Genomic DNA, 57,671 nt, shown 5'->3' on the forward strand with positions numbered 1-57,671 from the left:
AATTCAGACACACAAGATTCTCATTTAGGATATTAAATTTAGTCAGAATTTTTCAGGTCAGCCATTAAGGGTAACGGCTTCGGCTATGGTTAGTACGGGAATTAAAAGTAGTGAACTTTCGATTAAGCACTTAGCCAAAACTTTTTATTTTGTTTTAATTTTTCATTTTTAAAGCCAAATCAAAAGATTTGGCGGACTTCATAAAAATACACTAAGCTTTTGATTAAAAACCCAACCCCGTATTAATTATAGCCAATGTTAGCAGTAGTATTTATTCATCAAATAATTTTTTCAAATCTAATTCCGAAAAGTCAATATAGGATAAACCCCAAAAAGAAGGAAGCTCAATTTTGAAGTCTTCTTTTAATAGTTTTACCACTATATCAAAAATTAGATTCATTGATTCATTTAAACTCATAGGATTAGTTGGAGGTTTATGATTAGTCCTGCCATGACGAGCATAGAAACCTAAGACCTCATAGTTATTAGCTGTATGTGTAAAGCTATTCAAAGGTTTTGAAAACTCATTCAAAAAATCATTATTTCCTGTGGATTTTAAATAATATCTTATGTCATCATAAATGATATATAACATCCGATAGTCTACTTTGTTTGATAGTAAAAAAAATAGATTAATTAAAAATTCGTTTTTTATTATTTTTTCGAATAATATGTATATAGGATTTATAGGAGTGTCCTCATCTGTTTCTATAATTTTACTAAAGTCAATGTCAATTTTATAAATTTCTGATTCTATTGCACGTGAAACAAAACTATTGTTGTCTAAGTTGAATAGGTCTCTTAAAGTAAAGTATCTGTTATATTGTCTGCCCCTGTCCAATAATTTATAAATACCTTCATAAATAGATAATATTTGAGTAGCAGTGTCATAGATATCCTGAGTATTATCGAGCTCATTTAATAGTTTAGAAGAGAAGAAAAATGAATTCCCCATATCATAATTATCAGTCCAAAAAAATGAGTCATTAGTTCTGTTATTATGACTCAAAAAGTTTTGAATATGAAAATTAGTATGTATCCCAATACTATATTTTATCTCTTTTTTCATTTAGTAAGTTGTTATTACTGCTAACGTTTGCGTATAAGAATAGTTGCGGGTTTGCTTGCGAGGAATTTCCGAAGGAAATTCAGACGTAGCAAACATGCAACGACCTTTGATTAAGCACTAAACCGCAATTAATTTTATACGGTGTTGTGGTGCGTTTTTCTGCGTTCAGATTGGTTTTTCCGTCTGTTCAATTCGTATTCCGTTCTAAAATTCAAAATCCTTAATCGGTGAAGAAATATCCACTAAAGTTCCGTTTGGGTCTTTTAATAATAATCTCCTTTGTCCATAAAATGTGTCTGTTGGTTCACTTATAATTTCAAATTTTTCCGATTCCGCAATCTTAAATATTTCGTCCGTATTATCAACTACGAAAGTCACATAAAATCCTTGCGGATTATTTTGAAAATCTTTCGGGACAATTTCATTCGTTGGTCAATTATTCCCAATTCAAGTTTTTTGTCCTTTGAGATTAAGTGAACGAACCAATCACTATCATAATCCACGTTAAAGTCAAATAGTTTCGTATAAAAATCTCGACTTTCTGCTAAATTGTCCGAACAGATATTCGTCATTATTCGGTTTATTATTTTCTCTTTTTAGTTCAAATTACGAATGATTGGTCAAAATGCACCACAACTTGTTATATCGAGAACAATATTCCAATATATCCCCTATAAATTTCGGGATAACAGGACATTTTGTTCTCGTTTATTGGTTTTTGTTAATTGGGTTACTATTATATCTAAAGGACTCCTAATATCTAATAAATCCTTTTTTGCAACATGAGTATAAATCATTGTTGTTTCGGGTTTAGAATGCCCAAGTAATTCTTGTATGTGTCGTAAACCTATTCCGTTTTCTAATAAATGTGTGGCGTATGAATGTCGTAATGTATGCGGAGTTACATGTTTATTAATTCCTGCAGCTTTACAGGAACGTTGTAAAAATTTACGAATACTGCTTTCAGAATAGGGTTTTCCTATATTGCCTTCCACAAAATAGGTGGTAGGTTTATAGGTGGTAAAATAATTTTTTAGAAGAGGCATAAAACTATCCGCAAGTACAACATAACGGTCTTTTCTTCCTTTTCCGTTTTCTATAAATATTTGCTTACGATCTACATGTATATTTCTTAGTTTAAGACTTGTAAGCTCTCCTATACGCATTCCAGCAGAATAGAGCAGTCCTAATATAGCTCTATGTTTTAGGTTTTTAGTACAACGTATTAAATCTATAACTTCTTCCTGTGAAAGTACCGATGGTAGTTTTTTACTTTTCTTAGGCCTTTTTAATTCCAAATCTGTTAGTGCAGTTTCTGGATAAAACAACGTAAATTGTTTTAATGCGCTTATTAATTGCCTATGCGTACTTATAGAATATGCTTTGGCTACAATAACCTCTTCTACAAATAGCTCTACATGTTTGTTTGTTAGCTCTTTAAGATTTACGTTTTTTAAAAATGCTAAAAAATCATAAACAAAACCAGAATATACACCAATAGTACTTTCGCTATATCTTTTTCCTATTAAAAACTTTTTAAAATCATTAAAAAAGGCGAGTCTTTCCCGTGTTAAAGTAGGTTTTACAATTACAGTGTTTTTCTTAAAAGCACTATAATCTACTTTCCATGGAGTATTTTTTAAATGATTATGTACTAATACTTTATTATTAGGTGTATTTTTAATGTAAAATGTTTTATTGGTACTGCTCCAACTAAGATTGTTTAATTGCTTTATATATTCTTTTATCTTATAATTATATTTAAAACGAAAAGCTATTTGAGCTTCTTTTTTATGATAAAAGGGTTCTATATAAATAACGGACATGCGTATGTGTTAATGGTTAATTAAAAATAAGTAATTAAGAGGAATAACCAAAAAGAAATAGTTTTTTCTTACAGCAATAAAACAATATAAGTTTTGTTGTTAATTTTTTTCATTTTTTTTTGTAGTAATATAAAAATTGGGATCTATTTTTATGTCGGTAATCATTTGATTTACTTTAGTAGTTCCCCAGTTTTTAGATACATGCAACCATTTTTCCTCTCCATTAATAAATACTTTTATAGGCATTCTAAATTCAGGCACTACATTTGTATACTTATAGGTTAAAGCATTCTTTTTTATAGCATACTCTAGCTCTGGTATTTTTGCAGTGCGTAAATATTGGTCAAAGAAGTACGTTAAATCTTTTTGGGTGTGTTTGCACAAGTAATCTTCTATTTGTTGTGTGGTTACTGTGGCATGATAAAATTCTTTATTTAGCCCTCTTAATATTTTTCGCCATAAAACATCATCATTTACAAGATGTCTTAGTGTATGTAGCATATTTGCACCTTTGTAATACATGTCTTTAGAACCTTCTTTATTAACATTATAAGTGCCAATAATGGGTTTGTCATTTGCAATGTTTTTACGTAGGCCAATAACATATTCTTCGGCAGCTTTAGTGCCGTGATAGTAGTCTAGAAACAAGTTCTCAGAATAACAGGTAAACCCTTCGTGGATCCACATGTCTGCAATATCTTTATTCGTAATATTATTAGCAAACCATTCATGACCTGCTTCATGGATTATTAAAAAATCGAACTTTAAACCCCAGCCACTCCCAGATAAATCTCTACCCAAATAGCCTTTTTTGTATTTGTTACCGTAGGTTACAGAGCTTTGGTGTTCCATTCCTAAATAAGGTACTTCTACTAGTTTAAAACTATCTTCATAAAAAGGGTAGGGGCCAAACCAATGTTCAAATGCTTTCATCATTTTTGGAGCATCGGTAAAATGTACTTTTGCTTTTTCTAAATTATCACGCAGTACGTAATAATCCATATCTAATTTTCCTTTTTCTCCGTCATAAACTTCACTAAAATTAACGTAATCGGCAATATTTACATTAACCCCATAGTTGTTAATTGGGTTACTTACAAACCAATGATAGGTGTTAGTGTTTTTGTTGTGTTCATCTATTTTTTTTAATCTGCCATTAGAAACGTTTACAAGTCCTTTAGGAACGGTAACACTTATGGCCATACTATCCACTTCATCATACATATGGTCTTTATTTGGCCACCATACACTAGCTCCTAAACCTTGGCAGCTGGTAGCAACAAAGTGTTTTCCGTTTGTATCTTTTTTCCATGAAAATCCACCATCCCAAGGAGCTCTTACGGCTTCTTTTGGGTGCCCGGAATAATAAACTATAATTTCGTTGTAATCTCCTATTTCTTGTTTTTTCTGAAGAGATATAAAATGGGCATTCCCATTAGATACTATTTTTAATTTTTTACCATCTTGGGTAACTTTTTCAATTTTTAGTGGCGGTTGTAAATCTACCTGAAGAATTTGTTTTTGGTCTAGAACTTTATATCTAATTAAATTGCTGCCGCTAATATATTTTTTATCTGGTTGTACTTCTAATTTTAGATGGTAATAGTTTAAATCCCACCAAACTCTTTCAGGAGTTATGCTACCTCGTAATGTATCTTGTTCTGTAAAATTGTTTTTAGGGGTTAATAATCCTTGCGCTTGTATATTAGCACATGTAATTAAAGCTAGTAACAAGAATATATTTTTCATTTTGCAAAGATTAATTCGTATTTATTTTTAGATTAAAAATACCAATAATTGGGCCTATAGCAAGTAACAAAAATAAATAATTAGCATTTATTACATTAGATAATGTAGAAAGTAGTTCAATACTAAAAATAGTTATAGTAAAACCAATACAGTTTACAATAGTAAGTGCCGTTCCTTTTAAATTATTGGGTACTGCTTGTGCAACTAAGTTAGAGAATTGAGGAGAATCTGCTGTTACCGCCATGCCCCAAATGCACCAACCAATACTAAAGATAATAGTTGAGGATTTAAAAAATAGAGGAGATAATAAACAAAAAATAGAAGAGGCTACAAGAGCATTTAATGCTACCTTATAACTGCCAATGCGTTGCGAGATTATACCACCTACAATACAGGAAAGCCCACCTAAAGCTATTATTATTCCGGTAAGTAACGAAATAGATAAATTGCTGTTTTGTAGTGTATTATAATTTTTTATAGCAAGGGGAGTAAAAGCCCAGAAGGCATATAGTTCCCACATATGACCAAAATACCCTACAGCGGCTTGTTTAAATTTACTATTTTTAAATAGTTGGTAACTAGCCATTAATTGTAAGGTGCTACTTGGTTTACGATACGGGCCATTTGGAACTAAGAAATAAATTAATATTCCTCCAAGAACAGCCATAAATGTAGTGGTTAGTATAACAATACTATATTCTTTTTGGGGTATAAAATTATTTAGAAAAAAAGGAAACGAAGTGCCAAAAACTAAAGCGCCAACTAAATACCCTAAAGCTTTTCCTAGTCCTTTCTTATAATAGTCTGATGCTATTTTCATGCCAACAGGATATATACCAGCTAAAAAAAATCCCGTACCAAACCTTGCTGCTAATAAATGCCATTTTGTTAAATTTCCTAGTAATAAACTATAATTGCATAAGGCAGCTAAAAGTGCACAGATAAAAAACACTTTAGAAGGCGAAAACCTATCTACAATCATAAAAGTAGCAAACACTAAAGTGCCAATAATAAAACCCAATTGTACCGAAGATAATACATACCCCATAATTTCTATACCCAAACCTGTTTGCATCATTAAAGATTCTAAAATAGAATTACCTGCAAACCATAAAGATGTACAAGCAAATTGAGAAAAGATTAGGATAACTAGTATGTATGTATTTTTATTCTGCAAATTTCCCTATTAAATCTCTTACCTTTTTGGTGTTTTCTATAAAGTATTTTGCTTGCGTTTTTTGCCTTCCTACTTTTACAGATACCGTGCTTTCTGGAAGTTCTTCAAACATATACTCATCAGTCCAATCATCTCCCATTGCAAAAATAAAATCGAAGGTATCTTCACTTAGCATTCGCACAGCAGCTCTTCCTTTATTAACATTACTACTTTTAATCTCCATTACTTTGTTACCGTTTAAAACACTAAGACTGTCATTACTGGTAAGACTTGTAAGAACTGTATTTAACTCGGTAGCACGTTTTTCTCCAAAGTCGGGGTCTGTATTACGGTAATGCCATGCTAAAGAATAGTTTTTTTCTTCTATAAAAGAACCTGGAGTACGGTCTACAAAAGACTCTAAAACGGGTTTGATTTTATGCATCCAGTCAGATTTTACATTTTCTAGTAAAGAAAACTCTTCCCCATTTCTAGAAATCCAAACCCCATGCTCTACAATCATATTGTACTTTTTATGTAAAAACCATTTGGTAAACGTTTGTTTATCTCTTCCGCTAATTAAAAATAAAGTTGTTTCTTCTTGGTTATGTATTTTATCTAATACTTCATAAAGAGCTTTGTCTGGAGAGGCTTTTTGTGGGTCTACATGAAAATCTGCTAAAGTTCCGTCATAATCTAAAAATACAAGACGTTTTTTTGCTTTAGTATACGCTGTAGTAATATTATTGAGGATAGTATCATTTATTTTTTTAGAAACAAACGCTTCGTTGTTTTCTATTTGGTTTTTTAGTGCTGTCATAAATTCTTGCGCCCAAACTTCAACATTATAACGTTCTAATCTTTTTTGTAAAAACATATTACGAGCCATTTGCTCTTTTTTAGGCATTGTAATAGCTTTTTTTAAAGTTGTAGCTTGGTGTTCAAAGTTATTTGGGTTAATTAATAATGCTTCATTCATTTCATAGGCAGAACCCGCCATTTCACTTAAAATAAGAACTCCAGTTTTATCTGTTCTTGTAGCAATATATTCTTTAGCTACAAGGTTCATCCCATCTCTTAAAGGGGTTAACCAAGCAATATCACTTGAGGTATATAAATCTATTAAATTTTTAAAAGGCATAGAACGGTAAAAGTACCAAATTGGCGTCCAGTTAACGGTAGATAGTTCTCCATTTAAGCGACCAACAAGCTCATCTATCTCTCTTTTTAATAATTGATACTGAGGTACATTAGATCTAGATGGAACTGCTAAAATTACCAAACGTACTTTTTCTTTATATTCTGGATATTTATTTAAAAAATATTCAAAAGCACTAATACGTTTGGCTATACCTTTACTATAATCTAACCTATCTATAGATAAAATTAACTTAGTGTCTGGTGCAGATATTTTATGATCGTCTAATCTTTTTTGCAGTACAGAACGGTTTTCTGGAGCTAATGCATTGTGGGCAATTGCTGCATCTCTAAATTTTTTGTAATCTATTCCCATAGGGAAAGAATCTACTTTAACTACTCTATTACCTACATTTACATCATTAAAACTAACCTCAAGACCTAATAATCTGCGTACAGAGCTTAAAAAGTGTCTTTCATAATCATAAGTATGAAAACCTATTAAATCGGAGCCTAGTAAGCCAGACAATAATTCTTCACGCCAAGGTAGTGTTCTAAATATTTCATAAGAGGGGAAAGGTATATGTAAAAAGAACCCTATTACAGCGTTTGGCCTCTTTTCTTTTATCATTTGTGGTACTAGCATTAACTGGTAATCATGCACCCAAATAATATCATCTTCATCAGAATTTTCTAGTATAGTGTCTGCAAATTTTTGATTTACAGATTTGTAGGATTCCCAAAAACTAAGTTCAAACTCTGTGTATTCCATAAAATAATGAAATAAAGGCCATATAGTTCTATTACTAAAACCAAAATAATAGCCCTCCATTTCTTCTTGAGAAAGATTTACTTTAGAGCAATTATGTTTTTCTAAAGCATTATTTATAGCACCATTCAATTCTTCCGGAGTTTCTTCATCTGTAAGTCCAGACCACCCTATCCATAGGCTTTCACCGCTATTATGTATAGATTTCATTCCAGTGGCAAGACCCCCAACACTTGGGGTTGCTACAATTCCTCCTTCAGAAATTTGCAATTGTACTGGCAGTCTATTAGAAATTATTATAGTTTTACCCATGGATTGTTTTTTAAATTAAATTATACTATTTTTCTTACGATTTCAATATAATACTATCAAACTTACTTTAATATCAATATATGGACAACTTAAATTACGGAATAATTGGAAATTGTAGAAGCGCGGCTATCATTTCTAACACAGGATCTCTAGATTGGTGCTGTTTACCAGAGTTTGATTCTTCTTCTGTTTTTGCTAAAATATTAGATGAGAAAAAAGGCGGGAGTTTTGAAATATTAGTAGATGAAACCTATTCTATTTCGCAAAATTATGAACCACAAACGTGTATTTTAATTACAACGTATAGTAATGGAGATGATGCTTTTGAAGTGCATGATTTTATGCCAAGGTATTATAAAAATAAAGAAGAGTACCATGCTCCTCCTGAGGTAATTAGATATATAAAACATAAATTTGGGAGACCATATTTTTCTGTAAAATATGACCCTAAATTAGAATACGCAAAGGGGATTACTAATTCTTATGTTAAGGACGATTTTATTGTAAGTCTTACCAACCAAGAGCAGTTTGATACTATGTTTATGTACACTTCATTTGATAAGAATGCAGTGCTAAATGGTGAAGAAATTTTACTGCAAAGAGATGGTTATTTTTTAATTTCTTACAACGAAAAACTTTTTGTTCCAGACTTGCATAAAATTTATCTAGAATTAGAGCGTACAAAAATATATTGGTTAAACTGGGTAGATCGCACACCAACGTATAGTAAGTTTAATGCGCAAATAATACGTAGCGCAATGACATTAAAAATGTTAACCTATGATAAAACAGGAGCAGTTTTAGCAGCTGTAACTACTTCTTTACCAGAAACAATAGGGGAGGTACGTAACTGGGATTATCGTTTTTGTTGGATTAGAGATGCGTCTATGGTAATAAAAGTAGTATCAGAACTTGGGCATAAAAATTCAGCAAAAAGATACCTACAGTTTATTATAGATTTAATGCCAGATAAAGATGAAAACCTTCAAATTATGTATGGTATTAATAAGCAAAAGAAGCTTACAGAAGAAACTTTAGATCACTTAGATGGGTATAAAGGTTCTAAACCAGTACGCATTGGTAACGCAGCTTATAAACAAACGCAGAATGATATTTATGGAATTTTGATGGATGTTATTCATGCCCAATTAGTAAAATTTGGTACCGATATTGATAATGGAGAAGAACTTTGGGGAATTACAAAAGGAATAGTTTGGATAGTTAATAAACACTGGAAAGAAGCAGATAAAGGTATTTGGGAATTTAGAGCAGAAGATAGACACTTTACCTTCTCAAAAGTTCTTTGTTGGGTGGCTATAGATAGAGCAATAAAGACTGCAGATATTTTAGGTAAAACACACAAAATTGAAACTTGGAAATTATTAGAGAAAGAAATAAGAGAAGACATTCATGCAAACGCATGGAATTCTGAGGTAGAATCTTTTGTGCAATCTTATGGTTCTAAAGATTTAGATGCTAGTGTTTTACTAATGGAGTCTTATGGTTTTATAGAAGCAAAAGACCCTAAGTTTGTAAGTACAGTAAAAGCTATAGAAAAAGAACTTAGTAATGACGGTTTGTTATATAGATATAAAAACGAAGACGATTTTGGGCTGCCATCATCTTCTTTTACTATATGTACTTTTTGGTTTATAAATAGCCTGTTTAAAATAGGTGAAGAGGAAAAGGCTCTAGCACTATTTAATAAATTGTTAGGGTATAGTAACCACCTTGGGTTGTTTAGTGAAGATATAGACTTTAAAACGAAAAGATTGTTAGGGAATTTCCCGCAAGCGTATTCACATTTGGCAATGATAGAATGTGCTATACTTTTTTCTAAAAAGAATGATGAGCAGAAGATTTTAGAAAAATTACAATAAGAACTATTTTTTATACTAAAAAACGCTCCAATTTGGAGCGTTTTTCTTCTATTCGAAAACCACAGTTTTCTATTTAAATTAGCTAAAGGTATAACCATTATCTGCAGCTACTTTATCTGCAATTTTTGTGCGTAAAGCTACTACGTTAGGTTGGTTTGTATATTTTGTAAAACGTTTAAGCCCCATAAGCATCATGCGTTGTTCATCCCCTTCTGCAAAGGAAACAATTGCTTCTTTTCCTTTTAGAATAATTGTATCTACAGCAGTGTATAAATATAATTTAGACATTGCTATTTGGGTAGCTTGCGCATCTTCACCAAAACGTTTTGTATTTTTTTCTGTTCTTAATATGGTAGATTCAGCCATATAAATTTCAATTAAAATATCAGAAGCAGATAGCATTAATTGTTGGTGATTCTCTAATTCTGGTCCAAATTTTTGAACAGCAGAGCCAGCAACCATTAAAAACACCTTTTTTAGTCTTTTTATTAAATCTTTTTCTTCTGAAAAAAGTTCAGAAAAATCTGGAGCATCAAAAGAAGGTATACCCATTAATTCTTCGCCAACCGCTGTTGCAGGCCCTAATAAATCTACATGACCTTTCATGGCTTTTTTAACAAGCATTCCAACAACTAACATTCTGTTAATCTCGTTTGTACCTTCATAAATACGGGCAATTCTAGCGTCTCTCCAAGCAGATTCCATAGGAGTATCTGCAGAGAATCCCATTCCACCAAATATTTGGATGCCCTCATCTGTACAGTTTTGTGCATCTTCAGAAACTGCTACTTTAAGAATAGAACATTCTATAGCATATTCCTCAACACCTTTAAGTTCTGCTTCTTGGTGCGAGTTACCTGCAGCTTCTCTTAAAGCTATTCTATCTTCAATATTTTTAGCAGCTCTATAACTAGCAGATTCATCTGCGTAGCAATTTGTCGCCATAGTAGCAATTTTAGCTTTTATGGCACCAAAGTTTATGATTGGAGTTTTAAACTGCTTACGTTCGTTGGCATATTTTGTAGCTTCGTCAATAACTCTACGTTGCGCATCTAAACAAGCTGCCGCTAATTTAATACGCCCTACATTAAGGGCATTCATTGCTATTTTAAACCCGTTTCCTCTAGTAGAAAGCATATTTTCTACAGGAACTTTAGTTTCATTAAAGAATACCTGACGAGTAGAGGAGGAGTGTATTCCTAATTTTTTCTCTTCGTCTCCTAACGTAATTCCATTACTAGGATCATTTTCTACAATAAAACCAGTAATATTTTTATCATCCTCTATTCTAGCAAAAACAATAAATACGCTACAAAAACCTGCATTAGATATCCACATTTTTTGTCCAGAAATACTATAATGTTTGCCATCCTCAGATAAAACCGCTTTTGTTTTTCCTGAGTTAGCATCAGAACCAGCACCAGGTTCTGTTAAACAATACGCTCCAAACCACTCACCAGAAGCTAATTTTGGAACATACTTTTGTTTTTGTTCTTCAGTACCGTAAAGGGTAATAGGCATAGTGCCAATTCCTGTATGTGCTCCAAAAGCAGTACTAAAAGAACCTGTAGCACCAGAAATATAATCACATACTAACATGGTAGAAACAAAACCCATTCCCATTCCGCCATAGGCTTGTGGTACAGCAATACTTAATAGACCAAGTTCTCCAGCTTTACGCATAGTTTCTTCGGTATAAGCATAGTCTTTTTTCTCAAAACGTTCCCAATGTGCCCAAAGTTCTCTATCAACAAATTCTTTGGTACTATCACGCATCATTTTGTGCTCTTCGGTTAAATCTTCAAGCGTAAAAATATCATCGCAATTTGTTTCTTTTACAAGAAACTGTCCTCCTCTTAGTATGTCTTTTTCTTCTGTTGCCATTTTTTTTAGATTAAAGAAAAGAGAAAATAGAACATAGACTTAATTAAGGCTATTTTGAAATCCATCGCCATTCTTTGGAATTCTTCTATTTTTTCTTCTAATATTTTAAGTCTTTTTCGTTTATGTATTTTCTATGTTTTGCTACTAATAATTGAGTTCTTAATTTAAATGAAGAACCTAATGATATGTTTAAAATGCGACTAAAAGATTTATTGGTTCTTGAATTTGCAATAGTACTCAGCATAGAAAAAGAAAACCTACGCCTCTGTTTTGCACACATGATAACCTTTGTTTTATTTTCTGGTCTCTATTTTTTTTAAGAAAGAAACTCAAAAATTCCTGCAGCGCCTTGCCCAGTTCCAACGCACATGGTAACCATTCCGTATTTTCCATGCATGTTACGTTTACGCATCTCATCAAATAACTGCACTGATAATTTAGCACCTGTACAACCAAGTGGATGCCCTAAGGCAATTGCACCACCATTAACATTTACAATATCTTGGTTTAGGTTTAACTCTCGCATTACAGCTAAGGATTGTGAAGCAAAGGCTTCGTTAAGCTCAATTAGCTCAATATCTTCTTGTTTTAAACTTGCTTGTTTTAATGCCTTTGGAATAGCTTTTACAGGGCCAATTCCCATAATGCGTGGCTCTACACCAGCAGCTGCATAGTTTACTAAACGGGCAATAGGCTCTAGGTTTAGTTCTTTCACCATATCTTCACTCATTACCATTACAAATGCAGCACCATCACTCATTTGGGAAGAATTACCAGCTGTTACGCTACCACCAGCAGCAAAAACAGCTCTTAGCTTTGCTAAAACTTCTTTAGAAGTTCCTTTTCTAGGCCCTTCATCTTTTGTTACTGTGTATTTTTTTGATGCTTTTTTTCCGTTTGCATCAATATAAATTTGTTCTACATCAATAGGAACAATTTGGTCTTGGAAACGGTCTTCTGCTTGCGCCTTTAATGCTTTCATGTGCGAATTATAGGCAAACTCATCTTGGTCTTCACGAGAAACTTTAAACTGATTTGCTACAGCCTCAGCAGTGTTTCCCATTCCCCAATAATAATCTTCATGACCAGCTTTTACTAAATCGTAGTTTAGTTCTGGTTTGTTACCTGTCATAGGAACAGAACTCATGCTTTCTGCTCCACCAGCAATAATGCAATCTGCCATACCAGCTTGTATTTTTGCAGTTGCTATACCAATAGTTTCTATTCCAGAAGAACAAAAACGGTTTACCGTTACTCCGGGAACATCTACAATATCTAGACCCATTAAAGAAATAAGTCTAGCCATATTTAGCCCCTGAGAACCTTCTGGCATTGCATTTCCAACAATAACATCATCAATACGTTTTTTATCAAAATTTGGCAACTCCTTCATCATGTACTCAATGGTTTCTGCTGCTAACTCATCTGTTCTTTTAAAACGGAACACACCTTTAGGAGCTTTACCTACTGCGGTTCTATATGCTTTAACTATATATGCTTGTTTCATTTTTTATGCTTTTGGCTACTAGTTTTTGGCTATTAGCAATATGTTGTTTTTTAAAATGTGCCAACAGCTAATAGCTAATGGCAAATAGCTTCGTAATTTTAATTACGTAGAGGTTTTCCTGTTTTTAACATGTGTTGTATACGCTCTAAAGTTTTACGTTCGGTACATAGAGATAAGAAAGCTTCTCTTTCTAAGTCTAATAAATACTGTTCGTTTACTCTAGTAGGTTCCGATAAATCGCCACCAGCCATTACGTAAGCTAATTTATTTGCAATTTTCTTGTCATGTTCACTTATATAGTGACTAGCTTCCATAGAGTCTGTTCCTACTAAGAACATCCCAAGAGCTTGTTTTCCTAGAACTTTAATGTCTTTACGTTTTACAGGTCTTGTGTAACCAGATTCTGCCATTAATTTAGCATGCGCTTTTGCTGTTGCTATTTGGCGGTCTTTGTTTACTACAACAATATCTTTTCCTTCTTGAAGAATACCTAAATCATATGCTTCATACGCTGAGGTAGATACTTTAGCCATACCAATAGTTAGGAAGTATTCTTGAAGAACGTTAAGCTCTACATCTCCTTTATTAAATAAGTCGGAAGCTCTAACTGCAAATTCTTTAGAACCACCACCACCAGGAATAACGCCAACACCAAATTCTACTAATCCAATGTAAGTTTCTGCTGCTGCAACAACTTTGTCTGCATGAAGTGAAAGTTCGCAGCCTCCACCAAGTGTCATACCATGCGGAGCAGATATAGTTGGGATAGAGGAGTAGCGCATGCGCATCATGGTATCTTGGAACATTTTAATGGCCATATTTAGCTCATCATATTCTTGCTCTACAGCCATCATAAAAATCATTCCAATGTTAGCTCCTACAGAGAAATTTGCTGCTTGGTTACCAACTACTAAACCCTGAAAATCTTTTTCGGCTAAATCTATACCTTTATTAAGTCCGGCTAAAACATCACCACCAATAGTATTCATTTTAGATTGGAATTCTACATTTAGAATACCATCTCCTAAATCTTCAACTACTACACCACTGTTTTTAAATACTTCTTTAGTTTTTCTAATATTGTCTAATAGGATAAAAGCATCTTGTCCAGGTACTTTTTTCATAGTTTTAGTAGGAATATCATAAAAATAAGTAGCACCATCTTTTACAGTGTAAAAACTAGTTATACCAGCAGCTTGCATATCTGTAACCCATGAGGCAACTTCTAAACCTTCTGCTTTAGCAAATTCTATTCCTTTTTCTAAATGTACAGCATCCCAAATTTGAAAAGGGCCATGTTCCCATCCAAAACCAGCTTTCATAGCATCATCAACCTTGTAAAGCTCATCGGTAATTTCTGGAATTCTATGCGATACATAAGCAAATAAAGCACCAAAACTTTTACGGTAAAACTCACCGGCTTTATCTTTTCCTGCGGTAAGAACTGAAAATCTGTCTACTACTTTATCTATAGTTTTAGTGAGCTCTAAAGTTGCGAAACTTGCTCTTTTTTTAGCACGATAATCCATCGTGTCTAAATCCAAAGTTAGTATTTCACTTTTTCCTTTATCCCCTTTTACTTTTTTGTAAAACCCTTGACCAGATTTACTTCCTAACCATTTGTTTTCCATCATGGTATCAATAAAATCTGGAAGTTTAAATAAATCTAAGCGTTCATCTTCTTTACAATTTTCGTGTATACCATTAGCAACATGAACAAGTGTATCTAAACCAACAACATCTACAGTTCTAAAAGTGGCAGATTTTGGTCTTCCTATTACAGGACCAGTTAATTTATCTACCTCTTCAACCGTCATTCCTAGTTCTTTAACCGAATGGAATAAACTTTGTATGCTAAAAATACCAATACGGTTACCAATAAATGCTGGAGTGTCTTTTGCTATTACGGATGTTTTTCCTAAAAATTGCTCTCCATAACCATTTAAAAAGTCTAATACTTCAGGGGAAGTTTTAGGACCTGGAATTATTTCAAATAATTTTAAGTAACGTGCAGGATTAAAGAAGTGAGTTCCGCAGAAATGCTTTTGAAAATCATCACTACGGTCTTCACTCATAAATTTGATTGGAATACCTGAAGTATTTGAAGATATTAAGGTTCCGGGGGTTCTATGCTTTTCGATATTCTCGAAAACCATTTTTTTAATATCTAAGCGTTCTACTACAACTTCTATAATCCAATCTACCTTAGCAATTTTAGCAATATCATCTTCTAAGTTACCAGTAGTAATTCTACTAGCAAATTTCTGATTATATATAGGTGAAGGTTTCGATTTTAATGATGCAGTAAGCGAGTTGTTTACCAAACGGTTTCTTACTACTTCGTCTTCTAAAGTAAGTCCTTTTGCTTTTTCTTTTTCACTTAGTTCTCTAGGAACAATATCTAATAACAAAACTTCTACTCCAATATTGGCAAAATGGCATGCTATTCCGCTTCCCATTATACCAGAACCAATGACGGCAACTTTATTAATATGCTTGTTCATTAAATTACTATTATTTATTAATGTTATTATCTTTTGTATAGATTTTTTTATCTGCTATAAGCTTATTAATAGTTTCTGTAACTTCAAAAAAGTTTTTTAACTGTTCTGGAGTAACATTTTTTTTAACAGCTTCGTTAAAAATTAATACTACATTTTTAGAATCTGTTCTTTTTTCTAGGCCAAATTCTGTAAGATGTATTAATACACCTCTACCATCATTTGGGTTTGGCTTGCGTTCTATAAGTCCTTTTTCTTGCATACTTTTAAGTATTCTAGAAAGACTTGTTGCTTCCATCCCCATTTTAGGCCCTAAGGCAGTAGAAGGAGTTCCTGTTTTGGGATCTATACTTAATAAAGTAAAACCGATAGCCATAGTGGTTTCAAACTCTTTAGCTTCTTCATTATACATTCTTGCTACAGCTTGCCAAGTGGCTCTTAGAGCATAATCTATAGTAAGTTCCTTCATACATGGTATATTTGTGGTGGCAAACAAATATAGGAAAAATTACTATGCATGCATAGTAAGTCGCAAAAAAAATAGTATTTTATTATTTATTTCATAGGCTTATAATTCTTAATGCCCATATATATCATTATATAAAGAGATGTATTTTTCTTTAATAATTTTTCGCTTAAGTTTAAGAGTAGGGGTTACATGACCGCCATCTATACTCCATACTTCTGGTGTTAGTCTAAATTGTTTAACTTTTTCCCATTTAGCAAAATCTTCATTTGCTAAATCTACTTCTTCTTGTATACGATCAATAACTTTTTGATTGTTAGAAATCTCATCATTACTGTTTAACGGTAATTGGTGTAAATTTCCCCATTCCTTTATAAATTCGAAATTGGGCTGAATTAATGCTGCTGGCATTTTTTCGCCTTCGCCAACTACCATAATCTGTTCTATAAAGCGAGATTGTTTAAACCTGTTTTCTAATAATTGTGGCGCAACATACTTACCACCAGAAGTTTTAAACATTTCTTTTTTACGGTCTGTAATTTTTAAAAACCCTTTTGTATCTACTTCTCCAATATCTCCAGTATGAAAATAGCCATCTTTAATTACAGCATCTGTTTTTTCTTGGTCTTTATAGTAACCCATCATTACTTGCGGACCTTTTACGCAAATTTCTCCGTCTTCCGCGATTTTAACTTCTGTATTTCCTAGTAATTTACCTACGGTTCCTATTTTAAACCCTTCTTTTCGCATATCGTTTACAGATACAACAGGAGAGGTTTCTGTTAAACCGTAGCCTTCCATGACACCAAATTCTGCAGCATTAAATATTCTAGATAACCTAGGTTGTAGTGCAGCACTACCAGATGCGATAAGAGATAAGTTACCTCCTAAGGCTTCTTTCCACTTACTAAAAATTAATTTTCGGGCTATTTTTAATTTTGTTTCATACCACCATCCGTTTTTTCCATAGGGCTCGTATTTAAGCCCTAGTTCTACTGCCCAAAAGAATAGTTTCTTTTTAATACCTGTTAGTTGTGTTCCTTTGGCTATAATACTATCATATACTTTTTCTAATAATCTAGGAACAGCTGTCATTACATGCGGTTTAGCTTCTTTTAAGTTGTCACTAATCTTATCCATAGCTTCTGCATAATATATAGTTACACCTCTATATTGGTATAAGTAAATAAGCATACGCTCGTATACATGGCATAAGGGTAAGAAACTAAGAGATACGGTATTACCATCTTCTATAGGAAACCTTTCGGAGCTTTCAATAGCATTGCTTACTAGGTTATTGTGAGAAAGCATTACTCCTTTAGGTTGGCCTGTTGTACCAGAAGTGTAAATTAATGTTGCTAAATCTTCTGGTTTTACTGTATTTTTCGAGTTTTCTACTTCATTTTGGTTACTAGTGTCTTCTCCAAGAGTTAAAACGTCATTCCAGCTTTTGCAATCCGATAAATCATCAAAAGAATATACTTCTTTTAAATGTGGTGTATCTTTTCTAACTGCTTTTACTTTACTATGTACTTCGTCACAAGAAACAAAACAGTATTTTGCTTCGGAATGATTAAGAACATAAGCATAATCTTCTTCAGAAATTGTTGGATATATTGGTACATTTTGAGCACCTAACTGTAATACGCCTACATCTATAATATTCCATTCGGTTCTATTAGTTAAGGATATTACAGCAATTTTGTCATTAGGTTTTACACCTAAACGTAAAAGGCCTCTACTAATGGCATTTGCTTTATCTATATATTCTCTAGTAGAAGTAAAAATCCAATTTCCGTCTTGTTTTGAAACTAAGGATTTTTTTAAATCAAATTTTTCTAATTGATAATAAGGGAAATCAAAGAGTCGGGTAACTTTATGCATATAAAAATATTGAGATAAGAAATTGTAAAATAGGAAAAGGATATCACATTTTAAAATCGAATTAATAAAATTAGTGCTATTTTTTTAATAATTGTTAAATTTTAACATAGGTGTTAGAAAAATAAATATAGATTTTAACGAGTATTTTCATTCATCCACAATAAAGTGGTTTTAATCTAGTTATATACATCATTCATCTAAATGTAAGAAAAACCTTATATATAAATTTATACATTTATTTAAAATTGATTAACCCAAATCTTTTAAAAATGGAAAAAAACTACTTCTCTAAATCTTTTGCAAAGTATATAGCATTAATGCTATTTACCGTAATGTTAAGTTTTAATGCTCGTTCACAATCAGAACCTTTTCAGTGTGATTATAACGCATATTTATTTCAACGTAATGATATTTATGCTTTAGATTTGGCTTCTGGAAGTTCTTATTTAGTTGCAGAAGACATCACTGAAGGTAATATTAATGGTGCAGCGTATAATTCTGCTGACGGTTATTTATGGGGTTATTTATCTACACCTTCTATTTCTATTGTACGTATAGGTAAAGACTTTTCTACAGATATTTATACTATAGCAGATTTACCAAATACTGGTAATAGATATGTTGGCGATATAAGCATAGATGGTATTTATTATATACGTTCTGGTTCTTCAACTTATCATTCTATAGATTTAAATCAAGAATCAAATTCTTATTTAGAATATATAGGAGAACATACCTTAAATAAAAGTATAAGTATACATGACTGGGCTTTTAATGCTGCAGATGGGAAACTATATACTGTAGAGAGAAGTACTAATCATCTTTATAGAATAACAGCAGAAACAGGCAATGTAGAAGATTTAGGAGAAGTGCCTATTCTAGCAGGGCTTAATTATACTTTTGGAGCTGTTTATTTTGATGTGGATGGTAATTTATATGCATCTGCTAACCAAACAGGTTCTGTGTACATAATTAATAATGTTCAAAATATAGTTGCCAATGGTTCTATCTCCTCTAATATTTTTGCTTTTGGCCCTTCAAGTTCTTTAAATGATGGTGCTCGTTGTCCTACTGCACCAGTGCCGCAAGAAGATTGTATTAATGGATTAGATGATGATGGAGATGGCTTAGTAGATTGTGACGATCCTTCCTGTTCCGGAGTTAGCGCTTGTCCAGTAATTACGACCACTTCCGGAGGAAACTCTGGCGGATTAGAAAGTAATGATAGATTAGCAAATTTAATTAGTAAGCGTAATTATAATAGAGCAAAAACCAATTATAAATTTGATAAGTTATTGGCAAAGAAGGTTAAGAAAACTATTAATTATAAGAAAAGCAGTAAAACTTCCCCTTCAGAAATACCATTAAATAGCTTGGTGCCACTAGGAATAGTTGGTGAGACTAGTACTATAGAGTCTTCTCCTGCAGATTTGCTAGAACTTACAAATGCATCAGATATTTACGCTGTAGATTATTTAAAAGGTACGGAGACAGTTAGTGCATTAATGGTGATAAAAACGGATAATAAAGTTTATGAACACAGTAAATTTATTTGCGACCGTTTCTTAGGTGCAGAATTATTATCGGTATCTACCATACAAATTAGAGAAAAGGATTTTATAAAATCTAGGATTAAACAAGCAGACGGAAATATAGAATTTGCGTTAACTTTTTCTGCAAGATTAGATGAAAATCAGAAATTTGTGATTGAATCACATTGGAATATAGATAGATATGAAGATAACACCATGTATTATAACTTCCAGGTTTGGTCTAATTCTATAGACGATTTGGTTTCTTTAGGAGAAGAAATATTAGATTTATTAGAAGCTAATGCAGAAATTACAGATTATACTGGCTCTACACCACCTCCTGTATTTGTAAAGTCTGCTAGTTATAAAAACGGAAAAATTAATATGCATGTTGTAAACAACAACAATACCAAAGAAATTTTCATGGATGGTGGCTTAAAAAGAACGGAAACGGGAGAAAGCACATCAGTAAGTTTACAAGCATCTATAGATGGTTATATAGATTCTGTAGCCGTAAATACAGGTTCCTTATTCGATTTTGGATTTAGAATAGAAAATAGTAAAGGAGATACTCCAGATGATTTATTTGTAGCTGATGCCCCTTGGGGGTTAGATAATTCTGCTAACGGAACCATGATAAATACCTATAAGGTATTACAAAACGAAACACCTTATACTGGTGATGGTTTTAGAGTAGAAAGAAACATTCAACTTTCTGGTACTACTACTAATTATATTGGTGTGTACAGAGCATTTAGTCCAAGGTTTCTTGCGGTAGATTTATCAGAATATAAAAACCTATCTTTTGAAGCTTCTGGAACAGGAACTTTAGAGGTAAAATTACTAAAGGGTAATGGAGAAGAATATATTTCAGAAGTACAATTAGGGGAAGAAACCCAAACCTATACAATGCCAGATGAGGTATTTAAAAATAGCTCTGGAGGTGTAGCCGATTTCTCTAGTTTAAAAGTTTTAACTTTTATATTAAAAACTGACAGTGGTAATACAGAAGAGAAATCTTTAAACCTTACTAATTTAGATTTTAATAATACAGAGTCTAAGTATGAATATGTATTGGCCGATACTAAAAAGGCAGTTTTAATGCCTAACCCAATAGAAAGTGAGGCTACACTGTATTTTTTCGAAGAAAAAGACGCAAAATATACTTTTGAAATTTATACTGTAGGGGGGCATTTATTGTCATCTCATACCATGAAAGGAGATACACAACAAGGACAAAATGAAATAGTAGTATATAAAAAGAACCTACCTAGTGGAATTTATTTGTACAAAATAACAAGTACAAATGATAAAACCTGGAGTGGTAAAATGGTTATTAGATAATGGTTTTAAATTAGTGAATGTTGTAAATGGGTTCTAATTCTTGCAAGGAAATTAGAACCCTTTTTATTTTATTTAAGGATTATTACTAATAGAAAAAGATGTAAGCTAAATATATTAAAAGTAAAATAGTAAAAAATATAGCTTTATAAATAGTGGTATAATCACGATGCTTATTTTTTTTGTCACTCAATATTTTTATAATAGCTACTACTAAGAAAAGAAACAGAGGTATACCGAAAAGTAATTTCTGTTCTTTAGTTTCAAAAATGAATAAACCAGTTAAAATTAATAAAATACCTATTGACGTAGTAGTGTTTATTATAACCTGAGGAATTATGCAATTAGTTTTATAATGAATAACATGAGCATGAATATGGCTCCTAATTTCTTTACTCAAGATTTCAAAACCTTCTAATTCATTTGGGATTTCTAATTTTTTATTTTTTGTTTTTAAAAGAACCCCAGATGTTACTTTATGAAAACTTAATATCTCTCTAAATTCAATACGTATGTTTTTTCCATTTGGAATTTGTTTTTCAATAGAACTACCAAAGAGCTCAAATTTTGTATCCGCAAGTATTTTTATTAAACTTTTTTTTCCTGAAAAAAAACCAGCTATAAGAAAAAATATTCCAATCAAAACAAACATATATAACAAATCTTTATTTTTTAAAAATTCATTATTTTCAATGTGATTTGCAATAATGAAAGCTGCAATTAGTGTACAAATTATTATCGGATATACCGATAACATTCTTATAGAAGCTATTTTGTTAATACTTTTTTCTTTGTAATGAAATACCACTTTAATATTATTTATTTTCAACCCACTTTCTAGCATTCTCAAAAGCCTCTAACCAAGGAGAAACTTCATCTTGTCTATTACTAGGGTAGTGCGCCCAGTTCCATGGGAAAGTAGAGCGCTCAAAGTGTGGCATAGTAACCAAATGGCGTCCAGTAGAGTCGCACATCATAGCCGTATTAAAATCACTACCATTAGGATTAGAAGGGTAACCTTCATGACCATATTTTGCTACAATTTGGTATTTGTCTTCACCGTATGGTAAGTTAAATTTACCTTCTCCATGCGATATCCAAACGCCTAGAGTATTACCCGCTAAAGAGGATAACATTACAGAATTGTTTTCCTGAATTTTAACCGATGTAAAGTTACTCTCGTGTTTGTTAGAATCATTATGTACCATTCTACCATGCGTTTCATGGTCTGGGTTAATTAAATCTAACTCCATAAATAACTGACAACCGTTACAAATACCAACAGAAAGTGTATCTGGCCTTGCAAAGAAGTTCTTAATTACAGCATTTGCTTTTTCATTATATTTTATGGCTCCTGCCCATCCTTTGGCGCTTCCTAAAACGTCCGAATTAGAGAACCCTCCAACAGCACCTAAAAATTGTATATCTTCTAGAGTTTCACGACCAGAAATTAAATCGGTCATATGTACATCCTTAACATCAAAACCAGCTAAATACATTGCATTTGCCATTTCGCGCTCAGAATTACTTCCTTTTTCTCTTAAAATAGCAGCTTTTGGGCGCTTTGTAGGTCTTGGGTTTAGTTTCCCATTAAAATTCTTAGGGAATGTATATTGTAATGCTTGGTTTTTATAATTGTCATAACGGTCTTTTGCTAAGTTGTTTGCCGTTTGTTTGTCATCTAATAAATAGGATGTTTTAAACCAAGTATCTCGTAATGAACTTACATTTAAGCCCATTTCCATACCACCGTTTTTAATCGTAAGCGTAGCTTCAGAAGAAACCGTTCCTATTTTTTTGAAATCGATATTAGCATTACTTAAAACAGTCTCAATGGAAGCATCCTTGACTTGTAATACAATACCAGAGTTTTCAGCAAAAAGGAGTTTAATAGTGTCTTGTTCGTTTAAAGAACTAAGGTCTAAATTGGCTCCTAGGTTAACATCTGCAAAACATAATTCTAATAAAGTGGTAATTAAACCACCAGAGGCAACATCATGACCTGCAAGTACTTGTCCTTCTTTAATTAAAGCTTGAATGGTGTTAAATACTGTTTTTACATACGCAGCATCTTTTACATTTGGTGCTTCATTACCAATGGTATTTAATACTTGTGCAAAGGAAGAACCACCTAGTTTAAAGGTATCTTGTGATAGGTTTATGTAGTATATATCTCCACCATCTTTTTGTAAAACAGGCTCTACGACCTTTGTAATATCATTACAGTTACCAGCAGCAGAAATAATAACCGTACCTGGAGAAATAACATCGCCATCGGTATATTTTTGCTTCATAGAAAGTGAATCTTTCCCTGTTGGCACGTTGATGCCTAATGCGATAGAAAAGTCAGATACCGCTTCAACAGCTTTGTATAAACGTGCATCTTCACCTTCATTTTTACAAGGCCACATCCAGTTGGCAGATAAAGAAACAGATTGTAATCCGTCTTTTAAAGGAGCCCAAATTATATTCGTTAACGCTTCTGTAATACTATTTTTACTTCCAGCAGCAGGGTCTATTAAAGCAGAAATAGGTGAGTGCCCTATAGAAGTGGCAATACCTTCTTTTCCTTTAAAATCTAGTGCCATAACGCCACAATTGTTTAAAGGTAGTTGTAATGGACCTGCACATTGTTGTTTGGCTACACGACCACCAACACAACGGTCTACTTTATTTGTTAACCAATCTTTAGAAGCAACAGCCTCTAACTGTAATACTTGCTCTAAATAATCATGAAAATTTTCTAATTTATATTTTGGTGCATCGTAAGTACGAGTTACTGTGTTATCTGTTAAAACTGTTTTAGGAGAGCTTCCAAAAATATCAGATAAAGCTACATCCATAGGTTTTTCCCCTGTGGTACTAGACTCAAACGTAAAACGGTCATCTGTAGTAACATCACCAACTTCGTACATTGGAGAACGCTCGCGTTCTGCAATTTCTTTAAGTAAGCTAGTATCTTCTTTACCAATAACTAATCCCATACGTTCTTGAGACTCATTACCTATAATTTCTTTAGCAGATAGGGTAGGGTCACCTACAGGAAGTTTATCTAAATCTATTTTTCCACCAGTTTCTTCTACTAATTCAGACAAACAATTTAAATGCCCGCCAGCTCCATGATCATGAATAGATACAATAGGATTTGCATTACTCTCTACCATTCCACGAATTGCATTGGCTGCACGTTTTTGCATTTCTGGATTAGAACGCTGTACGGCATTAAGTTCTATTGCAGAGCTAAATTCACCAGTATCTGCACTAGAAACAGCTGCGCCACCCATACCAATACGGTAATTGTCACCGCCAAGGATAACAATTTTATCTCCTTCTTCTGGTTTGGCTTTTATGGCTTGCGATGCTTTTCCATAACCAATACCACCAGCTTGCATAATAACTTTATCAAACCCTAAACGGCGAGGGCTGTCACTAGAGTTTTCTTCTTCTTTATGTTCAAAAGTAAGTACAGAACCATTAATTAAAGGCTGTCCAAATTTATTACCAAAGTCAGATGCTCCGTTAGATGCTTTTATTAAAATATCCATTGGAGTTTGGTATAGCCATTTGCGTTCCGCTAATCCATTTTCCCATTTTCTATCTTTTTCTAATCTAGAATAAGCTGTCATATAAACCGCTGTACCTGCTAATGGTAATGAACCTTGGCCACCAGCTAAACGGTCTCTAATTTCACCACCTGAACCCGTAGCAGCCCCGTTAAAAGGTTCTACCGTAGTTGGGAAGTTGTGTGTTTCTGCTTTTAATGAAATAACAGAATCGAATTTTTCTTCTTGGTAAAAATCGGGCTTATTTGCTGTTTTTGGTGCAAATTGTATTACTTCTGGCCCTTTTACAAAGGCAACATTATCTTTATATGCAGAAACAATATTGTTATGATTTTCTTGCGATGTCTTTTTAATTAATTTAAAAAGAGAAGTTGGCATTTGCACACCATCAATCACAAAATCACCATTAAATATTTTGTGGCGACAGTGTTCTGAGTTTACTTGGCTAAAACCAAATACCTCAGAATCGGTTAATTTTCTTCCTATTTTCTTAGAAACACTTTCTAAATAGGTTACTTCCTCATCACTCAAAGCTAGACCTTCTTGTTCATTATATGCAGCAATATCATCAATCTCTAATATAGGTTCTGGTTTAATATTTATAGTAAACATTTCTTGATGCAAGCTCTCAAACTTATGAGAAAGCATTGGGTCAAAATCTGTAAAATCTTCGGCTACATTATAAAATTCCTCAATACGAATTACTCCAGTAATTCCCATATTCTGGGTTATTTCAGTAGCATTAGTACTCCAAGGTGTAATCATAGCAGCTCTTGGACCAATAAAAAAGGCGTCTAGAGACGCCGCGTTTATTTTTGGTTGGTTACCAAATAACCATATTAATTTATTTGTAGTTTCTTCCGAAAGTTCAGCGGTAGTTTGTACTGCAAAAACTTTGTTTGTCGCATTCCCGAAAAAATGAATCATTGCGCTTCTTGTTGTTTAGTTTTAAGAAAGCACAAATTTACATTTTTTTAATCTAAGAAATCAATCCTATTAATCAACAATTTTGTGATAATTGTTGATTACTTTTTGAAATATAAAAGGCTTAACTGTTTTCTTTTTTTAACAATGCCATATAGAAACCATCATACCCGCTAGTAGAAGCAAAAATCTTTTTGTCTTTTACTAATTGAAAGCTTTTACCTTCATCAGAGGTCAAAAAGGATTTTACTTGTTCAATATTTTCTTGTGGTAAAATAGAACAAGTAGCGTATACCATTTGCCCGCCTGGTTTTACTATTTTACTATAACTACGAATAATTTCTTTTTGCGTTGCTATAATTTTATCTACAAATTCTGGCTGTAATTTCCACTTGGCATCTGGATTTCTTCGTAAAATTCCTAAACCAGTACACGGAGCATCAATTAAAACCCTATCTGCTTTACCGTAAAGCTTTTTAATTACTTTGGTAGAGTCAATATGTCTGGGTTCAATATTATGCGCTCCTGCACGTTTTGCTCTACGCTTTAATTCTTTTAATTTATTGGCATAAATGTCTAGGGCAATTAATTGTCCTTTGTTTTCCATAAGAGCAGCTAAATGCAATGTTTTTCCTCCTGCACCAGCACATGTATCTACAACACGCATTCCAGGTTTTACCTCTAAAAACTCAGATACCAGTTGCGAAGAAGCATCTTGCACCTCAAACCAGCCATTTTTAAAGGCATCACTAGTAAATACATTTCCACGTTCTGCTAACTTTAAAGCACTTGTATATCCTTTTATAGCATCTGAGTCAATACCATTTTCTAAAAGGTTTTTGCGTAATTTTTCTTTAGTAGTTTTTAATGTATTTGCTCTTAAAATAACATCTGCTTGTTGGTTTAAAGCAGTGGCTTCTTTATCCCATAGTTTTTCTCCTAAAGATTTTTCGCAAAGTTCATCCATCCAATCTGGAATAGACTCTTTATATTTTCTTGTTTTAGAAAGTTCATCAAACCTTCCTTTAATTTTTCTTTCTGGTGTTGGCTCTAATTGTTTCCAATCGGGTAATTTTATACCTCTAAGAATGGCCCAAACAGCAAATAAACGGAATAAGTTAGGTCTAGAATATGGTGCTTTTACTTCTGCAATTTCAGAGTACAAGCGTTTCCAACGAACAATATCATAGGTAGTTTCTGCAATAAAGCCACGGTCACGAGAACCCCAACGTTTATCAAACTTTAAAACTTTTTGTACTACTTTATCTGCATACTCACCTTCATTAAAAATTAAATTTAACGCGTCTACAACTGCAAAAACAAGATTTCTGTGTAATTTCATCACTTAAAAAATAAGGGTGCAAAGGTATTGTATTAGAAGTGAATAGACTTATTTTTGATAAAATTAATCTTCATGAAATTTTCTTTTCCAATTTTATTATTTGTGTTGCTTTTATTTAGTTGTCATCAAGAAAAGAAAAAAACGACTTTTTCTTCTGTGCAAGTAGAGGTTATATATGAGGATTCTGTTAGTATAAGAGCTATTGAGATTATGGAAAATAGTTTAGCTTTTGCTGCGGACAAAGGTGTTTTTGGTTCTGTAGATTTAGCAACAAATAATAATGTACGACTAAATGCTATAGATTTTGAAGGTAAGAAGCCTCATTTTAGGTCTGTTTCGCATACAAATTCCGATTTTTTTATGCTTTCTATAGGAAGTCCGGCTCTGTTATATAAAACCGGTGATGCAGGAAAAATGGAATTAGTGTATAAAGAAGAAGGAGAAAATGTTTTTTATGATGCAATGACTTTTTGGAATTCTAAGGAGGGAATAGCCGTTGGCGATAGCAATAATGGTTGCCTCTCTATATTAATTACAAGAGATGGTGGTAAAAGTTGGTCTAGAATTCCTTGTGAAAATTTGCCAGAAGAAGTAGGAGAGGAAGGGGCTTTTGCTGCGAGTAATACTAACATTAAAGTGCAAGGAGATAAAGCTTGGATAGCTACCACAAATAGCAGGATTTATTATTCTGAAAATAAAGGAGTTAGTTGGCACGTTTTAGCAACTCCTATTCTAGGAGAAAAGCCCACACAAGGCATTTATTCTTTAGATTTTTATGATGCTAAAATAGGAGTTGCTATTGGAGGAGATTACACCAACCCAGAGTCTAATACTAGGAATAAAGCAATAACAACAGATGGTGGTAACACGTGGAAATTAATAGCGAAAAATAAAGACCCTGGCTATAAAAGTTGTGTGCAATTTGTTCCTAATTCTAATGGGAATGAAATTGTTGCTATAGGTTTTACAGGGATTTCTTATTCTAAAAATAGAGGAGAAAGTTGGCAACAACTTTCCGAAGAGTCTTTTTATACAATTCGTTTTGCAAATGATACTATTGCTTATGCTGCAGGGAAAAATAGAATTGCAAAACTAAGTTTTAAATAAAAAAAAGAAGCTTATTAGCTCCTTTTAAATACTTTATCTATTTTCTGATTTGTGTTTTTTTCTATATTGATGTAGTAGTTTTCTTTTAAACCCAGATTCTGATTGTAACATAATAAATGTTTTTTTGGCAGAAACTACTTTTCTAATATCTTGAATTAATTTTTCTTCTAATACATGTTTTTGTTTGTTTAAAGAAATTTCCAATTCTAAAAGTTTACTTAGCTCTTTTTCAGATAATTTATCTATTTCTCTTAACTTTTTATAAATTTCAGACCTTTGTTGCATTCTTATTTTCTCTACTTTCTCTTCATGAGCATTATATACAGGCCAAAATTTTTGCGCTTCATTACTAGTTAAGTCTAACTTCTCTGTTAAATAAGCAATTTTTAATGCTTTTATCTTTTCGTGGTCGGGTTTGCGTTGTGCAAAAATGCTAGTAGCAATTAATAACACAGCAACAAATATTGTTTTTTTAATAATCATAACTGTCTAAATTAAATTCGTTAAAACTATCTAGTTCATCTTCTAAATAGTCAATAATATTTTCTTCATTTATTCCAGCGTCTAATATATCGGTAATATCTAAATTATCTATAGGAACTACTTCGGCAATTTCATAACTAGAAAAGTTTAAATCGGTATATTCAATATAAGAATCTATATCAGCATTAGCTATATCTTCTATACTGTAATCTACTGTTTTATTTAAGTTTATACCAACAAAGAGTAAAACAATAGCTGCTGCAATGGCAGAGTAATAGTATTTTTTATACGATTGTATAGCAATTACCTTGGTAGGTTTTTCTTCTAATTTATCTGAAATATTTTTATGTAAAGTGTCAAAATAATCCTTGGGTACTGTAAAGCCTTCTTTGTTAGGTATTTTGCTTTCTTCTGAAGTAGCAATTTTATTTAACAGAGAATCGTTAAAGTTTTCCAGATAATCTTCTGGAAGCCTGAATCCGCTATTTTTATTAGGTGCTTTCATGGTATTTATTAGACTTCTTTTTTTGTAAAGGTTTAATTTTCTTTTATATACGATTCAATTTTTTTTGATGCAAGATGGTAAGAAGCTTTTAAAGCTCCTACAGAAGTTTCTAATACTTCAGATATTTCTTCGTACTTCATTTCATCAAAATACTTCATATTAAAAACTAACTTTTGCTTTTCTGGTAATGTTGCAATCGCCTTTTGCAATTTTAATTGAATTTCATCGCCCTCAAAATAAACATCAGATTCTAAATTATTTAACAGTGTTTCTTGTAACGCAACGCTACTAACCCCCATTTTTTTAGATTTCGATTTTAAAAAGGAAAGCGATTCATTGGTCGCAATTCTATACATCCAGGAATAAAGTTTGCTATCTCCTTTAAAGTTAGTAATGTTTCTATAAACTTTAATAAATGTATTTTGTAAGACATCATCGGCGTCATCATGATTTAATACAATACGCCTTATATGCCAATACAATCTTTCTTTATAGGTGTTCACAAGCTTTTCAAAAGCCCTTGCCTGGGTTTCAGTTTGCTTTAATTCCTCTAATAAAGTTTGCTCAGCAATCAATAGTTTTAATTTGCGTTCTATGCTTAGACTACAAAGGTAGTAAAAGGTTTAACTGCTTACCCTAAAATGTTTATTTCCATGTAGTTATTGATTAAAGAAAAATAACTAAAGTTTTTCCTTTATTTTTTAAAAAGATTATTAATCAGTAAAAATAAGAGGGTGACATTTGTCTGTGAAATCTTTCACATCTTTTGCTGTAAGAATATAGGGGTAGGACATTAATAGTAATTGTAAAGGTTTTTGACCCTTTTTTGAAGCTGGAACTTCGTAATAATGCTGATTGAGTTTAAAGCCAATTCTTTCGTAAAATTTTATTCTACGTTTATTGATAGAGGAATTAGGAAGTTCAACCTCTAACAGGATAGGTTTATTGCTAGCCTCAATAAAATTTTCAAGAATTAATTTACCAAAACCCTTATTTCTTTGTTGTGTAGATGTTGCAAAATGGTCTACGTACTTTAGTGTTTTAAAACCCACCATAAAAGAAAACCTATGAATTCATTTTTATCCATCAAGACATCAAAATGATAATTTGATTTTTTCATTATATGAGTTTGCGTGCTTAGTAATCGCCGTTCTTCTGGAGGGAAGGCATGCTCATATAGCTCCCAAGCTTTGTTGAAATAATTATCTGATATATTATTAAGTCTTACTTGAATCATTAAAAGATTTGTTTCTTATGTGTAAATAGGAAGTAATGCTTAGCCCAAAGACTGCATTGCTACCAATTTTTTGTATACGCCATTAGCAGCTAAAAGCTCTTGGTGTGTTCCTTGTTCTACAATTTCTCCTTTTTGTAAAACCACTATTGTATTTGCCTTTTGTATCGTAGAAAGACGGTGCGCAATAACTATAGAAGTGCGGTTTTGCATCATTTTGTCTAATGCATCTTGCACTAAACGTTCACTTTCGGTATCTAATGCAGATGTAGCTTCATCTAGAACCATTATTGGTGGGTTTTTTAAAACCGCTCTTGCAATTGATAAACGTTGTTTTTGTCCGCCACTTAATTTATTTCCGCTGTCTCCAATATTAGTATCATATCCATTAGGGAGTTCTGAGATAAAATCATGTGCATTAGCAATTTTAGCGGCTGCTATAATTTCTTCTTCGGTAGCATTTTCTTTTCCTAGACCAATATTATTTTTAACGGTATCATTAAATAGGATAGAATCTTGAGTAACTAATCCCATAAGTCCACGCAAAGACTTTTTAGTAAGGTCTTTAATATTATCACCATCAATAGTAATGGCACCTTGGTTAACGTCATAAAAACGAGTAACTAGGTTTGCAATGGTACTTTTTCCACTACCGGATTGTCCAACTAAGGCAACTGTTTCTCCTTTATTTACGGTAAGATTAAAATCTTTAAGAACATATTCCTCTTCATATTTAAAAGAAATGTTTTCTAATTTTACTCCAGTAGTAAAGTCTTGTTTGTTTATAGCATTAGTAATTTCTGAAATAGGATTTTCTGTTTCTAATATTTCTAATACTCTTTCTGCTGCGGCATTTCCTTTTTTAACGCCATAAGAGGCTTTGCTAATTGCCTTTGCAGGAGTAAGAATATTATAAGCTAATCCCATATAAGCAATAAATAATTCAGGTTTTAGGGTTTTTTCTACCAAAACCATTTGACCACCAAACCAGAGGATAACACCAATTGCTGCTATTCCAAAAAACTCGCTTGTTGGGGAAGCTAAATTTTGTCGGTTTAATAATGTATTTGAAAAGTTGAAAAAACGTTTTGTAGAACGTTGAAATATACTAGAGAATTTTTCTTCAGCATTAAAAGCTTTAATAACACGTAAACCACCTAAAGTTTCTTCTAGAATGGATAAAAAAGCTCCTTGTTCTTGTTGTACTTTATCCGATTTTCTTTTTAAAGATTTTCCTAATAATGAAATTAAAAAACCAGAAATTGGTAAAAAGATAAAGACAAAAATGGTTAGCTTTACACTAATGGAAACCATTGCTATAATAGTAAACAATATAGTTAACGGTTCTCTAATGATTAATTCTAATATGGAAAGAAACGAGTGCTGAATCTCTAAAACATCTGTAGTTATTCTAGCAATTGTATCTCCTTTTCTTTTTTCAGAATAATAGGATAATGGTAATTCTACCGTTTTTTTGTACAACTCATTTCGGATGTCTTTTAATACACCATTTCTTAGGAAGGTAATAAAATACATAGCTAAGTAATTAAATAAGTTTTTAAGAAAAAACATAGAAATTACTAAGGCAACCATAAAAATTAAAGCGTCATTTTCTCCTTGACCAGCTTTTTGGGTAACAAAATAACTTAGGTAATCAAAAAGATACTCCTTTGCATTAAATAGACCTTTCCAATGTGGTTTTGTATGTATAGCTTCTGTTTGTTTAAAAATAACAGATAACATTGGAAATAAAGAAACCATTGCCAAAGTGGCAAACAGCGCATAAAAAATATTAGATATAATATTTAATATTGCATAACTCCTATAGGGTTTAGCAAAGCGGAGTATCTTTTTAAAATACTCCATTAACCTAATTTAAGTTCACTTACAATGCGGTTAATTTTTGCATCTAATTCTGCATCTACAGTCTTAAAATCTTCTGCTTTGTTAAGAGAAGTATTAATACTAAAATAGAATTTTATTTTAGGTTCTGTTCCACTAGGTCTTGCTGCCATTTTGGTACCATCTTTTGTAATGTAAATTAATACATTGGAAGTAGGAATATCTATAGGTGTAACTTTTCCAGTTTCAAGATTAGTAGAAGTAGCGGTATTATAATCTTCTACAGTTACAACTTTAGAGCCATCTATTGTAGCTACAGGATTTTCTTTAAAGTCTACCATCATTTGTTTAATTTCCTCGGCACCAGAAATTCCTTTTTTAGTTAAAGAAATTAATTTTTCTTTATAGAATCCAAAATCTACATAACAATCAATTAAGTCTTTAAAGAAAGAGCTCCCATTTGCTTTTGCATTAGAAGCAATTTCACAAGCAAGTAGGGTAGAGGTAACGGCATCTTTATCACGAACAAAATCACCTACCATAAAACCAAAGCTTTCTTCGCCACCACCAACAAAGTCTTGATTAGGGAAATCTTTTATCATTTTTGCTATCCATTTAAAGCCAGTTAAACCAACTTTATATTCAACGTCATAAGCTTCTGCAAGTTTTCCCATCATTGGTGTAGAAACAATAGTAGAGCCAATAAACTCATTCCCATTCATTCCTTTAGCTTTACGTTGGTCTAAAAGAAATTTGGTCATTAATATCATGGTTTGGTTTCCATTTAAGATTTCCATATTGCCATCTAAATTACGAACGGCAATACCTAAACGATCACTATCTGGGTCTGTACCAACAACCATGTCTGCCCCAATTTCTTCTGCTTTTGCAATAGCCATAGATAAAGCCTCTGGCTCTTCTGGATTAGGAGAAATTACTGTTGGGAAATTACCATCTGGTTTTGCTTGCTCTTCAATAATAGTTACGTTATTGTAACCAGCTCTTTTTAAAACTTCTGGAATTGCAGTAATTGAAGTACCGTGTAACGAAGTAAAAACAATTTTAAAATCATCTTTTCCTTTCGCATTAAAGTTTCCGTTTGCTACAGAGGCAGAAATGAAAGACTCATCTGCTTCTTTGTCAATTAATTCAATTAAACTTGGATTAGCATCAAACTTAATATCCTCAAAATTTAAATTATTTATTTCAGAAATTATAGCGCCATCTTGCGGTGGTACAATTTGTCCGCCATCTGTCCAATATACTTTATAACCATTATATTCTGGAGGGTTGTGAGAGGCTGTTAAAACAATACCTACATGGCAATCTAAATCACGAACTGCAAAAGAAAGAGCAGGAGTAGTTCTTAATTCAGAAAAAAGAAAAACTTTAATACCATTGGCAGAAAATACCTCCGCAACTGTTTTTGCAAGAGTATCACTATTGTGTCTGCAATCGTAAGCTATAACTACTTTTAATTCTTCACCAGCATATACTTTTTTTAAGTAGTTAGATAAACCTTGGGTGTTTTTTCCTAAGGTGTATTTATTAATTCTATTTGTTCCTACGCCCATTACGCCGCGCATACCACCAGTACCAAACTCTAAGTTTTTATAAAACCTATCTTTAAGTTCTTCGGTATTATTGTTTTGTAATTCCTCTATTTCTTTTTTTGTATCGGCATCAAAAAAGTCTGACTGCCAGGTTTTTACCGTATTTAAATATGCTTCCATAATTTGTAAGAATTTTACCTCAAAAACTTGATTTTCGGTTATTTATTAAATTTTTTTAAATTTACTTCTTCAGAAATATTGTATCTAGTTTCATTTGTTTTGGAGCGAACAATTATTTCTCCTATAAACCCAGCTAAAAATAATTGAGTTCCTATTACCATAGCAATTAAGGAGATAAAAAATTGCGGTCTGTCTGTAATTAATCTACCAGTTTTGTTAATAAACAATTTATCTATTCCTAAATAAATAGCAAAGCTAAAACCTATTATAAACATTAGCACCCCTAAAGCGCCAAAAAAATGCATTGGTCTTTTTCCAAATTTAGACACAAACCAAATAGTAATTAAGTCTAGAAAGCCATTAATAAAGCGTTCCATCCCAAATTTGGTTTTACCGTATTTACGAGCTTGGTGGGTTACAATTTTTTCTCCAATTTTTGCAAAACCAGCATTTTTTGCCAGAACAGGAATGTAGCGATGCATTTCGCCAGATACTTTTATGTTTTTTATAACTTCTTTTTTATAGGCTTTTAAACCGCAATTAAAGTCGTGCAGTTTTACTCCGGAAGTTCTTCTTGCCGCCCAATTAAATAATTTGGAAGGCATGTTTTTTGCAATTATAGAATCGTATCTTTTTTTCTTCCAACCAGATATTAGATCAAACCCTTTATTTTGTATTAGCTGGTAAAGTTCTGGTATTTCTTCTGGGCTGTCTTGTAAATCGGCATCCATGGTAATAATAACCTCTCCATTAGCAGCATTAAATCCTGCGTGTAAAGCCTGCGATTTACCATAATTTTTAAAGAAACGTATGCCTTTTACATTGGGGTTTGTGTTAGCTAATTTGGAAATAATATTCCAGGATTCATCAGAGCTACCATCATCAATAAAAAGAATTTCATATAAAAAATGATTGGATTGCATAACTGTAACAATCCAATCATGAAGTTCTTTTAGCGATTCTTCTTCGTTAAGTAATGGTATAATAATAGATAATTGCATTCGCTATTTTAAAAATCTATCCCAAAAATACGAACTTAGTTCAGAATTTCTTCTTTTTTCAGAGCTAATGCAGGAATTAATGAAAAAATAAAGCCAATAAAAACGCTAAAAACTAAGCCAATTAGTACTTGCATCATAGGAGTACCCATTTTTTTTCCCATTTCCATTTGGGCATCTATTTGTTCTTCCGTCATTTTAGTAGTAGCTAAGAGTTGTTCTTTTTGAAAAGCCATGGCTTTTTCCATCATATCTGGGTCAATTATATTAGCCATTAGTTGGTTAAAGACAATACCAATAATTCCCCCTATAAGGCAAATTCCAACTCCAACTTTTAGTCCTTGCCCAAAAGTCATATACCCTCTATTGGCTTTTTTAAATTGATACATACCTAATATTATTGCAATTAAAGTTAATGCAAGACTAACTATCATTACAGGTAAACCTCCTTGGTAATGCATATCCATAGAGTATAACATTAAGGCAAAAATTACACTAACAGCCCCTAAAATAAGGCCATAGGTTAAGGCAAATGAACCTGTTTTAATTTTTTTTTCTTCCATTTTCTAAATATTTTTGGTTGTTATTAGTGTGTTAGTTGTATACATTGATAATTTGTTACAGGTAAAAGTAAAATAATTTATTTTTATTTTTTGATGATTTAGATTGTCAATTTCCAAAAAATAATTAAATTTGCAGCTCTTTAAGAGAAAAGTATTTAAAGTTATAAGTGATGAGAAAAGGTATACACCCTGAAAATTATAGATTAGTAGCGTTCAAAGACATGTCTAACGACGAAGTGTTTTTAACAAAATCTACTGCGGATACAAAAGAAACTTTAGAAGTGGATGGCGTTGAATATCCTTTAGTAAAATTGGAAATTTCAAGAACATCTCACCCATTTTATACTGGTAAAGCTAAATTCTTAGATACAGCTGGTCGTATTGACAAGTTTAAGAATAAGTACAAGAAGTTTTCAAAAGTTGAAAAGAAAGAAGAGGAATAGCATATTTCACTTTTATAATATACTAGCGCCCTCGGTAATTTTTATCGAGGGCGTTTATTTTTTAATTTTATTAAAATTAAACGCATGAATTATATTCTTTTTGATGGAACCGTTAGAGAAGCTTTATTTCCATTTACATTAACCAGGCCAGTTGCAGATATTCGTGTAGGGATTCTTACTATTAGAGAAAAATGGGAAAAGTACTTGAATACAACAACCACTACAATTACGGAGGATTATTTAGAAGAAAAATATCCTATGGTAGAAATGGATGAAAATATTTTATTAAATAGTTCATTTATACCAAACAAAGAAATTGTAGCCTTGGTAAAAGGGTTAAAAGAAAACGAAGCCATTTTTTATAACGAAGATGTTGTTGCTTTTTTCACTAAAGATTCTCAAGAAGATGTAGATTTTTCAAACTACAAGCATATAGAGTATAATGGAGGTGTTTTACGTATAGAAAACACATGGGATATTTTTTCTAAAAACGCAGAAGCTCTGCAGGCCGATTTTGATTTTATTACAGAAGGAAGAGAAAGTGAACCAATATCGGATACAAACAGAGTAATAAATCCAGAAAATATTTTTTTAGAAGAAGGAGCAAAAGTAGAGTTTGCAATATTAAATGCTACAGATGGTCCTATTTATGTGGGTAAAGATGCTGAAATATGGGAAGGTAGTATAATTCGTGGTGCTTTAGCTTTATGTGAGCATGCTACTGTAAAATTAGGAGCAAAAATTTATGGAGCAACAACTGTAGGGCCGTATAGTAAAATAGGAGGAGAGGTAAATAATTCTGTAATTTTTGGGTATTCTAGTAAAGGTCATGATGGTTTTTTAGGGAACTCAGTGTTAGGAGAGTGGTGTAATTTAGGAGCAGATACTAATAACTCTAACCTTAAAAATAATTATGCTAAAGTAAAATTGTGGAATTATGCGTCAGAGAGTTTTGAACAAACTGGACTGCAATTTTGTGGTTTAATGATGGGAGACCATAGCAAAACAGCTATAAATACAATGTTTAATACAGGTACTGTAATTGGTGTAAATACAAATGTTTATGTGCCAGGATTTCCTAGAAATTTTGTACCAAGTTTTAGTTGGGGAGGAGCTAATGGTTTTACTAGTTATGCCACTAAAAAAGCATTTGATGTTGCTAAAGTTGTAATGGCTAGAAGAGGTATAGAATTCACTGAAATAGATGCTAATATACTTAGTAGGGTTTTTGAACTTACTGCAAAATGGCGTAAATATTAGTAATGAAAAAGAAAGTAGCTTTCTATACATTAGGTTGTAAACTAAATTTTTCTGAGACCTCTACTATCGCTAGAGATTTTACGAAAGAAGGTTTTGAGCGTGTAGAATTTTCAGAGCCTGCAGATATGTATGTAATAAATACATGTTCTGTTACGGAAAATGCAGATAAAAAGTTTAAAACTATAGTAAAGCAAGCACAAAAAGTTAATCCAGAAGCATTTGTTGCAGCTGTTGGTTGTTATGCGCAATTAAAGCCAGAAGAATTAGCATCTGTTCATGGGGTGGATTTAGTTTTAGGAGCAACGGAAAAATTTAAGATAACAGATTATATAAATGACCTTACTAAAAATGATTTAGGAGAGGTGCATTCTTGTGAAATTCAGGAGGCAGATTTTTATGTTGGTAGTTATGCTATAGGGGATAGGACTAGAGCTTTTTTAAAAGTGCAAGATGGTTGTGATTATAAATGTACTTATTGTACAATACCTTTAGCAAGAGGTATCTCAAGAAGTGATTCTGTGGCTAATGTGTTAAAAAATGCTGCAGAAATATCGGCTAAAGGGATTAAAGAAATTGTACTTACGGGGGTTAATATAGGAGATTACGGAAAAGGAGAGTTTGGGAACAAAAAACATGAACATACTTTTTATGATTTAGTACAGGCATTAGACACTGTAAAAGGGATACACAGACTAAGGATATCTTCTATTGAGCCAAATTTACTTAAAAATGAAACGATAGATTTTGTTGCAAAAAGTAATTCTTTTGTGCCTCATTTTCATATTCCATTGCAAAGCGGTAGTGATGCATTGTTAAAACTTATGAAACGTAGGTATTTAACTAATTTGTATGTAGATAGAATAACTAAAATTAAAGCAACAATGCCAAATGCATGTATTGGGGTGGATGTAATTGTTGGTTTCCCTGGAGAAACAGAGGAGTTGTTTTTAGAAACCTATAATTTCTTGGTTACTTTAGATATATCTTATTTACACGTTTTTACGTACTCAGAAAGAGAAAATACCGAAGCAGCCTTAATGCCTAACGTGGTTCCTAAAAATGTAAGGCATAAGAGGAGTAAAATGCTTAGAGGTTTGTCAGTTAAGAAGCGTAGGGCATTTTATGAGAGTCAAATAGGGCAGGAGTTAACTGTGCTGTTTGAAGGGGAGAATAAAGAGGGATATATTCATGGTTTTACAGAGAATTATGTAAAAGTAAAAGCGCCATGGAATCCAGATTTAGTAAATACATTGCGTGCCGTTACTTTAACCAAGATTGATGAAGATGGTTTAGTAAGGTTTAATTTTAAAGAAAATAAAATTACAGCATAAAAAATGTCCCGATACTAACTATAATTGGGACTTTTTAATTTCTTAATCTAAAATTTAGATTCTAATACCTATAGGAAGCATTCCTTTGTATTGTCTGTTTTTTCTAAGAAAACCAGCAATTTCTGGACTTGTAGGAACAACTCTTAAATTCTTTTCTTGAATGGTATTTAAAACAGCTTTAATGAAATCTTCTTTAAAACCTTCTTTAGAAACACCTTCAGGAATAACAAGCTTAGTTAAAAAAACTTTTCTTTCTTGGGAAGAATATTCAATTTTTGCTAAATGCCCCTGAATAGTAGTTTCAAATTGGCGCAAGAAACTGTTGTCGTTAATTTCTACTTCATTCATATAGTTATGATTTTAATTTCTGGTCTTTGTTAAAAATTACAATGTTCTTAAGTTGTAATTTTACATACATTTACAAGAAATAACACTTTGTATAGTGTATGTAAATGTGCAAGATTCAAAGTTACTAAAAAAAAAGCTAAAATCCTAGTTTATAGCTATTCAGGTTCATATGGAAGATTCTTTAATTCATGTTTATTTAATGCCAGGTATGGCCGCAAATCCATCCATATTTAAAAGTATAAAATTACCAGAGAATAAGTTTAAAATACACTGGTTAGAGTGGTTTGTACCAGATAAGGGAATGTCTTTAAAAGCTTATGCAATTAAGATGTGTGCTATGATAAAGCACCCTAAACCTGTCTTGTTAGGTGTTTCTTTTGGTGGTATGTTAGTGCAAGAAATGGCACAGTATATAGATTTTAGAAAAGTAATAGTAGTATCTAGTGTTAAAAGTAAAGCGGAGTTACCAAAAAGAATGTTATTTGCAAAATATACTAGAGTACATAAGTTGCTGCCAACGGGTTTGGTTACTAATGTAGAGTTGTTAGCTAAATATGCTTTTGGTGAAACTGCTACAAAACGTTTGGCTCTCTATGAAGAATATCTTTCAGTAAGAGATAAACGTTATATAGATTGGGCAATTGACCAAATAATAAATTTTAATCCTAAAAAAGAGGTTAAAGGTATAGTTCATATACAAGGAGAAAAAGATCCAGTTTTTCCAATAAAAAACATTAAAAAATGTATTTCTGTAAAAAATGGGACGCATACCATGATAATTCACAGAGCTAAATGGTTTAATGAACAACTACCTACAATTATTTTGGAATAAGAAAGTTGTATTAATACCTTTGGGTAACAAACTATAGATAATAATTATGAAGATTTTAAAAAATATACTAATGCTTTTGGGTGTTGTATTTGTTGTTAGCACTTTAATATTTGCTGTACAAGATGAGAATAAAACACAGGAACTTAAAAAAACTATTGAAGCAGAAGAGACTGTAGATAGATCTTCTTATAGAATTACGGCTATAGATATACCTGCGGATTTAAATTTTGCAAAAGAAGTAGTGCCACAAAAGGATCCAGAAATTATGGAGCGTGTAGATCGCGAATTTTTGGTAAATACCTACTGGCAGTCTAACGCTTTGCTTTTAATGAAAAGAGCAAACAAGTATTTTCCAGTTATAGAGCCTATTTTGGCTAAAAATGGTATTCCAGACGATTTTAAATACTTAGCAGTAGCAGAAAGTGCGCTTACCAATGTGGTTTCTCATGCAGGGGCAACAGGTTTTTGGCAAATAATGAAAGGAACAGGAAAAGAATATGGTTTAGAAATAAATTCTAATGTAGATGAAAGGTATCATTTAGAGAAATCTACACAAGTAGCTTGTGATTATTTAAATAGATGGTATAAAAAGTATGGAAGTTGGACACTTACTGCAGCTGCTTATAACGCAGGTCCTGGAGCAATAAATAAGTACTTAGGAATACAAAAGGTAGACGATTATTATGATTTGTTATTAGGGCAAGAAACAGGAAGGTATGTTTTTAGAATTATGGCAATAAAAGAAATATTATCTAACCCAAATAAATATGGTTTTGATATTGAGAAAGATGATATGTATTCTGCAATACCAACTTTTAAAGTAGAGTTGAATGAGCCAGTAGCTAACTTTGCAGATTTTGCATCTAAATATGAGATTAATTATAAGATTTTAAAGCGGCATAACCCATGGTTAAGAGAGGCGCACTTAAATAATGCCTCTAGAAAAAAGTATGTATTAGAAATTCCTAATAAAGGATATTATAAAGCAATGTAAAGTTGTAGTTTGATAAAACAAAAAGAGCCTTCATTTTGAAGGCTCTTTTTGTTTCTAAGTAAATGTAAAAGAGTTAAATCTTTTTCATTTGCTGTTGCATCATTTTTATCTGATCGGTAAGCATTTTGTTTTTATCTAGTTTTTTTGCTTCACTCAATAAGGTAGTAGCTTCTCTTTTTCTTCTTTTTTGCATTGCTATGCCAGCAAGACTTAATTTAGCCATTGCCAAATCATAATCCATAGTTAAGCCTAACTTAAGAGCTTTTTTGAAGAATTTCTCAGCTTTAGTTAAATTGGTTTGCGAGTTTATAATTCCGTGTAAGTAATTAAAATAACCTTGTTGCTTAACAGTTAAAGCTGCTTCTGGGTTTTTAATTTTAGATAACCATTTTTCGGTACCCGCTAAATCCTGTTTACGCATTCTTAAAAAAGAAAGTAAAATAATCTCATTTCTAAAATAAAGAAAAATGAAAATAGAGGAAAGTAGGAGTAGAGAAATACCATTGCCAATGTTTCCTTCTATAAATTGATAAACAGCATAAGCTATGATAAGAGCGGCAATTACAAGTTTTAAATTTTTGTTGAACATTATAGTTATATATTATTTACTTAAATTAGAGCTTTAAATGCTAAATCTTTGATAAAAAACAGCATTCTAAAAATATTCTGGCAAAAGTAATAAAAACAATCCTAAATATTTTTTTATTTAGATTTGTCAATGCAAAAACTCTTTGTATATTTGCGCCCAGATTTTACGGTTAGGATCGTAATTTTGAAAATAACAAAAAGGATTAAAAAATGCCAGGACAAAAAAGAACATATCAGCCATCTAAGCGTAAGAGAAAGAATAAACATGGTTTCAGAGAGCGTATGGCTTCTGTAAATGGAAGAAAAGTTCTTGCTAGAAGAAGAGCTAAAGGAAGAAAGAAATTGACTGTTTCATCTGAAACAAGACATAAGAAGTAATGATTTCATTATTTTAAAAATATTAAGGTGTTACTTTTTTAAGAGTAGCACCTTTTTTTTGACCAAATTTTTTAGAAACACAAATTATAGAATACACCCATGCCAAAAAGAAAAGATTTAAAATGCGTTTTATTAATAGGATCCGGACCAATAGTTATTGGACAAGCTTGTGAGTTTGATTATGCTGGTTCTCAGTCTCTTAGAAGTTTACGTGAAGAAGGAATTGAAACAATATTAATTAATAGCAATCCAGCTACAATTATGACAGATCCGTCTATGGCGGATCACGTATACCTTAAGCCTTTAACAACAAAATCTATTATAGAGATTCTTAAAAAACATCCTAATATTGATGCCGTTTTACCTACAATGGGAGGACAAACCGCATTAAATTTATGTATTGAGGCAGACGAAAAAGGAATTTGGGAAGATTTTAATGTAGAGCTTATTGGAGTAGATATTGATGCTATTAATATTACAGAAGATAGAGAACAATTTCGTGAATTAATGCTTAAAATTGGGGTTGGTATGGCTCCACAAGCTACTGCTACATCTTTCTTAAAAGGTAAGGAAATAGCACAAGAATTTGGTTTTCCTTTAGTTATTAGAGCATCTTACACATTGGGTGGTGCAGGAGCATCTATAGTATATAAACCAGAAGATTTTGATGAATTGCTTAGTGTTGGTTTAGAAGTGTCACCAATTCATGAAGTAATGATAGATAAAGCCTTAATGGGCTGGAAAGAATACGAATTAGAATTACTACGTGATAAGAATGATAATGTAGTAATTATTTGTGCTATTGAAAATATGGATCCAATGGGAATCCATACTGGAGATTCTATCACCGTTGCACCAGCAATGACACTTTCAGATAGAACGTATCAGAAAATGCGTGATATGGCTATACATATGATGCGTAGTATTGGAGATTTTGCAGGAGGTTGTAACGTGCAATTTGCGGTAAGTCCAGATGAAAATGAAGATATTATTGCAATTGAAATTAATCCTAGAGTATCTCGTTCTTCGGCATTAGCATCAAAAGCAACGGGGTATCCTATTGCAAAAATAGCCACTAAATTAGCTATTGGCTATCACTTAGATGAGCTAGATAATCAAATTACAAAATCTACTTCGGCATTATTTGAGCCTACTTTAGATTATGTTATTGTAAAAATACCACGTTGGAACTTTGATAAGTTCGAAGGTTCTGATCGTACTTTAGGTCTGCAAATGAAATCTGTAGGAGAGGTTATGGGTATAGGCCGTTCTTTCCAAGAAGCATTGCATAAAGCAACGCAGTCTTTAGAAATAAAGCGTAATGGCTTAGGAGCCGATGGTAAGGGGTATAGAGATTATGAAAAAATAATTAGCAAATTAAAAATTCCAAGTTGGGATAGAGTTTTTGTTATTTATGACGCTATACAAATTGGAATTCCGCTGAGTAGAATCCATGAGATTACAAAAATAGATATGTGGTTCTTAAAACAATATGAAGAACTACACTTTTTAGAAAAAGAAATTTCTACTTATACTATAGCATCTTTGAACAAAGATTTAATGTTAGAGGCTAAGCAAAAAGGTTTTGCAGACCGCCAAATAGCACATATGTTAGATTGTTATGAAAGCGAAGTTTATAACAAGAGAGTAGAAATGAATATAAACAGGGTGTACAAGCTTGTAGATACCTGTGCGGCAGAATTTAAAGCAATGACGCCATATTACTATTCTACTTTTGAAGCAGAAATAGAAACTCCAGAAGGTGAACTTTATGTTGCAAATGACAGTGAAGTTACCGATAAGAAAAAAATAGTAGTATTAGGTTCAGGACCAAACCGAATAGGTCAGGGGATAGAGTTTGATTACTGTTGTGTACATGGCGTTTTAGCAGCGGCAGAATGTGGTTATGAAACTGTTATGATTAACTGTAATCCAGAAACGGTTTCTACCGATTTTGATACGGCAGATAAATTATATTTTGAACCCGTTTTTTGGGAACATATTTATGATATAATTCGTCATGAAAAACCAGAAGGAGTTATTGTACAGTTAGGAGGGCAAACGGCCTTAAAATTAGCAGAAAAATTAGAGAAATACGGTATAAAGATTATAGGAACTAGCTTTGATGCTTTAGATTTAGCAGAAGATAGAGGACGTTTCTCTGATTTATTAACCGATTTAAAAATACCTTTTCCAAAATTTGGAATAGCAGAAACTGCAGACGAAGCTTCTGCGTTGGCGGATGAATTAGATTTTCCTTTATTAATTAGACCTTCTTATGTTCTAGGTGGGCAAGGAATGAAAATTGTAATTAATAAGGAGGAGTTAGAAGAACACGTTGTTAATTTACTAAAATCTATTCCAGGAAATAAGCTTCTTTTAGATCATTATTTAGATGGTGCAATAGAAGCAGAAGCAGATGCTATCTGTGATGGGGAAGATGTTTATATTATAGGTATAATGGAGCATATAGAGCCTTGTGGCGTACACTCTGGCGATAGTAACTCTACATTACCACCTTTTAACTTAGGGGAGTTTGTAATGCAACAAATAAAAGATCATACAAAGAAAATAGCATTAGCTTTAAATACAGTAGGTCTTATTAATATTCAGTTCGCAATTAAAGATGATACAGTTTATATTATAGAAGCAAATCCAAGAGCTTCAAGAACGGTTCCTTTTATTGCTAAGGCTTATAAAGAACCTTATGTAAATTATGCAACTAAGGTAATGATAGGCGATAAGAAGTTAAAAGATTTTAACTTTAATCCAAAATTAGATGGGTATGCTATAAAACAACCAGTATTCTCTTTTAATAAATTTCCTAACGTAAATAAAAACTTAGGACCAGAAATGAAGAGTACTGGCGAAAGTATTTTATTCATTGATAGTTTAAAAGATGATGAATTTTATAACCTGTATTCAAGACGTAAAATGTATTTGAGTAAGTAATACGCTTTTTTATAAAAGAAGTTATTTAAATTTTAAAAACCTCAAAGAGATTATCTCTTTGAGGTTTTTTTGTTAAATGAAAAGATAGTGTTTGGTAACTAAATCTCATTAAAAATTTGAATGGAATTTTAGTTATACCAGACGGCATAACGTTTTCTTCGTAATTCTAATGCTAAAGTTTCTTCCATTTTTAGAGCTGCTTCTCTAGTTTTTAGAGGGGCTATATGCTGGTATAAACTACCTCTTAAATACATGCCATATTTTTCTACAATAGTAGCCGATATTTTGTACCCTTTTTTATTTTTGTAACCAGTTTTATGTTGTTCAAAACGCTCTTTAGGAGTCTTACTTGTCATGCCAACATACAAGCACTCTAAAACGCCATTAAATTGCGGATTAGCTTCTCTAAATTTTCTGTTTTCCGTAAACACTTTTTTAGAAAGTTCAATTACATAAATATGATATGTTTCTTTTGGCATTGTGTATAAAAATACCTTTAATTACCACTCCGTATGAAAAATACCTTCTTTATCAGTTCGTTCATAGGTATGAGAGCCAAAATGGTCTCTTTGCGCTTGTATTAAATTCAAAGGCAAACGGTTAGATGTATACGCATCAAAATAAGTTAAAGAATTAGATAGCCCCGGTAAAGGAATACCATTTACAGCAGCATAAGAAACTAACTCTCTAGCAGAATCTACAGTATTTTGTATTTTTTCTATAAAAGAAGGAGAAAGCAGTAAGTTAGGTAATTCTTTATCTATGTTAAAAGCTTCTGTAATGTCGGCTAATAAACCAGCTCTGATAATACAACCTGCACGCCATATTTTGGCTATAATAGCTATATCTAATTCATAACCATACTCTTTAGAAGCATCGGCTAATTGGTGTAAACCTTGTGCATATGTTATAATAAAAGAAAAGTATAAAGCCTCTTCAGTAATTTTTTCCAGTTTTTCTTTGTCCATTAGAGTAACCGTAGGCTTATCATATAAAGCATCAGCCTTAACACGTTCTTCTTTTAAGGCAGAGATTTCTCGCATACTTACCGCAACGTCTATAGATGGTACTGGTATACCTAAATCCATTGCATTTTGGCTAGTCCATTTTCCAGTACCTTTTTGCTTGGCTTTATCTAATATTTTATCTATCAAATCACCATCTCCTAAATCATCTTTCTTATTTAAAATTTCGGAAGTAATTTCTACTAAGAAAGATTGAAGTCTTCCGGCATTCCATTTAGAATAGGTTTGGTGTAATTCCGCATTGGTATAATTTCCACCCTTTTTAAGGATATTGTATATTTCGGAAGTCAGTTGCATTAAGCCGTATTCTATACCATTATGTACCATTTTTACATAATTCCCTGCAGATTTTGGTCCTAAATAGGCAACACAAGGTTCACCTTTATATTTTGCAGAAACTGCTTCAAAAATAGGTTTAACGTGTTGGTAAGCTTCTTTGTTACCGCCAGGCATAATACTAGGTCCTAAACGAGCACCTTTAGCACCTCCAGAAACTCCAGAGCCAAAAAAGTGTATTCCTTTTTCTGCTAAATAAGCATCCCTACGATCTGTATCTGTAAAGAAAGAGTTTCCGCCATCTATAATAATGTCCCCTTTATCTAAAAACGGTAATAGACCATCAATAACGCTATCTACAATTTTACCAGCAGGTACTAATAACATTATTTTTCTTGGAGAGGAAAGAGCATTTACAAAAGTTACAGCATCTGTAGAAGCGTTAACTTTACTAGTATCGCCACCTTCTTTTTGTAATGCAGTTACTTTTTCGGTATCTAAATCGTGTCCAAAAGCAGAAAAACCATTGTCTGCAACATTTAATATAAAGTTACGACCCATAACTCCTAATCCTACTAATCCAAAATCGTATGATTTTCCCATTTGTTTTATTTTAATCTATACTCCTAAATAAAATATTTTGTTTGTTGTGTTACTACTTATCGTCTAAAAAAAATAGTAGAATCAAAAGTAATAGAAAAAAATTAGTTTTAATATTATTTACACTTTTGAAACTATTAAATTAATGTTGTTTTAAATAAGAAATAATAGAATCTATTTTGGCATTACGTATTTTATATTGCATAATTATGATTAATTTTCGCAATGAAAAATAGGAGTAGACCCTAATTGTAATTAGATATTAATGCTTAGAGGTTTTGAAAAGGAATAATTAGAATAAATTATATGAACAAGACAGAAAACCAAATGCTTATTATTTTTGGAGCTTCGGGAGATTTAACTGCAAGGAAATTAGTGCCAGCACTTTTTAATCTTTTTAGAGATAAACATATTCCAGATAATTTTGTTGTATTAGGGGTAAGTAGAAGTGATTTATCGGATACTGATTTTAGAAAAAAGGTGGCAATAGAGAGTTTACATCTTAAGGATAAAGTAAAAGTTAGAGATCTTAGTTTGATTACTAGTTTTTCTAAAAAACTTTTTTATGAAGATTTAGGAGAAAATTACGACACTAATTATGATAAATTAGCTAAAAGGATAGGGGATTTAAATACGAAGTTTAGTATAGGTAATAATTATATGTTTTACTTATCTACACCACCCAGTTTGTTTGAAGCAATATCTAAAAACTTAGCAGAGCAAGGACTTAATGATGAAACAGAAGGTTTTAAACGTTTAATTGTAGAAAAACCTTTTGGCTATGATTTAGAAACTGCTAAGAATTTAAATAAAGGAATTCAAAAATATTTTAAAGAATCTCAGATATATAGAATAGATCACTATTTAGGAAAAGAAACAGTACAAAACCTTTTAGTTACACGTTTTGCCAACAGTATTTTTGAACCTCTTTGGAATAGAAACTACATACACCATGTAGAAATTACAAATGCAGAGAGTAATGGGGTAGGTACTCGTGGAGGATATTATGATAATTCTGGTGCTTTAAGAGATATGTTCCAGAACCATTTATTACAAATAGTTTCTTTAATTGTAATGGAACCACCAATAGCGGCTAATGCGCAGGAGATTAGAAATGAAAAAGTAAAAGCGTTACGATCTTTAAGAATAATGAAAGATGAAAAAACGCTTAATGAAAATACGATTAGAGCCCAGTATGTAAGTTCTAAAGTTAACGGAGAAGTTGTAAAAGGGTATAGAGAAGAAGAAGGAGTAAATCCAGAATCTACAACTGAAACTTATGCTGCAATTAAGTTTTTTGTAGACAATTGGCGTTGGAAAGATGTTCCTTTTTATGTGCGTACTGCTAAGTGTATGCCAACAAAGGTAACCGAGGTGGTAATTCATTTTAAAACACCGCACCATCAAATTTTTCAAGATTCAAGCGCACTTAATAAAGACAATAAGCTTATTATAAGAATACAGCCAGATGAAGGTATTTTAGTAAAATTTGGCGTAAAAGTTCCAGGTCAAGGATTTAAAGTAGAGCGAGCAAATTTAGATTTTTATTATTCTGATTTAGAAGAAACAACTGTAATGGAGGCCTATGAACGTTTGCTGTTAGATGCCATGCAAGGAGACGCTACACTTTATGCTAGAGCAGACGAAGTAGAGGCAGCTTGGAAATTTGTAGATCCAATTTTGGAATATTGGAAAAATGCTAAAGATGTTAGAATGTATGGTTATTCTGCCGGAGTTTGGGGTCCAAAAAATGCAGACAACCTTATAGAAGGAATAGGAACCTGGCGTAATCCTGAAGAAAGTTTAGCAGAAGATCCTGGTTTTTGTGTTATTTGTTAAATAACCTTTTTATTATTATAGAATATATTTAGAATGAAAATACATATATACAATACAAAGCAAGAAGTAGCAATAAACTTTTCTAATTATCTTGCTACACTAATAAAAGAAAAAAATACTGTACATATAGCTTTATCTGGAGGAAGTACTCCTAAAATTGTTTTTGAGGAACTAGCTTCTAATTTTTTAGAAAAAATAAATTGGAGCGGAGTACATTTATATTGGGGAGATGAGCGTTGCGTTGCCTCTACAGATTCTGAGAGTAATTATAAAATGACGGTAGATTACCTTATTTCCAAAATAAACATACCACAGGAGAATATACATAGAATAAAAGGGGAGCAAGCTCCTTCTATAGAGGCGATTAGGTATAGCGAAGTTTTAATAAAAGAATTGCCACAAGAAAATACCTTACCAAAATTTGATTTAGTTATTCTTGGTATGGGAGATGATGGGCATACAGCATCTATTTTTCCTCATGAAATTAATTTATGGGATTCAAAGAATATTTGTGAGGTAGCGATACATCCAGATTCTGGTCAAAAAAGAATTTCTTTAACAGGAGCTGTTATTAATAACGCAGACACCGTTGCTTTTTTAGTTACAGGAGAAAGTAAAAAAGAAAAGGTAGATATAATTGTAAACAAAAAAGGAGATTATAAGCAATACCCTGCAAGTCTTGTTGCTCCAAAATCTAATAATTTAATTTGGTTTTTAGATACAGCAGCAGCGCAAGAAATTAAGAAAAAGTAGCCTATAAGTCTATTTTTACATTTTCATTATTTAGCTCTTCTATATGTTCTTCTATTTTAAATTTAGAAGCTTTAAAATTAGAAGTTCTTTTTATAGATTGCTCTTTACGTTTAATACTCCTAGAAAAACGACGTATACCTTGTTCCGAATCAATCACTAAACCAGGAATTGGAGCATTTTCGCCATTAGGGCCTTTTGCAACCATTGTAAAATAAGAAGAATTACAATGCTTTTTTACTCCAGTAGTAATATTTTCGGACTCTACACGAACACCAACAACCATAGAGGTTCTTCCGGTATAATTTACCGAAGCTTTTAAAGTAACAAGCTCTCCAACTTCAATAGGGTTTAAAAAATCTACTTTGTTTACAGATGCTGTTACACAATAATGTTGGGAATGTTTAGAGGCACATGCAAAAGCAATTTGATCCATTAAATTTAAAATATGCCCTCCATGTACTTTTCCACTAAAATTAGAGTGCGCAGGTAGCATTAATTCTGTAATAGATACTCTGGATTCTTTAGAGTTTTTATAATTTTTCATTTGGTTGTTATACTAAAGTTGGTAATTTTTTCTATTTTAATTTCCAAAATGAGGAGATTTTTCTGATGCTACTTCAGTAACAAAATATTTAGTGTCTCCTAACCAAAAGAAAGTAGCATAACGTTCCACATACTGGAGCTTTACATACTTTCCTTGGTATTCTTTTAATTTTGAAATTACTTCTTTGTCTTTATCTAAAACCGAAAAAGAAAATATTTGCGCTCCAGATATTCCTTGGCTAATTTCTCCTTCCCATGTTTTAGCTATAACCCCTTTACGGCTAATTTTAATAAGTTCTCCAGAGCGTACTCCTTCGCTAAAAGGAACGTAATAAATAAAAGCATAGTAGGCAGCTAATACAGCTACCACAGTTATAATAATTAGACTTATAATTTTTTTCATTTTTAGTGTGTTTTTTAAAATGTTTTTTATTTTATTTTAGGCGCTTCAAAATCGTCTTCTTGAGCACGTTTTAATAATGGCTCAGGAATAGACTTTTTAGCTTTAGCACCCATTTTTTTAAGCTTTTCAATACTCGTAATTATATTTCCACGACCTTCTACAAGTTTGTTCATGGCTCCTTTGTATTCGCCTTTAGCCTCATCAATTTTTTTACCAACTTTTAATAAATCATTAGTAAAACCTTCAAATTTATCATACAAAGCACCAGCCTGCCTTGCAATCTCAATTGCATTACGTTGTTGTTTTTCATTATTCCACATGCTATCTATAGTGCGCAATGTAGCTAATAGGGTAGAGGGAGTAACAATAACTATATTTTGTTCAAAGGCTTTATTATAAAGTGCATTGTCAGCATTTACAGCAATAGCAAAAGCTGGTTCTATAGGGACAAACATGAGAACAAAATCAGGGCTTTCCATAGCATAAAGGTCTTCATACTTTTTAGCCGAAAGTTGGTCTACATGCCTTTTTAAAGAATTTAAATGGTCTTTCAAGAATCGTTCTTTATCCTCTTCTTCTGCATTAATAAACCTTTCATAATCGGTTAAAGATACTTTGGAATCTACCACCATTTTTTTACCATCGGGTAAATTTATAATAACATCTGGTAAAACTCTAGAACCGTCTTCTCTAGTAAAGCTTTGTTGTACACTATACTCACGATCTTTTTCTAATCCAGATTTTTCTAAAACACGCTCTAAAACTAGCTCCCCCCAATTACCTTGCATTTTACTATCGCCTTTAAGAGCTTTAGTTAAGTTTTCTGCTTCTTGCGAAATTTTTAAATTCTGGCTTTGTAGATTAACAAGCTGTTCTTTTAGAGCAGAGTGTATACTAATGTTTTCTTTTTGACTATCCTCTACCTTTTTTTCAAATAATTGAATTTTTTCTTGTAATGGAGAAAGAATGTTTTTTATGTTTTTTTGATTTTGCTCTGTAAACTTTAGACTTTTTTCCTCTAAAATTTTATTCGCTAGGTTTTCAAACTCTTTAGTAAATTTTTCTTGGAGCTTCTCTACTTCCACTTTTTGTTCGGAGTTTTTTTCTTGTAAATTTTCTATGTCAGACTGGTAACGAACAATTTGATTACTCATTTGTTCTTTTTCTTGCTGTAAATGTCTTTTATGTTCTATTTCATCAGCCAAATTAGCCTCTATAGAAGAGATGTTATTTTGCAGCTGTTTTTCTCTTTCTTCTAAAGCGCTTTGGCTAGATTTTGTTTTAAGCAACTGTATGTAATTGCCTAAAAAATAACCAATAGCAAGGCATATAATGCCAATTAAAATGTAAATAAGATATGTGTTCATTTATAATCTATAATATGCAAGTAAAGATAGTGGTTCTGCATTTATTTTTAGCAAACTAATAAAGTTACTTTTTAACTCTAAAAGTACCTGTAGTGGCATTAAACGTAACAGTATCTTCTGGAAATAGGCTATTAAAATGTTTTTGTTCTATTAACTCGTTTGGCGTACCATAAGGATTGTTTGCGTTGTTAAGGAGTAACATTTTATCGCATAACTGAATGCCCAATTCAATCTCATGAGTTGTAAAAATGATTGTTTTGTTAGTGTTGTAAGTGATTGATTTTAATAGTTTTAATATGTTCGATTTATGGTATAGGTCTAGATGTGTTGTAGGCTCATCTAAAAGTATTATAGAGGTGTCTTGTGCTAAAGCACGGGCTATCATAACACGTTGCATTTGCCCATCGCTAAGCTCATAGCATTTTTTATGTTTTAACTCTAATATATCTACCTTAGAAATTACATCGTTTATAATTAATATATCTTTCTGTGTAAGATTACCAATCCAATTGGTATATGGTTGTCTTCCTAAAGCAATAAGTTCTAGTACTGTTAAGTTTTTTGAAGCTATTTTTTCTGTTAATACAACACTTATTTCTAAGGCTAATTGCTGTGGCGTATATGTATTTATATTTTTGGCTTTTATAAGAAGCTCTCCAGATAATTTTTTTTGTATTGCTCCTAGAGTTCGTAATAAAGTAGATTTTCCAGCACCGTTAACTCCTATAACAGCAACAAGTTCCCCAGAATTAGTAGAGAAACTAATAGGAGTACCTATTTGTGTTTGTTCCTTTTTGGTTTGGTACCCAATACTAAGGTTTTGAGCAGATAGGACGGTATTTTTTTTAGGAGTTATAATAGTTTTTATAATTAGATTAAAATATCATTTTTCGTTTACGAACTAATAACCAAATAACTACTGGAGCTCCAATAATAGAGGTTATAGCATTAATTGGCAAAATGTTTGCCGAACTTGGTAATTGTGCAACAGTATCACAAATTAACATTAAAATAGCACCATAAATTAAAACAGCAGGAACCAGTATTTTATGATTTGTGGTATTAAAAATTTGTCTTGTTAGATGCGGAACAGCTAAGCCTATAAATGCAATAGGACCAGCAAAAGCAGTTATACTACCAGCTAATATTCCTGCAGCTAGGATTATTAAATACCTCATTTTTTTTATGTTAATACCTAAAGTACGAGCATAGTTTTCTCCTAAAAGCATAGCATTTAGAGTTTTTATAGAAATTATGCTTAAAATAACTCCTAACACACATAATACGCATAGGATAGTAACTTGCTCCCAAGTTAAATTACCAATACTACCAAAAGACCAGTATACATATTGCTGTAGTTTTTCGGCATTTGTAAAATAAGATAACGTGCTTACTATAGCAGAAGTAATACTACCAAACATAAGTCCTATAATTAATAATGCCATAGTATCTTTTACTCTAGATGCTACAATAATTACGCAGAATAACACAGCAAAACTTCCAATGCTAGATATAATAGCTAAAGATACATTACTCACTAAATTAATAGCCGCTATACTACTAAAAATAGAAGAACCCATAATTAGTAATGCTACTCCTAAGCTAGCACCAGAACTAATACCCAAAACAAAAGGACCCGCTAATGGGTTTCTAAATAAGGTTTGCATTAATAAACCGCTTAGTGCTAGTCCGCTACCAACTAAAATTGCTGTAAAAGCCTTAGGTAATCTATAGCTCCAAATAATGTAGTCCCAAGAAGTATTTGTAACTTTTCCTCCAAAAACGGAACTCATGGTGTCTAAAAAAGGGATAGAAACAGAGCCTAAGCTAATATTTATTCCAAAGAATAAAATTAAAAGCAAAGACAATGCTAAAAAGGGTTTTATATATGTTTTGGTAGATTCCAAATTATTCTAAGGGTTTGTAAAAATATGGTTGGTAGTTTGGTAAAATTTCTGGATGAAATATAGAAATTAAATCCTTTAGAACAATATCTGGTCTGCTTGGAGCTAGTTCGTAAAATAATAAACCACCGGTAGGTCCTGTGGTGCTTGCAAAAGTGTAAATTTTCTTATTTTTAAAAGCTTTAAATTGCAAATAGTGCGGACTACTTACTTCCATTTGTTTATAAGTTGTAAACTGTGAGGGAGAAACCCAATAATCTGCATTTTGTGCGATACTTAAAACATTTTCCCAGCTTAAAGAAAGGCTTCCTGTTTTTTTATCATCTTTCCATAAGTAGTTTGTATTAGCATCTTTTAAGTATTGCGCAGCCCAGCTTTTACCACCTGGTAAATACCAAACATCTTTAAACATGGCGCCAGATAAAACAGTATGCTTAGTTTTTGCTTTAGCAGCAAGCTCTTTAACTTTATGGTATTCTTTTTCTATGGAATTAAAAATACTGTCAGCCTTTGTTTCTTTATGAAAGAAAGGAGCAAAAAACTTAATCCATTCTGCTTTTCCAAGTGGGGTTTGTTCTACCCAATCACCATTATAAACAACAGGAATATTTGCATCTTCTAGAGTTTTATAGGCTTTATTTTGGTTGTCAATACCAAAACCAATAACAACATCTGGTTGTAGTTCCAGAGCAATTTCGGTGTTTAAAGATTCGTTATTTCCTAATTCTTTAATCTGTTTGTTGGCTATTCTTTTTCTTGTTGCCATAGAAGAAATATAGTCGGTGTTAGGAAAACCTACTAAGGAATTTTCTACACCTAAAGCTTCTAAAACTGGTACGTGTGTAGTAGATGTTACTATTATTTTTTTAACAGGAGTTGTTATAATAGCATCATAAGAATCTTTATTAAGAGTAAGATTCGTTATTTTTTCTTCAGGTATTAATGCATATGTAAAACCTTCAGTAGCATTTGGCCAAGGTGCTGTAATTTTTATAATTGTAATACCAGAACTTTCTTTTTTTATTGTAAAACCTCTAGCATGCTTAAGAGTAGAGCTAACTGCTTTATCTAAATTTGAGACTTCTTCTTTTTTGTTTTTACAGGATAAAAAAAGAAATATTGTTAGGGATAGTAAGATACGATTCATTCTATAAAAAACTGATTCTAATTTATTAGATATTTTTTGCAAGGTAAGGAATGTCATTTTTTTAAATATAAAACTTAAAAGAGAAAATAGTAGAAATTACTTAATATGGTTTACTTTTGTAGTGAATTTGGTTTTTATTGCTTTTTTAAAGGGATAAAATTAAAAGGGAATCTGGTTAAATTCCAGAGCTGTTCCCGCAACTGTAAACTTAGTCTTTATATTATTTAAAGATGGTTGTTATTTCTTCTAAGCCACTGCTTTATTTGAGCGGGAAGGTAAATAACAATACGTAAGTCAGGAGACCTGCCAGGTTTAAAATATAATGTTAAACTTTCGGGATAAAAGTTTACGTATGGCTAATTATTGGCATACTATTCTCCCGTTTATTGAACTAAACGAAAATGAACAAAAGATTTTTTGAATTTTGTACTGCTGCATTAGTATGTACAAGTATTGTTGCACAAGAGCAACAGAAAGACACTATTGTGTCTTTACAATTAGAAGAAGTAGTAGTAAGCGATTCTCGATTTATGTTAAAAAGAGAAAACTCTGGTAAAACTGTAATAAGAATTACAGCTGAAGAAATGGAACAGCAACAAGGAAAAAATGTTGCCGAGTTTATTAATACCAAAAGCGGTATTGAAATTGTTGGTAGTAGAGGTAGAGAAGGTTCTATTTATGGTGTTTTTGCAAGAGGGGGTCGAGGAAGACAAGTCTTAATTAATATAGACGGTGTTCGTGTTTCTAACCCATCTTCTTTTTCTCCAGAATACGATTTAAGATTGTTGTCTACTGCTAATGTAGAATCTATAGAGATAATCAAAGGAGCAGCTAGTACTTTATATGGAACTGGAGCTGCGGTAGCAGTTATTAATATTACAACAAAAAAAGCATCGGAGAAGAAAATAGCGGCTAATTTTCAATCTAGTATAGGTACAAATCAAACATCGGAGGATCAAAATTACAATATTTCAAATATTTCCAATAGCGCCCAAGTTAGTGGAACTTTAGGTAAGTTTATTTACTTTGCTGGTTTTTCTAACACGTATTCAGATGGACTTTCTGCAATTGTTACTCCAGAAAATAAGGAAGATGTCTTTTCTAGATATAGTACCGATGTAAAATTAGGGTATAAATTTTCAGATGCTTTTTATGTAAATGTATATGGAAACCAAACAAAGGTGAATACCGATTACGATGAATCTTTTGGATTACTTGATGCTGATTATGAGTTTATTGGTAAACAAGAGCGTGTAGGATTGTCTTCTGCTTATAAATATAATAACGGATCAATACATGTAAATACTGCATATAGTGCGTATGATTCCGAAAATATATCTGCTTTTCCTTCAGTATCTAAAGGGGAAAACCTTGTTGTGGACCTGTATAATAAATACAATTTTAACGATACCTTTTATGCTATTTTAGGGGTTAATTATTTAGAAGATAAGATTGTGTCTGGGATAACAAAAGATTTTAAAATTACGGATCCATATGTAAATGTAGTATATGTATCAGATTACGGGTTTAATTTAAACACTGGAGTGCGTTTTAATAATCATTCAGAATATGGGAATCATTTTGTGTATAATATAAATCCATCTTTTTCTATTAAAACACAAAATGGTTATTTTAAGATCCTAGGATCTTATGCAACGTCCTATATAACTCCTAATTTAACGCAGTTGTTTGGTGATTTTGGTGCTAATCCAGAATTGGAGCCAGAAGAAGATAGAACTATGGAAGGTGGAGTAGAGTATGCTGTTGATAAAAAATTCCGAGCTAGTGTTTTGTATTTTAATAGAAAAGAAGAGAACTTTATCACTTTTGGTCCTGATTTTAGTAATATAAATGCTACTAATACTATAGATGCGCAAGGTGTAGAGTTTGAGTTAGATTGGATACCTACAGATGCTTTACGCATTAATGCTAATTATACTTTCACAGAGCGTAAAGGAGATGCAGCTATACGTATTCCAAAACATAAAGTAAATACATCAATTAATTATGTGGTATGTAAAAACACCAGCTTATCAATTAATTATGCGTTAACAGGAAAGCGTAATGATAGTGACTTTAGTACATTTCCTTCTACAGTTGTTGGGTTAGATTCTTTTTCATTGTTAGATTTTTATGTGAGCCATCAATTAATACCTAATAAGTTAAATGTCTTTTTAAATGCAGCGAACATTTTAAATGAAGAGTATGTTGAAGTATTAGGTTTTACTACAAAAGGAAGAAATATAAGAGTAGGTTTAAATCTTAATTTGTAGATATTTTTTATTTTTTTTTGAAGAATTTTTAAATTATTAGTTATGTATAGAAACTATGTTATTATACTTAACTAATAATTTAAATTATTATGAGATACAATTTTGTTAAGTTATTCATTTTTAATGATTTAAATAAAAATAAGTGTAGTAAAATACTGTAATAAATTAAAGTTAATTCGTACTTTTAATAAAAATATTATTAATTAATAATTAAACTTTTATTATGTGTAAAAAAATTACTTTTTTCTTTCTTTTTCTTTCTTTTTCTTTCTTTTGTTTTGCTCAAGTTACCATTGAGAATGTTAATTTTACAAAATCACCACTTAACGTTCAAAATGTAGGTAAACCTTATGAATTTGATTTAACATTTGATTTTAAGGGTTTATCGACTCCACCAAACCAATTAGGGATTGCTCAATTCTATTATTTTATTACTGAAATTGGGGATAATTCTTATTTCGCAAATTGGCCAGTTAGTGGTTTTAAATACGCTGGTTCTTATCAAAATATTACTAATGGTTTCAGATTTTCTTTTGAACAAATTCAATTAAAAAATAAATTTCCTAATTACCCTTCAGGTAGTTATAAAGTTTTGATTATGGCTTATCGAGGAGGTAATCAATGGGCCTTTATTGGAGGGTACCAAAATCATATTAATAATAATACTTACACATTTAATTTTAACGATTTTTGCTCGGATTGTGGAGATGGTATTTATTATGATAAGCACCCAAGATTTTATTTAACAAAAGGAACCATAAAGCAAGATGGTAAAACCTGGGATTTTTTCAAAAATGAAGTACCTGTGATAGAGTCTTCTTTGTATCCATCAGATGTTTCTGAAACTAAATTTACTTTTACTATTAATAATGATGGAGGTACAGCTTTTAATGCATATTGGTCTTTTTTTATATCAGACAAAAACAAATTAGGTACAGGTAGTTCAATTTTTGCCCATAAAATATTTTATAAAAGACCATTGACAATTGGTTCAGGAAATGAAAAAACAATGATTTTGAACGAAAAAATATTAGGGAGACTTTGGGAAGGTAATATTTCTCTTAATCTTTTGCCAAATAAGACCTATTATTTTCATGTTTTTTTTGAC

General features: G+C 31.9%; 48 protein-coding genes and 1 riboswitch (1 of these 49 running past the window's edge). Of the genes, 14 read left to right on the forward strand and 34 right to left on the reverse strand.

The window, feature by feature from the left end:
• Nucleotides 1–271: 271 nt before the first annotated feature.
• The 7 genes from Q0945_RS06410 to Q0945_RS06430 all read right to left on the reverse strand — a co-directional run bounded on the left by Q0945_RS06410 (nt 272) and on the right by Q0945_RS06430 (nt 8,018).
• The gene (locus Q0945_RS06410; RefSeq protein ID WP_299432274.1) at nt 272–1,069 is read right to left on the reverse strand and encodes a hypothetical protein; all 798 of its coding nucleotides are present in this window, start codon (nt 1,067–1,069) and stop codon (nt 272–274) included.
• Between the two features lie 204 nt (nt 1,070–1,273).
• Complete coding sequence (locus Q0945_RS16125) at nt 1,274–1,447, reverse strand: VOC family protein (RefSeq protein WP_366135948.1); 174 nt, start codon at nt 1,445–1,447, stop codon at nt 1,274–1,276.
• Complete coding sequence (locus Q0945_RS16130; RefSeq protein ID WP_366135950.1) at nt 1,444–1,641, reverse strand: hypothetical protein; 198 nt, start codon at nt 1,639–1,641, stop codon at nt 1,444–1,446. The genes Q0945_RS16125 and Q0945_RS16130 overlap by 4 nt, the downstream gene beginning before the upstream one ends.
• A gap of 99 nt (nt 1,642–1,740) precedes the next feature.
• The gene (locus Q0945_RS06415) at nt 1,741–2,895 is read right to left on the reverse strand and encodes a tyrosine-type recombinase/integrase (protein ID WP_299432277.1); all 1,155 of its coding nucleotides are present in this window, start codon (nt 2,893–2,895) and stop codon (nt 1,741–1,743) included.
• Nucleotides 2,896–2,994: 99 nt separating this feature from the next.
• Nucleotides 2,995–4,644 carry a M1 family metallopeptidase gene (locus Q0945_RS06420; RefSeq protein WP_299432279.1) on the reverse strand — a complete coding sequence of 550 codons (1,650 nt, stop codon included), beginning with the start codon at nt 4,642–4,644 and terminating at the stop codon, nt 2,995–2,997.
• 10 nt (nt 4,645–4,654) lie between these two features.
• Entirely contained in the window at nt 4,655–5,821 is a 1,167-nt protein-coding gene (locus Q0945_RS06425; RefSeq protein ID WP_299432282.1) for an MFS transporter, read from the reverse strand.
• Nucleotides 5,811–8,018 (reverse strand): bifunctional alpha,alpha-trehalose-phosphate synthase (UDP-forming)/trehalose-phosphatase, encoded by a 2,208-nt coding sequence (locus Q0945_RS06430; protein WP_299432285.1) that lies wholly within the window; start codon nt 8,016–8,018, stop codon nt 5,811–5,813. Before Q0945_RS06430 ends, Q0945_RS06425 begins: the two co-directional genes overlap by 11 nt.
• A gap of 80 nt (nt 8,019–8,098) precedes the next feature.
• Between Q0945_RS06430 and Q0945_RS06435 the strand changes: the two genes are divergently transcribed.
• Nucleotides 8,099–9,898, forward strand: coding sequence for a glycoside hydrolase family 15 protein (locus Q0945_RS06435; protein WP_299432288.1), 1,800 nt, complete (start codon nt 8,099–8,101; stop codon nt 9,896–9,898).
• Nucleotides 9,899–9,976: 78 nt separating this feature from the next.
• On the opposite strand, the gene Q0945_RS06440 is transcribed toward Q0945_RS06435, so the two are convergent.
• From Q0945_RS06440 to Q0945_RS06465, 6 genes are all read right to left on the reverse strand, one after another.
• A complete protein-coding gene (locus Q0945_RS06440) occupies nt 9,977–11,782 on the reverse strand; it encodes an acyl-CoA dehydrogenase family protein (protein ID WP_299432291.1) in 1,806 nt (601 codons plus the stop codon).
• A 97-nt stretch (nt 11,783–11,879) separates the two neighbouring features.
• A complete protein-coding gene (locus tag Q0945_RS06445) occupies nt 11,880–12,062 on the reverse strand; it encodes a four helix bundle protein (RefSeq protein WP_366135954.1) in 183 nt (60 codons plus the stop codon).
• Between the two features lie 36 nt (nt 12,063–12,098).
• A complete protein-coding gene (locus Q0945_RS06450; protein WP_299432294.1) occupies nt 12,099–13,289 on the reverse strand; it encodes an acetyl-CoA C-acyltransferase in 1,191 nt (396 codons plus the stop codon).
• A 98-nt stretch (nt 13,290–13,387) separates the two neighbouring features.
• Entirely contained in the window at nt 13,388–15,793 is a 2,406-nt protein-coding gene (locus Q0945_RS06455; RefSeq protein WP_299432297.1) for a 3-hydroxyacyl-CoA dehydrogenase/enoyl-CoA hydratase family protein, read from the reverse strand.
• Nucleotides 15,794–15,803: 10 nt separating this feature from the next.
• Nucleotides 15,804–16,259, reverse strand: a complete 456-nt coding sequence (locus Q0945_RS06460; RefSeq protein WP_299432300.1) for a MarR family winged helix-turn-helix transcriptional regulator — start codon at nt 16,257–16,259, stop codon at nt 15,804–15,806.
• A gap of 108 nt (nt 16,260–16,367) precedes the next feature.
• A complete protein-coding gene (locus Q0945_RS06465; RefSeq protein ID WP_299432303.1) occupies nt 16,368–18,140 on the reverse strand; it encodes an AMP-dependent synthetase/ligase in 1,773 nt (590 codons plus the stop codon).
• Between the two features lie 269 nt (nt 18,141–18,409).
• Here Q0945_RS06465 and Q0945_RS06470 point away from each other — a divergent pair, with 269 nt between their 5' ends.
• Nucleotides 18,410–21,016: a T9SS type A sorting domain-containing protein gene (locus Q0945_RS06470; protein ID WP_299432305.1), complete on the forward strand. Its 2,607-nt coding sequence runs from the start codon at nt 18,410–18,412 to the stop codon at nt 21,014–21,016.
• 85 nt (nt 21,017–21,101) lie between these two features.
• On the opposite strand, the gene Q0945_RS06475 is transcribed toward Q0945_RS06470, so the two are convergent.
• The 3 genes from Q0945_RS06475 to Q0945_RS06485 form a co-directional block, all read right to left on the reverse strand.
• On the reverse strand, nt 21,102–21,842 hold the full coding sequence (locus tag Q0945_RS06475) for a hypothetical protein (RefSeq protein ID WP_299432308.1): 741 nt from the start codon (nt 21,840–21,842) through the stop codon (nt 21,102–21,104).
• The gene (gene purL, locus Q0945_RS06480; protein ID WP_299432311.1) at nt 21,829–25,503 is read right to left on the reverse strand and encodes a phosphoribosylformylglycinamidine synthase; all 3,675 of its coding nucleotides are present in this window, start codon (nt 25,501–25,503) and stop codon (nt 21,829–21,831) included. The genes Q0945_RS06475 and purL overlap by 14 nt, the downstream gene beginning before the upstream one ends.
• A 121-nt stretch (nt 25,504–25,624) precedes the next feature.
• Nucleotides 25,625–26,842, reverse strand: a complete 1,218-nt coding sequence (locus tag Q0945_RS06485; protein WP_299432314.1) for a methyltransferase domain-containing protein — start codon at nt 26,840–26,842, stop codon at nt 25,625–25,627.
• A gap of 72 nt (nt 26,843–26,914) precedes the next feature.
• On the opposite strand from Q0945_RS06485, the gene Q0945_RS06490 reads away from it, so the two are divergent.
• The gene (locus Q0945_RS06490) at nt 26,915–27,949 is read left to right on the forward strand and encodes an oxidoreductase (protein ID WP_299432317.1); all 1,035 of its coding nucleotides are present in this window, start codon (nt 26,915–26,917) and stop codon (nt 27,947–27,949) included.
• Between the two features lie 33 nt (nt 27,950–27,982).
• Here the strand turns inward: Q0945_RS06490 and Q0945_RS06495 are convergent, their stop codons facing one another.
• From Q0945_RS06495 to Q0945_RS06530, 8 genes are all read right to left on the reverse strand, one after another.
• The gene (locus Q0945_RS06495; protein ID WP_299432320.1) at nt 27,983–28,432 is read right to left on the reverse strand and encodes a hypothetical protein; all 450 of its coding nucleotides are present in this window, start codon (nt 28,430–28,432) and stop codon (nt 27,983–27,985) included.
• Entirely contained in the window at nt 28,422–28,937 is a 516-nt protein-coding gene (locus tag Q0945_RS06500; protein ID WP_299432322.1) for a hypothetical protein, read from the reverse strand. Before Q0945_RS06500 ends, Q0945_RS06495 begins: the two co-directional genes overlap by 11 nt.
• Before the next feature lie 32 nt (nt 28,938–28,969).
• On the reverse strand, nt 28,970–29,512 hold the full coding sequence (locus Q0945_RS06505) for an RNA polymerase sigma factor (protein ID WP_299432325.1): 543 nt from the start codon (nt 29,510–29,512) through the stop codon (nt 28,970–28,972).
• A gap of 138 nt (nt 29,513–29,650) precedes the next feature.
• On the reverse strand, nt 29,651–29,992 hold the full coding sequence (locus Q0945_RS06510) for a GNAT family N-acetyltransferase (protein ID WP_299432328.1): 342 nt from the start codon (nt 29,990–29,992) through the stop codon (nt 29,651–29,653).
• Nucleotides 29,993–30,213: 221 nt separating this feature from the next.
• Nucleotides 30,214–32,037 carry an ABC transporter ATP-binding protein gene (locus Q0945_RS06515; RefSeq protein WP_299432331.1) on the reverse strand — a complete coding sequence of 608 codons (1,824 nt, stop codon included), beginning with the start codon at nt 32,035–32,037 and terminating at the stop codon, nt 30,214–30,216.
• Entirely contained in the window at nt 32,037–33,746 is a 1,710-nt protein-coding gene (locus Q0945_RS06520; protein WP_299432334.1) for a phospho-sugar mutase, read from the reverse strand. The genes Q0945_RS06515 and Q0945_RS06520 overlap by 1 nt, the downstream gene beginning before the upstream one ends.
• 38 nt (nt 33,747–33,784) lie before the next feature.
• Nucleotides 33,785–34,747: a glycosyltransferase family 2 protein gene (locus Q0945_RS06525; protein WP_299432337.1), complete on the reverse strand. Its 963-nt coding sequence runs from the start codon at nt 34,745–34,747 to the stop codon at nt 33,785–33,787.
• Between the two features lie 35 nt (nt 34,748–34,782).
• Nucleotides 34,783–35,307 (reverse strand): DUF4199 domain-containing protein, encoded by a 525-nt coding sequence (locus tag Q0945_RS06530; protein WP_299432340.1) that lies wholly within the window; start codon nt 35,305–35,307, stop codon nt 34,783–34,785.
• A gap of 170 nt (nt 35,308–35,477) precedes the next feature.
• Here Q0945_RS06530 and Q0945_RS06535 point away from each other — a divergent pair, with 170 nt between their 5' ends.
• The 3 genes from Q0945_RS06535 to mtaB all read left to right on the forward strand — a co-directional run bounded on the left by Q0945_RS06535 (nt 35,478) and on the right by mtaB (nt 38,341).
• On the forward strand, nt 35,478–35,750 hold the full coding sequence (locus Q0945_RS06535; RefSeq protein ID WP_298486639.1) for a type B 50S ribosomal protein L31: 273 nt from the start codon (nt 35,478–35,480) through the stop codon (nt 35,748–35,750).
• Between the two features lie 84 nt (nt 35,751–35,834).
• Nucleotides 35,835–37,010 (forward strand): GlmU family protein, encoded by a 1,176-nt coding sequence (locus Q0945_RS06540; protein WP_299432345.1) that lies wholly within the window; start codon nt 35,835–35,837, stop codon nt 37,008–37,010.
• Nucleotides 37,011–37,012: 2 nt separating this feature from the next.
• Entirely contained in the window at nt 37,013–38,341 is a 1,329-nt protein-coding gene (gene mtaB, locus Q0945_RS06545; RefSeq protein WP_299432348.1) for a tRNA (N(6)-L-threonylcarbamoyladenosine(37)-C(2))-methylthiotransferase MtaB, read from the forward strand.
• Nucleotides 38,342–38,395: 54 nt separating this feature from the next.
• Here the strand turns inward: mtaB and Q0945_RS06550 are convergent, their stop codons facing one another.
• Nucleotides 38,396–38,689 (reverse strand): GNAT family N-acetyltransferase, encoded by a 294-nt coding sequence (locus Q0945_RS06550; protein ID WP_299432350.1) that lies wholly within the window; start codon nt 38,687–38,689, stop codon nt 38,396–38,398.
• 169 nt (nt 38,690–38,858) lie between these two features.
• Between Q0945_RS06550 and Q0945_RS06555 the strand changes: the two genes are divergently transcribed.
• Both Q0945_RS06555 and Q0945_RS06560 read left to right on the forward strand, forming a co-directional pair.
• Entirely contained in the window at nt 38,859–39,521 is a 663-nt protein-coding gene (locus Q0945_RS06555) for an alpha/beta hydrolase (RefSeq protein WP_299432353.1), read from the forward strand.
• A 46-nt stretch (nt 39,522–39,567) separates the two neighbouring features.
• Nucleotides 39,568–40,515 carry a lytic transglycosylase domain-containing protein gene (locus Q0945_RS06560; protein ID WP_299432356.1) on the forward strand — a complete coding sequence of 316 codons (948 nt, stop codon included), beginning with the start codon at nt 39,568–39,570 and terminating at the stop codon, nt 40,513–40,515.
• Between the two features lie 73 nt (nt 40,516–40,588).
• Here the strand turns inward: Q0945_RS06560 and Q0945_RS06565 are convergent, their stop codons facing one another.
• Nucleotides 40,589–41,104 (reverse strand): DUF2892 domain-containing protein, encoded by a 516-nt coding sequence (locus Q0945_RS06565; protein WP_299432359.1) that lies wholly within the window; start codon nt 41,102–41,104, stop codon nt 40,589–40,591.
• Nucleotides 41,105–41,313: 209 nt separating this feature from the next.
• On the opposite strand from Q0945_RS06565, the gene rpmH reads away from it, so the two are divergent.
• Nucleotides 41,314–41,481, forward strand: coding sequence for a 50S ribosomal protein L34 (rpmH, locus tag Q0945_RS06570; RefSeq protein ID WP_027067351.1), 168 nt, complete (start codon nt 41,314–41,316; stop codon nt 41,479–41,481).
• A 99-nt stretch (nt 41,482–41,580) separates the two neighbouring features.
• A complete protein-coding gene (gene carB / locus Q0945_RS06575) occupies nt 41,581–44,433 on the forward strand; it encodes a carbamoyl-phosphate synthase large subunit (protein ID WP_299432362.1) in 2,853 nt (950 codons plus the stop codon).
• Between the two features lie 128 nt (nt 44,434–44,561).
• Here carB and Q0945_RS06580 read toward each other — a convergent pair whose 3' ends face one another.
• Complete coding sequence (locus Q0945_RS06580) at nt 44,562–44,912, reverse strand: ribose-5-phosphate isomerase (protein WP_299432365.1); 351 nt, start codon at nt 44,910–44,912, stop codon at nt 44,562–44,564.
• A 21-nt stretch (nt 44,913–44,933) separates the two neighbouring features.
• A complete protein-coding gene (gene gndA, locus Q0945_RS06585; protein ID WP_299432367.1) occupies nt 44,934–46,337 on the reverse strand; it encodes an NADP-dependent phosphogluconate dehydrogenase in 1,404 nt (467 codons plus the stop codon).
• 303 nt (nt 46,338–46,640) lie between these two features.
• Between gndA and zwf the strand changes: the two genes are divergently transcribed.
• On the forward strand, nt 46,641–48,173 hold the full coding sequence (gene zwf, locus Q0945_RS06590; RefSeq protein WP_299432370.1) for a glucose-6-phosphate dehydrogenase: 1,533 nt from the start codon (nt 46,641–46,643) through the stop codon (nt 48,171–48,173).
• A gap of 33 nt (nt 48,174–48,206) precedes the next feature.
• A complete protein-coding gene (gene pgl, locus Q0945_RS06595; protein WP_299432372.1) occupies nt 48,207–48,926 on the forward strand; it encodes a 6-phosphogluconolactonase in 720 nt (239 codons plus the stop codon).
• A gap of 1 nt (nt 48,927) precedes the next feature.
• Here the strand turns inward: pgl and Q0945_RS06600 are convergent, their stop codons facing one another.
• The 6 genes from Q0945_RS06600 to Q0945_RS06625 all read right to left on the reverse strand — a co-directional run bounded on the left by Q0945_RS06600 (nt 48,928) and on the right by Q0945_RS06625 (nt 54,290).
• Entirely contained in the window at nt 48,928–49,470 is a 543-nt protein-coding gene (locus tag Q0945_RS06600; protein WP_299432375.1) for an acyl-CoA thioesterase, read from the reverse strand.
• Between the two features lie 36 nt (nt 49,471–49,506).
• Nucleotides 49,507–49,872 (reverse strand): 6-phosphogluconate dehydrogenase, encoded by a 366-nt coding sequence (locus Q0945_RS06605; protein WP_299432378.1) that lies wholly within the window; start codon nt 49,870–49,872, stop codon nt 49,507–49,509.
• A gap of 26 nt (nt 49,873–49,898) precedes the next feature.
• The gene (gene rmuC / locus Q0945_RS06610; protein WP_299432381.1) at nt 49,899–51,239 is read right to left on the reverse strand and encodes a DNA recombination protein RmuC; all 1,341 of its coding nucleotides are present in this window, start codon (nt 51,237–51,239) and stop codon (nt 49,899–49,901) included.
• A gap of 64 nt (nt 51,240–51,303) precedes the next feature.
• Entirely contained in the window at nt 51,304–52,110 is an 807-nt protein-coding gene (locus tag Q0945_RS06615) for an ABC transporter ATP-binding protein (RefSeq protein ID WP_366136061.1), read from the reverse strand.
• Between the two features lie 4 nt (nt 52,111–52,114).
• Complete coding sequence (locus Q0945_RS06620; protein WP_299432384.1) at nt 52,115–53,146, reverse strand: iron ABC transporter permease; 1,032 nt, start codon at nt 53,144–53,146, stop codon at nt 52,115–52,117.
• Nucleotide 53,147: 1 nt separating this feature from the next.
• Nucleotides 53,148–54,290, reverse strand: a complete 1,143-nt coding sequence (locus Q0945_RS06625) for an ABC transporter substrate-binding protein (protein ID WP_299432387.1) — start codon at nt 54,288–54,290, stop codon at nt 53,148–53,150.
• 111 nt (nt 54,291–54,401) lie between these two features.
• Nucleotides 54,402–54,616, forward strand: a riboswitch (cobalamin riboswitch).
• Between the two features lie 75 nt (nt 54,617–54,691).
• Between Q0945_RS06625 and Q0945_RS06630 the strand changes: the two genes are divergently transcribed.
• Nucleotides 54,692–56,563, forward strand: a complete 1,872-nt coding sequence (locus Q0945_RS06630; protein WP_299432390.1) for a TonB-dependent receptor plug domain-containing protein — start codon at nt 54,692–54,694, stop codon at nt 56,561–56,563.
• 223 nt (nt 56,564–56,786) lie between these two features.
• Nucleotides 56,787–57,671 carry the 5' portion of a hypothetical protein gene (locus tag Q0945_RS06635; protein WP_299432393.1) on the forward strand. Its footprint extends 297 nt past the window's final position, so only the first 885 of its 1,182 coding nucleotides appear in the window; its start codon is at nt 56,787–56,789; the stop codon falls past the right edge of the window.

This window comes from uncultured Maribacter sp., assembly GCF_947500405.1.
GTDB lineage: Bacteria > Bacteroidota > Bacteroidia > Flavobacteriales > Flavobacteriaceae > Maribacter_B.

Excerpts from the sequence above, each read along its gene's own strand:
- Q0945_RS06410 (WP_299432274.1), bottom strand. The coding sequence starts at position 1,069 with ATGAAAAAAGAGATAAAATATAGTATTGGGATACATACTAATTTTCAT.
- Q0945_RS16130 (WP_366135950.1), bottom strand. The coding sequence starts at position 1,641 with ATGACGAATATCTGTTCGGACAATTTAGCAGAAAGTCGAGATTTTTAT.
- Q0945_RS06415 (WP_299432277.1), bottom strand. The coding sequence starts at position 2,895 with ATGTCCGTTATTTATATAGAACCCTTTTATCATAAAAAAGAAGCTCAA.
- Q0945_RS06420 (WP_299432279.1), bottom strand. The coding sequence starts at position 4,644 with ATGAAAAATATATTCTTGTTACTAGCTTTAATTACATGTGCTAATATA.
- Q0945_RS06430 (WP_299432285.1), bottom strand. The coding sequence starts at position 8,018 with ATGGGTAAAACTATAATAATTTCTAATAGACTGCCAGTACAATTGCAA.
- Q0945_RS06435 (WP_299432288.1), top strand. The coding sequence starts at position 8,099 with ATGGACAACTTAAATTACGGAATAATTGGAAATTGTAGAAGCGCGGCT.
- Q0945_RS06440 (WP_299432291.1), bottom strand. The coding sequence starts at position 11,782 with ATGGCAACAGAAGAAAAAGACATACTAAGAGGAGGACAGTTTCTTGTA.
- Q0945_RS06445 (WP_366135954.1), bottom strand. The coding sequence starts at position 12,062 with ATGTGTGCAAAACAGAGGCGTAGGTTTTCTTTTTCTATGCTGAGTACT.
- Q0945_RS06450 (WP_299432294.1), bottom strand. The coding sequence starts at position 13,289 with ATGAAACAAGCATATATAGTTAAAGCATATAGAACCGCAGTAGGTAAA.
- Q0945_RS06455 (WP_299432297.1), bottom strand. The coding sequence starts at position 15,793 with ATGAACAAGCATATTAATAAAGTTGCCGTCATTGGTTCTGGTATAATG.
- Q0945_RS06460 (WP_299432300.1), bottom strand. The coding sequence starts at position 16,259 with ATGAAGGAACTTACTATAGATTATGCTCTAAGAGCCACTTGGCAAGCT.
- Q0945_RS06465 (WP_299432303.1), bottom strand. The coding sequence starts at position 18,140 with ATGCATAAAGTTACCCGACTCTTTGATTTCCCTTATTATCAATTAGAA.
- Q0945_RS06470 (WP_299432305.1), top strand. The coding sequence starts at position 18,410 with ATGGAAAAAAACTACTTCTCTAAATCTTTTGCAAAGTATATAGCATTA.
- purL (WP_299432311.1), bottom strand. The coding sequence starts at position 25,503 with ATGATTCATTTTTTCGGGAATGCGACAAACAAAGTTTTTGCAGTACAA.
- Q0945_RS06485 (WP_299432314.1), bottom strand. The coding sequence starts at position 26,842 with ATGAAATTACACAGAAATCTTGTTTTTGCAGTTGTAGACGCGTTAAAT.
- Q0945_RS06490 (WP_299432317.1), top strand. The coding sequence starts at position 26,915 with ATGAAATTTTCTTTTCCAATTTTATTATTTGTGTTGCTTTTATTTAGT.
- Q0945_RS06495 (WP_299432320.1), bottom strand. The coding sequence starts at position 28,432 with ATGATTATTAAAAAAACAATATTTGTTGCTGTGTTATTAATTGCTACT.
- Q0945_RS06500 (WP_299432322.1), bottom strand. The coding sequence starts at position 28,937 with ATGAAAGCACCTAATAAAAATAGCGGATTCAGGCTTCCAGAAGATTAT.
- Q0945_RS06510 (WP_299432328.1), bottom strand. The coding sequence starts at position 29,992 with ATGGTGGGTTTTAAAACACTAAAGTACGTAGACCATTTTGCAACATCT.
- Q0945_RS06515 (WP_299432331.1), bottom strand. The coding sequence starts at position 32,037 with ATGGAGTATTTTAAAAAGATACTCCGCTTTGCTAAACCCTATAGGAGT.
- Q0945_RS06520 (WP_299432334.1), bottom strand. The coding sequence starts at position 33,746 with ATGGAAGCATATTTAAATACGGTAAAAACCTGGCAGTCAGACTTTTTT.
- Q0945_RS06525 (WP_299432337.1), bottom strand. The coding sequence starts at position 34,747 with ATGCAATTATCTATTATTATACCATTACTTAACGAAGAAGAATCGCTA.
- Q0945_RS06530 (WP_299432340.1), bottom strand. The coding sequence starts at position 35,307 with ATGGAAGAAAAAAAAATTAAAACAGGTTCATTTGCCTTAACCTATGGC.
- Q0945_RS06535 (WP_298486639.1), top strand. The coding sequence starts at position 35,478 with ATGAGAAAAGGTATACACCCTGAAAATTATAGATTAGTAGCGTTCAAA.
- Q0945_RS06540 (WP_299432345.1), top strand. The coding sequence starts at position 35,835 with ATGAATTATATTCTTTTTGATGGAACCGTTAGAGAAGCTTTATTTCCA.
- mtaB (WP_299432348.1), top strand. The coding sequence starts at position 37,013 with ATGAAAAAGAAAGTAGCTTTCTATACATTAGGTTGTAAACTAAATTTT.
- Q0945_RS06550 (WP_299432350.1), bottom strand. The coding sequence starts at position 38,689 with ATGAATGAAGTAGAAATTAACGACAACAGTTTCTTGCGCCAATTTGAA.
- Q0945_RS06555 (WP_299432353.1), top strand. The coding sequence starts at position 38,859 with ATGGAAGATTCTTTAATTCATGTTTATTTAATGCCAGGTATGGCCGCA.
- Q0945_RS06560 (WP_299432356.1), top strand. The coding sequence starts at position 39,568 with ATGAAGATTTTAAAAAATATACTAATGCTTTTGGGTGTTGTATTTGTT.
- Q0945_RS06565 (WP_299432359.1), bottom strand. The coding sequence starts at position 41,104 with ATGTTCAACAAAAATTTAAAACTTGTAATTGCCGCTCTTATCATAGCT.
- rpmH (WP_027067351.1), top strand. The coding sequence starts at position 41,314 with ATGCCAGGACAAAAAAGAACATATCAGCCATCTAAGCGTAAGAGAAAG.
- carB (WP_299432362.1), top strand. The coding sequence starts at position 41,581 with ATGCCAAAAAGAAAAGATTTAAAATGCGTTTTATTAATAGGATCCGGA.
- Q0945_RS06580 (WP_299432365.1), bottom strand. The coding sequence starts at position 44,912 with ATGCCAAAAGAAACATATCATATTTATGTAATTGAACTTTCTAAAAAA.
- gndA (WP_299432367.1), bottom strand. The coding sequence starts at position 46,337 with ATGGGAAAATCATACGATTTTGGATTAGTAGGATTAGGAGTTATGGGT.
- zwf (WP_299432370.1), top strand. The coding sequence starts at position 46,641 with ATGAACAAGACAGAAAACCAAATGCTTATTATTTTTGGAGCTTCGGGA.
- pgl (WP_299432372.1), top strand. The coding sequence starts at position 48,207 with ATGAAAATACATATATACAATACAAAGCAAGAAGTAGCAATAAACTTT.
- Q0945_RS06600 (WP_299432375.1), bottom strand. The coding sequence starts at position 49,470 with ATGAAAAATTATAAAAACTCTAAAGAATCCAGAGTATCTATTACAGAA.
- Q0945_RS06605 (WP_299432378.1), bottom strand. The coding sequence starts at position 49,872 with ATGAAAAAAATTATAAGTCTAATTATTATAACTGTGGTAGCTGTATTA.
- rmuC (WP_299432381.1), bottom strand. The coding sequence starts at position 51,239 with ATGAACACATATCTTATTTACATTTTAATTGGCATTATATGCCTTGCT.
- Q0945_RS06625 (WP_299432387.1), bottom strand. The coding sequence starts at position 54,290 with ATGAATCGTATCTTACTATCCCTAACAATATTTCTTTTTTTATCCTGT.
- Q0945_RS06630 (WP_299432390.1), top strand. The coding sequence starts at position 54,692 with ATGAACAAAAGATTTTTTGAATTTTGTACTGCTGCATTAGTATGTACA.